This is a genomic window from Mycolicibacterium wolinskyi (genome assembly GCF_002101965.1).
In the GTDB taxonomy this organism is placed as follows: domain Bacteria; phylum Actinomycetota; class Actinomycetes; order Mycobacteriales; family Mycobacteriaceae; genus Mycobacterium; species Mycobacterium wolinskyi.
Map to the genome: position 1 here is coordinate 111,083 of NZ_LQQA01000035.1, position 56,290 is coordinate 167,372.

The 56,290-nt window shown below is 66.9% G+C and carries 59 protein-coding genes (2 of these 59 cut by a window edge); 29 read left to right on the forward strand and 30 right to left on the reverse strand.

The window, feature by feature from the left end; genetic code table 11:
* Window positions 1-1,333, forward strand: partial view of a molybdopterin-dependent oxidoreductase gene (locus AWC31_RS35765; protein WP_085150475.1) — the 3' portion only. It extends 893 nt beyond the left edge of the window; only the last 1,333 of its 2,226 coding nucleotides appear in the window; its start codon lies off the left edge, out of view; it ends in the stop codon at window positions 1,331-1,333.
* 3 nt (window positions 1,334-1,336) lie between these two features.
* Here the strand turns inward: AWC31_RS35765 and AWC31_RS35770 are convergent, their stop codons facing one another.
* Window positions 1,337-1,672 (reverse strand): dopamine receptor D4, encoded by a 336-nt coding sequence (locus AWC31_RS35770; protein ID WP_308213316.1) that lies wholly within the window; start codon window positions 1,670-1,672, stop codon window positions 1,337-1,339.
* 290 nt (window positions 1,673-1,962) lie between these two features.
* On the opposite strand from AWC31_RS35770, the gene AWC31_RS35775 reads away from it, so the two are divergent.
* Complete coding sequence (locus AWC31_RS35775) at window positions 1,963-3,231, forward strand: cytochrome P450 (protein WP_085150477.1); 1,269 nt, start codon at window positions 1,963-1,965, stop codon at window positions 3,229-3,231.
* On the opposite strand, the gene AWC31_RS35780 is transcribed toward AWC31_RS35775, so the two are convergent.
* Window positions 3,170-3,526 carry a hypothetical protein gene (locus AWC31_RS35780; protein ID WP_084356910.1) on the reverse strand — a complete coding sequence of 119 codons (357 nt, stop codon included), beginning with the start codon at window positions 3,524-3,526 and terminating at the stop codon, window positions 3,170-3,172. The two genes, AWC31_RS35775 and AWC31_RS35780, sit on opposite strands and share 62 nt — an antisense overlap.
* Window positions 3,527-3,619: 93 nt before the next feature.
* On the opposite strand from AWC31_RS35780, the gene AWC31_RS35785 reads away from it, so the two are divergent.
* The 3 genes from AWC31_RS35785 to AWC31_RS35795 all read left to right on the forward strand — a co-directional run bounded on the left by AWC31_RS35785 (window position 3,620) and on the right by AWC31_RS35795 (window position 5,849).
* Window positions 3,620-4,411, forward strand: coding sequence for a helix-turn-helix domain-containing protein (locus AWC31_RS35785; protein WP_207626495.1), 792 nt, complete (start codon window positions 3,620-3,622; stop codon window positions 4,409-4,411).
* Between the two features lie 62 nt (window positions 4,412-4,473).
* Window positions 4,474-5,196, forward strand: coding sequence for a FadR/GntR family transcriptional regulator (locus AWC31_RS35790; protein WP_085150479.1), 723 nt, complete (start codon window positions 4,474-4,476; stop codon window positions 5,194-5,196).
* Window positions 5,193-5,849 (forward strand): sterol desaturase family protein, encoded by a 657-nt coding sequence (locus AWC31_RS35795; RefSeq protein WP_085150481.1) that lies wholly within the window; start codon window positions 5,193-5,195, stop codon window positions 5,847-5,849. Before AWC31_RS35790 ends, AWC31_RS35795 begins: the two co-directional genes overlap by 4 nt.
* Here the strand turns inward: AWC31_RS35795 and AWC31_RS35800 are convergent.
* From AWC31_RS35800 to AWC31_RS35810, 3 genes are all read right to left on the reverse strand, one after another.
* Window positions 5,833-6,612, reverse strand: a complete 780-nt coding sequence (locus tag AWC31_RS35800) for a L,D-transpeptidase (RefSeq protein WP_085150671.1) — start codon at window positions 6,610-6,612, stop codon at window positions 5,833-5,835. The genes AWC31_RS35795 and AWC31_RS35800 overlap by 17 nt on opposite strands.
* 126 nt (window positions 6,613-6,738) lie before the next feature.
* Window positions 6,739-7,341 carry a Pr6Pr family membrane protein gene (locus AWC31_RS35805; RefSeq protein WP_085150483.1) on the reverse strand — a complete coding sequence of 201 codons (603 nt, stop codon included), beginning with the start codon at window positions 7,339-7,341 and terminating at the stop codon, window positions 6,739-6,741.
* Window positions 7,342-7,363: 22 nt separating this feature from the next.
* Window positions 7,364-8,731, reverse strand: a complete 1,368-nt coding sequence (locus tag AWC31_RS35810; protein ID WP_085150673.1) for a DUF7159 family protein — start codon at window positions 8,729-8,731, stop codon at window positions 7,364-7,366.
* 258 nt (window positions 8,732-8,989) lie between these two features.
* Between AWC31_RS35810 and AWC31_RS35815 the strand changes: the two genes are divergently transcribed.
* On the forward strand, window positions 8,990-10,447 hold the full coding sequence (locus tag AWC31_RS35815; protein ID WP_085150485.1) for a peptide MFS transporter: 1,458 nt from the start codon (window positions 8,990-8,992) through the stop codon (window positions 10,445-10,447).
* Here the strand turns inward: AWC31_RS35815 and AWC31_RS35820 are convergent.
* Window positions 10,444-11,391: a threonine ammonia-lyase gene (locus tag AWC31_RS35820; RefSeq protein WP_085150487.1), complete on the reverse strand. Its 948-nt coding sequence runs from the start codon at window positions 11,389-11,391 to the stop codon at window positions 10,444-10,446. The genes AWC31_RS35815 and AWC31_RS35820 overlap by 4 nt on opposite strands.
* A 99-nt stretch (window positions 11,392-11,490) precedes the next feature.
* Here AWC31_RS35820 and AWC31_RS35825 point away from each other — a divergent pair, with 99 nt between their 5' ends.
* Entirely contained in the window at window positions 11,491-11,913 is a 423-nt protein-coding gene (locus tag AWC31_RS35825; RefSeq protein WP_067855890.1) for an acyl-CoA thioesterase, read from the forward strand.
* 58 nt (window positions 11,914-11,971) lie between these two features.
* A complete protein-coding gene (speB, locus tag AWC31_RS35830) occupies window positions 11,972-13,009 on the forward strand; it encodes an agmatinase (RefSeq protein WP_085150489.1) in 1,038 nt (345 codons plus the stop codon).
* Between the two features lie 19 nt (window positions 13,010-13,028).
* On the opposite strand, the gene AWC31_RS35835 is transcribed toward speB, so the two are convergent.
* Window positions 13,029-13,916, reverse strand: coding sequence for a cyclopropane mycolic acid synthase family methyltransferase (locus AWC31_RS35835; RefSeq protein WP_085150491.1), 888 nt, complete (start codon window positions 13,914-13,916; stop codon window positions 13,029-13,031).
* 174 nt (window positions 13,917-14,090) lie between these two features.
* Here AWC31_RS35835 and AWC31_RS35840 point away from each other — a divergent pair, with 174 nt between their 5' ends.
* Together AWC31_RS35840 and AWC31_RS35845 are read left to right on the forward strand one after the other, a co-directional pair.
* Window positions 14,091-14,303 (forward strand): Rv3202a family protein, encoded by a 213-nt coding sequence (locus tag AWC31_RS35840; protein WP_085150677.1) that lies wholly within the window; start codon window positions 14,091-14,093, stop codon window positions 14,301-14,303.
* 16 nt (window positions 14,304-14,319) lie between these two features.
* A complete protein-coding gene (locus tag AWC31_RS35845) occupies window positions 14,320-14,646 on the forward strand; it encodes a hypothetical protein (RefSeq protein WP_110775435.1) in 327 nt (108 codons plus the stop codon).
* Here AWC31_RS35845 and AWC31_RS35850 read toward each other — a convergent pair.
* From AWC31_RS35850 to AWC31_RS35860, 3 genes are all read right to left on the reverse strand, one after another.
* Complete coding sequence (locus tag AWC31_RS35850) at window positions 14,588-15,487, reverse strand: cytochrome c biogenesis CcdA family protein (RefSeq protein ID WP_085150493.1); 900 nt, start codon at window positions 15,485-15,487, stop codon at window positions 14,588-14,590. The genes AWC31_RS35845 and AWC31_RS35850 overlap by 59 nt on opposite strands.
* Before the next feature lie 7 nt (window positions 15,488-15,494).
* Entirely contained in the window at window positions 15,495-16,013 is a 519-nt protein-coding gene (dsbE, locus tag AWC31_RS35855; RefSeq protein WP_085150494.1) for a disulfide bond-forming protein DsbE, read from the reverse strand.
* 104 nt (window positions 16,014-16,117) lie between these two features.
* Window positions 16,118-16,999 (reverse strand): TIGR03854 family LLM class F420-dependent oxidoreductase, encoded by an 882-nt coding sequence (locus tag AWC31_RS35860; protein WP_085150496.1) that lies wholly within the window; start codon window positions 16,997-16,999, stop codon window positions 16,118-16,120.
* A gap of 87 nt (window positions 17,000-17,086) precedes the next feature.
* Here AWC31_RS35860 and AWC31_RS35865 point away from each other — a divergent pair, with 87 nt between their 5' ends.
* Both AWC31_RS35865 and AWC31_RS35870 read left to right on the forward strand, forming a co-directional pair.
* The gene (locus AWC31_RS35865; protein ID WP_067855911.1) at window positions 17,087-17,518 is read left to right on the forward strand and encodes a DUF6188 family protein; all 432 of its coding nucleotides are present in this window, start codon (window positions 17,087-17,089) and stop codon (window positions 17,516-17,518) included.
* Between the two features lie 49 nt (window positions 17,519-17,567).
* Entirely contained in the window at window positions 17,568-18,029 is a 462-nt protein-coding gene (locus AWC31_RS35870; RefSeq protein ID WP_085150498.1) for an SRPBCC family protein, read from the forward strand.
* Here AWC31_RS35870 and AWC31_RS35875 read toward each other — a convergent pair.
* Window positions 18,026-18,478: a hypothetical protein gene (locus AWC31_RS35875; protein ID WP_067855917.1), complete on the reverse strand. Its 453-nt coding sequence runs from the start codon at window positions 18,476-18,478 to the stop codon at window positions 18,026-18,028. The two genes, AWC31_RS35870 and AWC31_RS35875, sit on opposite strands and share 4 nt — an antisense overlap.
* A 169-nt stretch (window positions 18,479-18,647) precedes the next feature.
* On the opposite strand from AWC31_RS35875, the gene AWC31_RS35880 reads away from it, so the two are divergent.
* A complete protein-coding gene (locus AWC31_RS35880) occupies window positions 18,648-20,102 on the forward strand; it encodes a glycosyltransferase family 39 protein (protein ID WP_085150500.1) in 1,455 nt (484 codons plus the stop codon).
* Window positions 20,103-20,141: 39 nt separating this feature from the next.
* A complete protein-coding gene (locus tag AWC31_RS35885) occupies window positions 20,142-21,398 on the forward strand; it encodes a cytochrome P450 (RefSeq protein WP_085150502.1) in 1,257 nt (418 codons plus the stop codon).
* Here the strand turns inward: AWC31_RS35885 and AWC31_RS35890 are convergent.
* The gene (locus AWC31_RS35890; protein WP_085150504.1) at window positions 21,395-22,708 is read right to left on the reverse strand and encodes an FAD-dependent oxidoreductase; all 1,314 of its coding nucleotides are present in this window, start codon (window positions 22,706-22,708) and stop codon (window positions 21,395-21,397) included. The genes AWC31_RS35885 and AWC31_RS35890 overlap by 4 nt on opposite strands.
* 53 nt (window positions 22,709-22,761) lie before the next feature.
* On the opposite strand from AWC31_RS35890, the gene AWC31_RS35895 reads away from it, so the two are divergent.
* Together AWC31_RS35895 and AWC31_RS35900 are read left to right on the forward strand one after the other, a co-directional pair.
* Window positions 22,762-23,403, forward strand: a complete 642-nt coding sequence (locus AWC31_RS35895) for a TetR/AcrR family transcriptional regulator (RefSeq protein WP_085150506.1) — start codon at window positions 22,762-22,764, stop codon at window positions 23,401-23,403.
* A gap of 66 nt (window positions 23,404-23,469) precedes the next feature.
* A complete protein-coding gene (locus tag AWC31_RS35900) occupies window positions 23,470-24,588 on the forward strand; it encodes an Rv2629 family ribosome hibernation factor (protein WP_085150508.1) in 1,119 nt (372 codons plus the stop codon).
* On the opposite strand, the gene AWC31_RS35905 is transcribed toward AWC31_RS35900, so the two are convergent.
* From AWC31_RS35905 to AWC31_RS35920, 5 genes are all read right to left on the reverse strand, one after another.
* Window positions 24,581-24,964 (reverse strand): cupredoxin domain-containing protein, encoded by a 384-nt coding sequence (locus AWC31_RS35905; protein WP_067855932.1) that lies wholly within the window; start codon window positions 24,962-24,964, stop codon window positions 24,581-24,583. The genes AWC31_RS35900 and AWC31_RS35905 overlap by 8 nt on opposite strands.
* A gap of 86 nt (window positions 24,965-25,050) precedes the next feature.
* Entirely contained in the window at window positions 25,051-25,647 is a 597-nt protein-coding gene (locus AWC31_RS38090; protein ID WP_234817119.1) for an acyl-CoA dehydrogenase family protein, read from the reverse strand.
* Window positions 25,598-26,284 carry an acyl-CoA dehydrogenase family protein gene (locus AWC31_RS38095; protein WP_234817120.1) on the reverse strand — a complete coding sequence of 229 codons (687 nt, stop codon included), beginning with the start codon at window positions 26,282-26,284 and terminating at the stop codon, window positions 25,598-25,600. The genes AWC31_RS38090 and AWC31_RS38095 overlap by 50 nt, the downstream gene beginning before the upstream one ends.
* Window positions 26,281-27,624 (reverse strand): glutamine synthetase family protein, encoded by a 1,344-nt coding sequence (locus AWC31_RS35915; protein ID WP_085150510.1) that lies wholly within the window; start codon window positions 27,622-27,624, stop codon window positions 26,281-26,283. The genes AWC31_RS38095 and AWC31_RS35915 overlap by 4 nt, the downstream gene beginning before the upstream one ends.
* On the reverse strand, window positions 27,621-29,048 hold the full coding sequence (locus AWC31_RS35920) for an APC family permease (RefSeq protein WP_085150679.1): 1,428 nt from the start codon (window positions 29,046-29,048) through the stop codon (window positions 27,621-27,623). Before AWC31_RS35920 ends, AWC31_RS35915 begins: the two co-directional genes overlap by 4 nt.
* 141 nt (window positions 29,049-29,189) lie before the next feature.
* On the opposite strand from AWC31_RS35920, the gene AWC31_RS35925 reads away from it, so the two are divergent.
* Window positions 29,190-29,519: an MmcQ/YjbR family DNA-binding protein gene (locus tag AWC31_RS35925; protein ID WP_085150512.1), complete on the forward strand. Its 330-nt coding sequence runs from the start codon at window positions 29,190-29,192 to the stop codon at window positions 29,517-29,519.
* 3 nt (window positions 29,520-29,522) lie between these two features.
* Here AWC31_RS35925 and AWC31_RS35930 read toward each other — a convergent pair whose 3' ends face one another.
* Both AWC31_RS35930 and AWC31_RS35940 read right to left on the reverse strand, forming a co-directional pair.
* Window positions 29,523-30,647 (reverse strand): glycosyltransferase, encoded by a 1,125-nt coding sequence (locus AWC31_RS35930; RefSeq protein ID WP_085150514.1) that lies wholly within the window; start codon window positions 30,645-30,647, stop codon window positions 29,523-29,525.
* Between the two features lie 377 nt (window positions 30,648-31,024).
* Complete coding sequence (locus AWC31_RS35940; protein WP_085150518.1) at window positions 31,025-31,945, reverse strand: dienelactone hydrolase family protein; 921 nt, start codon at window positions 31,943-31,945, stop codon at window positions 31,025-31,027.
* Window positions 31,946-32,012: 67 nt separating this feature from the next.
* Between AWC31_RS35940 and AWC31_RS35945 the strand changes: the two genes are divergently transcribed.
* From AWC31_RS35945 to AWC31_RS35955, 3 genes are all read left to right on the forward strand, one after another.
* Complete coding sequence (locus AWC31_RS35945; RefSeq protein WP_085150520.1) at window positions 32,013-32,939, forward strand: SDR family oxidoreductase; 927 nt, start codon at window positions 32,013-32,015, stop codon at window positions 32,937-32,939.
* Window positions 32,940-33,039: 100 nt separating this feature from the next.
* Entirely contained in the window at window positions 33,040-34,827 is a 1,788-nt protein-coding gene (locus AWC31_RS35950; protein WP_085150522.1) for an N-acyl-D-amino-acid deacylase family protein, read from the forward strand.
* Window positions 34,817-35,260 (forward strand): nuclear transport factor 2 family protein, encoded by a 444-nt coding sequence (locus AWC31_RS35955; RefSeq protein WP_085150524.1) that lies wholly within the window; start codon window positions 34,817-34,819, stop codon window positions 35,258-35,260. Before AWC31_RS35950 ends, AWC31_RS35955 begins: the two co-directional genes overlap by 11 nt.
* Before the next feature lie 12 nt (window positions 35,261-35,272).
* Here AWC31_RS35955 and AWC31_RS35960 read toward each other — a convergent pair whose 3' ends face one another.
* The 5 genes from AWC31_RS35960 to bfr all read right to left on the reverse strand — a co-directional run bounded on the left by AWC31_RS35960 (window position 35,273) and on the right by bfr (window position 40,297).
* Window positions 35,273-35,638, reverse strand: a complete 366-nt coding sequence (locus AWC31_RS35960) for a VOC family protein (protein ID WP_067859450.1) — start codon at window positions 35,636-35,638, stop codon at window positions 35,273-35,275.
* 40 nt (window positions 35,639-35,678) lie between these two features.
* On the reverse strand, window positions 35,679-37,049 hold the full coding sequence (locus AWC31_RS35965) for a type I glutamate--ammonia ligase (RefSeq protein WP_067859455.1): 1,371 nt from the start codon (window positions 37,047-37,049) through the stop codon (window positions 35,679-35,681).
* A 29-nt stretch (window positions 37,050-37,078) separates the two neighbouring features.
* Entirely contained in the window at window positions 37,079-37,561 is a 483-nt protein-coding gene (locus AWC31_RS35970; protein WP_067859458.1) for a carboxymuconolactone decarboxylase family protein, read from the reverse strand.
* A gap of 41 nt (window positions 37,562-37,602) precedes the next feature.
* Window positions 37,603-39,660, reverse strand: coding sequence for an MFS transporter (locus AWC31_RS35975; protein WP_085150526.1), 2,058 nt, complete (start codon window positions 39,658-39,660; stop codon window positions 37,603-37,605).
* A 157-nt stretch (window positions 39,661-39,817) separates the two neighbouring features.
* Window positions 39,818-40,297, reverse strand: coding sequence for a bacterioferritin (gene bfr, locus AWC31_RS35980; RefSeq protein ID WP_067859523.1), 480 nt, complete (start codon window positions 40,295-40,297; stop codon window positions 39,818-39,820).
* A gap of 240 nt (window positions 40,298-40,537) precedes the next feature.
* Here bfr and AWC31_RS35985 point away from each other — a divergent pair, with 240 nt between their 5' ends.
* Window positions 40,538-41,170 carry a fatty-acid--CoA ligase gene (locus AWC31_RS35985; RefSeq protein WP_085150528.1) on the forward strand — a complete coding sequence of 211 codons (633 nt, stop codon included), beginning with the start codon at window positions 40,538-40,540 and terminating at the stop codon, window positions 41,168-41,170.
* Window positions 41,171-41,182: 12 nt separating this feature from the next.
* Window positions 41,183-41,401, forward strand: coding sequence for a (2Fe-2S)-binding protein (locus AWC31_RS35990; RefSeq protein WP_067859463.1), 219 nt, complete (start codon window positions 41,183-41,185; stop codon window positions 41,399-41,401).
* Here the strand turns inward: AWC31_RS35990 and AWC31_RS35995 are convergent.
* Complete coding sequence (locus tag AWC31_RS35995; RefSeq protein WP_067859466.1) at window positions 41,398-42,162, reverse strand: enoyl-CoA hydratase/isomerase family protein; 765 nt, start codon at window positions 42,160-42,162, stop codon at window positions 41,398-41,400. The genes AWC31_RS35990 and AWC31_RS35995 overlap by 4 nt on opposite strands.
* Before the next feature lie 25 nt (window positions 42,163-42,187).
* The gene (locus AWC31_RS36000) at window positions 42,188-42,925 is read right to left on the reverse strand and encodes an EthD domain-containing protein (RefSeq protein WP_085150530.1); all 738 of its coding nucleotides are present in this window, start codon (window positions 42,923-42,925) and stop codon (window positions 42,188-42,190) included.
* Between the two features lie 117 nt (window positions 42,926-43,042).
* On the opposite strand from AWC31_RS36000, the gene AWC31_RS36005 reads away from it, so the two are divergent.
* Window positions 43,043-45,040: an FUSC family protein gene (locus AWC31_RS36005; RefSeq protein WP_085150681.1), complete on the forward strand. Its 1,998-nt coding sequence runs from the start codon at window positions 43,043-43,045 to the stop codon at window positions 45,038-45,040.
* Window positions 45,041-45,043: 3 nt separating this feature from the next.
* Here AWC31_RS36005 and AWC31_RS36010 read toward each other — a convergent pair whose 3' ends face one another.
* On the reverse strand, window positions 45,044-45,673 hold the full coding sequence (locus tag AWC31_RS36010) for a PaaI family thioesterase (RefSeq protein WP_085150532.1): 630 nt from the start codon (window positions 45,671-45,673) through the stop codon (window positions 45,044-45,046).
* A 19-nt stretch (window positions 45,674-45,692) separates the two neighbouring features.
* Window positions 45,693-46,337 (reverse strand): DUF5701 family protein, encoded by a 645-nt coding sequence (locus AWC31_RS36015; RefSeq protein ID WP_234817121.1) that lies wholly within the window; start codon window positions 46,335-46,337, stop codon window positions 45,693-45,695.
* Between the two features lie 171 nt (window positions 46,338-46,508).
* Between AWC31_RS36015 and AWC31_RS36020 the strand changes: the two genes are divergently transcribed.
* From AWC31_RS36020 to AWC31_RS36030, 3 genes are read left to right on the forward strand one after another with little or no spacing between them, the layout of a single operon-like run.
* Entirely contained in the window at window positions 46,509-48,194 is a 1,686-nt protein-coding gene (locus AWC31_RS36020; protein ID WP_085150536.1) for a tetratricopeptide repeat protein, read from the forward strand.
* A gap of 26 nt (window positions 48,195-48,220) precedes the next feature.
* Window positions 48,221-48,703: a nucleoside deaminase gene (locus AWC31_RS36025; RefSeq protein ID WP_085150538.1), complete on the forward strand. Its 483-nt coding sequence runs from the start codon at window positions 48,221-48,223 to the stop codon at window positions 48,701-48,703.
* Window positions 48,700-50,022: an alpha-amylase family protein gene (locus AWC31_RS36030; RefSeq protein WP_085150540.1), complete on the forward strand. Its 1,323-nt coding sequence runs from the start codon at window positions 48,700-48,702 to the stop codon at window positions 50,020-50,022. The genes AWC31_RS36025 and AWC31_RS36030 overlap by 4 nt, the downstream gene beginning before the upstream one ends.
* Before the next feature lie 4 nt (window positions 50,023-50,026).
* On the opposite strand, the gene AWC31_RS36035 is transcribed toward AWC31_RS36030, so the two are convergent.
* Window positions 50,027-50,470 carry a DUF1810 domain-containing protein gene (locus tag AWC31_RS36035; RefSeq protein WP_067859486.1) on the reverse strand — a complete coding sequence of 148 codons (444 nt, stop codon included), beginning with the start codon at window positions 50,468-50,470 and terminating at the stop codon, window positions 50,027-50,029.
* A gap of 90 nt (window positions 50,471-50,560) precedes the next feature.
* On the opposite strand from AWC31_RS36035, the gene AWC31_RS36040 reads away from it, so the two are divergent.
* The 3 genes from AWC31_RS36040 to AWC31_RS36050 all read left to right on the forward strand — a co-directional run bounded on the left by AWC31_RS36040 (window position 50,561) and on the right by AWC31_RS36050 (window position 55,305).
* Window positions 50,561-52,729: an adenylate/guanylate cyclase domain-containing protein gene (locus tag AWC31_RS36040; protein WP_085150542.1), complete on the forward strand. Its 2,169-nt coding sequence runs from the start codon at window positions 50,561-50,563 to the stop codon at window positions 52,727-52,729.
* Window positions 52,726-54,126: a mechanosensitive ion channel domain-containing protein gene (locus AWC31_RS36045; RefSeq protein WP_085150544.1), complete on the forward strand. Its 1,401-nt coding sequence runs from the start codon at window positions 52,726-52,728 to the stop codon at window positions 54,124-54,126. The genes AWC31_RS36040 and AWC31_RS36045 overlap by 4 nt, the downstream gene beginning before the upstream one ends.
* Before the next feature lie 159 nt (window positions 54,127-54,285).
* The gene (locus AWC31_RS36050) at window positions 54,286-55,305 is read left to right on the forward strand and encodes an esterase family protein (RefSeq protein ID WP_067859493.1); all 1,020 of its coding nucleotides are present in this window, start codon (window positions 54,286-54,288) and stop codon (window positions 55,303-55,305) included.
* 76 nt (window positions 55,306-55,381) lie between these two features.
* Here the strand turns inward: AWC31_RS36050 and AWC31_RS36055 are convergent, their stop codons facing one another.
* Window positions 55,382-56,290: the 3' portion of an NADP-dependent oxidoreductase gene (locus tag AWC31_RS36055; RefSeq protein ID WP_085150683.1), read on the reverse strand. It continues 18 nt past the right edge of the window; only the last 909 of its 927 coding nucleotides appear in the window; the start codon falls outside the window, past its right edge; it ends in the stop codon at window positions 55,382-55,384.

Below are 56,290 nucleotides of genomic sequence, written 5' to 3' on the forward strand. Positions count from 1 at the left end.
GTCACCCAACTCGACGCTGTGTTCGTACCTCAACAAACTGCTGTGGATCCTGACCGGCAACTTCGCCAAACGCGGTGCGCAACACCTGCATTCGACGTTCGCACCGTTGTTCAGCACGGCCGGGGTCGGACGCACGCCGGTCACCGGCGCCCCGGTCATCGCCGGGCTGGTCCCGAGCAATGTCGTGCCGCAGGAGATCCTGACCGATCACCCCGACCGGTTCCGGGCGATGATCGTCGAGAGCAGCAATCCCGCACATTCGATCGCCGATTCGGCTGCGGTACGCGCTGCGCTCGCCGAGCTCGAGTTCCTGGTGGTGATCGACGTCGCGATGACCGAGACCGCCCGCCAGGCCCACTACGTGCTGCCCGCCGCCAGCCAGTTCGAGAAACCCGAGGCGACGTTCTTCAATCTGGAATTCCCGCACAACACATTTCATCTGCGCCACCGGCTGTTCGAACCGCTCGCGGGCACCTTGCCCGAGCCGGAGATCTGGGCGCGGTTGGTGCGGGCACTCGGCGTCGTCGACGACGCCGAGCTACGTCCGCTGCGCAAGGCCGCGGCCGACGGTCTCGCCGCGTTCACCGCGGAGTTTCTCGCCACTGTGTCCTCGAACCCCGCGCTGACGAAGGTGCTGCCGTACGTGCTCTACGAAACCCTGGGCGCGGCGCTGCCCGACGGCCTCGCCGGTGCTGCCGCGTTGTGGGGCCTGGCCCAGAAGGCCGCGATGACCTACCCGGACGCCGTGCGCCGCGCCGGACATACCGACGGCAACGCACTGTTCGAGGCGATTCTCACGCAGCGGTCCGGCGTGACGTTCACCGTTCACGAATACGCCGATGACTTCAGCCTGATCGGTCATCCCGACCACAAGATCGCGCTGGCCATGCCCGAGATGCTCGACGAGATCCGGGCACTGCGCGCCGATCGGCCGCCACTGACCAGCCGCGAGTTCCCGATCGTGCTGTCGGCCGGCGAACGTCGCGCATACACCGCCAACGACATCATCCGGGACCCGGCGTGGCGCAAACGCGATACCGATGGGGCCTTGCGGGTGAGCGTCGAGGATGCCGACGCGCTCGGCCTCGTGGACGGCGGCCGTGCCCTGGTCACCACGGCGGCCGGCAGCGCCGAGGCGAGTGTCGAGATCAGCGAAACGATGCTGCCCGGCCACGCCTCGTTGCCCAACGGCTACGGCCTCGACTATTCCGACGGCGGGAAGGTGACCGTGCCGGGAGTGGCGCCCAACGCACTCACCTCCACCGAATGGCGCGACGCCTTCGCCGGAACACCGTGGCACAAGCACGTTCCGGCCCGTATCGAGCGGGTGTAGCCGCTAGGCGGGCGGTGGAGGAGGTTGCGGACCGGGCGCGACGCCGGGTGGGGGCGGCGCCGCCGGATCGAGGGGACGCTGCGTCAGCAGGAAAAGCGCTTCGTTGAAGCTGACGTCCTGGGTCTGCATGGCGTGCCAGATGTCACGCAGATACGACACCCCGCGGCCCTGTTGCCCGCCGACCGGGACATCGGTCGTCCCCGGCGGTAGGTTCTGCAGGCTCGGCAGATGCGGCGTGCCTTCCGCCGTGCTCGCGAGGTCCGCAGCCGGCGGCTCGACGATCGCGGGTGCCGGTGGTGGCGGCGGTGCCGGGTCGGCTGCCGCCGATGACGCCGTCACGACGGCGGCCAGGCTCGCGCCACAGCAGATGGCGACGCCAGCTGCGCTTCTGATAATCCTGCTGTGCACCGCAATCCCCCTTCGTCCAGGCTTTTCTGTTCTTTCCCCGGACCAAGCCGGAGTGTTACAGCTGTGGCGGATGTTCTCTTGAGTTATCCAGTGGAACACGTTTCAGAACAACGCGCCCGGAGTTTCGAAGAGTTTGAGAAACCTCCGGCGAACACGCCGTTCCTTGGTGTAGCTATTGATCACGTGAACTAGACGCCGTACCAAGGAGAACCCCTGTGGTCATGAGCGAACCTGCCCTTCACCTGCCTGCCGGCTTCGACTTCACCGATCCCGACATCTACGCCGAACGGTTGCCCGTCGAGGAACTCGCCGAGATGCGCAAGCTCGCACCGATCTGGTGGAACGAGCAACCGCTGGGAACCGGTGGTTTCGACGACGGTGGGTTCTGGGTCGTGACCAAACACAAGGACGTGAAGGAGGTGTCGCTGCGCAGCGACGTGTTCTCGAGCCTGGAGAAGACCGCACTTCCCCGTTACCGCGAGGGCACCATCCCGCAGCAGATCGACCAGGGCAAGTTCGTGCTGCTCAACATGGACGCTCCGCACCACACCCATCTGCGCAAGATCATCTCGCGCGCCTTCACACCCCGAGCGGTCGAACGCCTGCGCGACGACCTTGCCGAGCGGGCACGCACCATCGTCCGGACCGCGGCTGCCGAGGGCCGCGGAGATTTCGTCGAACAGGTGTCGTGCGAACTGCCACTGCAAGCCATCGCGGGGCTGATGGGTGTCCCCCAGGAGGACCGCAAGAAGTTGTTCGACTGGTCCAATCAGATGGTCGGCGACCAGGATCCGGAGTTCGCCAACAACGACGCCATGAGTGCCTCGGTCGAATTGATCATGTACGGCATGAACATGGCGGCCGAGCGGGCGAAGAATCCCGGCGATGATCTCGTCACCAAGCTCGTGCAGGCCGACGTCGAGGGCCACAAGCTGTCCGACGACGAGTTCGGGTTCTTCGTCATCCTGCTCGCCGTGGCCGGGAACGAGACGACCCGCAATTCGATCACCCAGGGCATGATGGCGTTCACCGACCATCCCGATCAATGGGAACTCTTCAAGCGCGAGCGGCCCGCCACGGCGGCCGACGAGATCGTGCGATGGGCGACGCCGGTGACATCGTTTCAGCGCACCGCGCTCGAGGACACCGAACTGTCGGGAGTACCCATCAAGAAGGGGCAGCGGGTGGTCATGTTCTACCGCTCGGCGAACTTCGACGAGGAAGTCTTCGAAGATCCGTTCTCCTTCAACATCTTGCGGGACCCGAATCCCCACGTCGGCTTCGGCGGCACGGGCGCGCACTATTGCATCGGCGCGAATCTCGCGCGGATGACGATCGACCTGATGTTCAACGCGATCGCCGATGAGATGCCCGACCTCACGCCGCTGTCGCCCCCGGAACGGCTGCGGTCGGGCTGGCTCAACGGCATCAAACATTGGCAGGTCGACTACCGGGGCGAGGCCGGCGCGAAATGTCCTGTCGCACACTAGTGCTCGGATAGTCGATGATGGATCGCCAGTAGTCTTCCGGGATTTCGGTGTTCGACCGGAGCACCATCGCGAGCCCGGTCGCCATCGCGATGCCAAGCAACCCGAGCCACAGGCCGGCCAGGGCGATCACGATCCACAAGACCGTCGTCAGCGTCGGCCACGGCGATACCACCGCGAGAACCGGTGCGAAGAAGAACCCGGTGCCCACGTACCACGCCGAGCCGGACCGATCCGCGGCCATCACGAACCGAAGCCACCGGGGAATCGGACGTGTGGATTGCTGTGCCGCTTGCATCGTCGCCTCCTCATATTCGTCGACGACTCCACCGTCCCGCCTGCGGGGTAATCGGCACAATTACCCGAGAGGTAGTGGCAGCCCCGACCGCGGATGGGTGACACTCAGCTGGTGACCACCATCGCCCCCCAGACACCGATCGGTCCGCTCATGCGCGAGTGGCGGCAGCGCCGCCGGATCAGTCAGCTCGACCTGGCAATCGAGGCAGACGTCTCGGCGCGGCATGTCAGCTTCATCGAGACCGGTCGGTCCGTCCCGAGCCGCGCGATGGTGCTGCGTCTCGCCGAAGTGCTCGATGTGCCGTTGCGCGAACAGAATCAACTGCTGCTGGCGGCGGGCTTGGCACCGGTGTACACCGAGCGGACACTCGACGACCCCGACATGGCCGCCGTGCGGGAAGGCGTCAGTCGCGTGCTGGAGGCCTACAACCCATATCCCTGCGTGGTGATCGATCGCGGATGGAATCTGTTGCAGGCCAACGCCGGTGCCGGGGTCATGCTGGACGGGGTCGCACAGCACCTGCTGGCCGAGCCGAATGCACTGCGCATCACCTTGCATCCCGAGGGCATGGCACCGCGTATTCGCAACCTTGCCGAATGGCGTCACCATCTCATCACCCGGCTGCGCCGCGAGGTGGCGGTGAGCGGTTCGGCCGAGCTGGCCGACCTTCTTGCCGAAATCGAGTCCTACCCGGGCGGGATGGCGCCGGTGCGCGATCTGGGCGGCGTGGTGGTGCCACTGGAGTTGGCCACACCTGACGGAGACACCCTCACCTTCCTCTCGACCGTGACCACCTTCGGCACCGCGCTCGATCTCACCGCCGCTGAGCTCAGCATCGAGGCGTTCCTGCCCGCCGACGAACAGACCGCTGCCGCGTTGCGCTGACCGGCAGTTCGGAACTGGTCTGACCACTTGACCTCTTACCGGTAAGGCGGCACCATGAGTCCATGGCCCTGCAACCGGTGAACCGGCGATCCGTCCCCGAGGACGTGTTCGACCAGATCATTTCCGAGGTACTGAGCGGCGAGATGCAACCCGGCGAGTCGCTGCCGAGTGAGCGAAAGCTCGCCGAGGTTCTCGGAGTGTCGCGCCCCGCGGTACGCGAGGCCATCAAGCGCCTGACCGCCGCAGGCCTGGTCGAGGTGCGCCAGGGGGACGCCACGACGGTGCGGGACTTTCGCCGGCATGCCGGACTCGACCTTCTACCGCGCCTGCTCTTCCGGGCGGGTGAACTCGACATCTCGGTGGTCCGGAGCATTCTGGAGACTCGGCTGCACAACGGCCCCAAGGTCGCCGAGCTCGCCGCGCAACGCAGGCAGCCCGAGATGCCCGACCTTCTGAACGAGACGCTCGGTGCCCTCGAGTCCGAACCGGACCCCATCGAACAACAACGTCATGCGATGACGTTCTGGGATCACGTGGTCGACGGCGCGGATTCGATCGCATTCCGGTTGATGTTCAACACTCTTCGCGAGACATACGAGCCCGTGCTGCCGGCACTCGCCACGCTGATGGCCGAGGAGGTAGGCCGGCCGGAGGCGTACCGACGCGTCGCCGACGCCATCGCGGCGGGCGACGCCGCCGCGGCCCGGCAAGCCGCCCACGAACTTCTCGAACCGGCTACCGGCGCACTGCTGGGCGCCCTGGAGGCATTGGAGGAAAACCGATGACCCGCAAGGGATTCACGCTGGGCGATGCCGCTCGCGAGTTCATCAGGCACCCCTCCCCCTGGATGATCGGTGGCACGCTAGTGGTTTCGGCGACCGCGCGCATCGCTCTCGGCGACTGGCAGTTGACCGACGCCGTCGTACCCGTGGTGATGCTCGCGGTGTTCCCCCTGTTCGAATGGATCATCCACGTATTCGTATTGCACTGGCGCCCACGGAGATTCGGTCGTATCACGGTTGACTCGATACTCGCGCGCGACCATCGTAGGCACCACGTCGACCCGCGCGACATCCCGTTGATCTTCATCCCGTGGCGAGCCCTGCTGTGGGTGTTGCCGCTTGCGGTGGCGATTGCGGTGCTGGCGTTCCCTCGGCTGGAACTCGGCCTGACATTTCTGACGTTCTTGACGGTTCTAGGGCTGGGATACGAATGGTGCCACTATTTGATCCACAGCGACTACAAGCCCAAAACCGCCGTTTACCGGGCGATATGGCGCAATCACCGAAATCACCACTACAAGAACGAGCACTTCTGGTTCACCGTGACGAGCACGGGCACCGCAGACCGGATACTGGGCACCTACCCCGACCCGGCTACCGTGGCCACCTCACCGACAGCCAAGAACCTGCACGCGGCCGCTACGCCCGCACGATGATCGGATCGCCCACGCTGACCGTGTCGAAGTACCAGGCTGCGTTGTCCGGGCTGAGGTTGATGCACCCGTGGCTGACGTTCGCATAGCCCTGCGATCCCACCGACCACGGCGCACCGTGCACATACACCCCGCCCCACGTCACGCGCACCGCGTCGTTGACAGTGAGTTTGTAGCCCTCGGGATCGCTCAGCGGAATGCCGATGGTCCGCGAATCCATCACCACGACAGGTTCTTTGGACAGCGCGGTGAACGTGCCGGTGGGTGTCGGGAACTTGGGCTTGCCCATGGATGCCGGCATCTCGCGCACCACCTCGTCATCGATACTGACGGTGAAGGTGTGCGCGTCGATGTCGGCGACGCCGACCACCGCGGCACCCGTCTCGAAGCTCGTCTTCGCGCCGCCCGCGGCGACGGAGATGCTCGAATGCGCCGGCCAGAACTGATCGGGTGTCCACTGCATGACATCGTCACTGAGCCAGGTGAACTCCCCGGTCGGGGTGCTCGTCGAGGACACCCGCAGGCTCTTCTCGGCTGCCTGGCGATCGGTCACCGGCGCGGTGAAGGTGACGGTCACGGGGTGTGCGACACCCACCACGTCGCCCGCGGCCGGCTCGATCTTGGCTGCGGTGGCGCCGGTGCTGACACCGGCTTGTGCGACGTTAACCGAGGCTGCGAGAGCGAGGACGGCGACGCCGACCGCCGCAAACACCTTCAGTACCGAGACACGAACTGTCCTCGTCGTGGGCGATGGTGTGCTCAGCATTCCTCCAGTGTAGGTCGTGGCGCGATCGGCACCGGTCAGGCGCGACTCGGCACCGGCCGGCGCGACGTCAGGATCACGGCGGGAGTTGCCCATGGTCACTTCATCGACACGTCCTGCCAGAACGTTTCATCCAAGCTCGACCCGCGCTCGGGCGGCACTGCGGCCATGCGCCATCAACGCATATCCGAAGCCGACGAAAACCAGCCCGAGCAGGCCGACGTTGGCCAGTACACCGAGGTTGCCGACGGCATCCGGATCGAGGAAGTAGTACGGCACCCGGCGCCCGGCGCTGCTCAACACCAGCAACGCGAGCCCGACGTAGGCGGCGGGATAGAGCAGCCAGATCAATGGTTGCCACCATCGAATACTGCCCTGAGCGTCACCGACCAGAAGCCACTCGGCGACGGCCAGCAGGGGCACCAGGACGTGCAAGAGCAGATTGGCCGGGGTGTATCCCATGCTCGCCTCGGTGAGAAAGAGATTCCAGATGACGCCGGCGACCAACACGTAGACCACGACCGCGCCGCGCAAACCCGCTCTGGCGTCGGCCCGCCGCGAGACCAGCGTCCAGACATAGAACGCGGCCGCAAGCAGATTGGCCTGGTAGGTGAAGGTGATCAGCCGCCACACGACCCCCGACCGCGTCGTGGTCTCGACCAGCACGATGGCCGCCACCACAGCTGCGACGATGCAGATCCGCAACCCCGTCCGCACCGCAGCTGGATTCACCGGATCGACAATAGCCGCTGTTTCACGGCACGGGCGGCGGCGCCGCCGGCGGTGGCAGCGGTGGGGGCACGGCCTCCGGCGGCGGCATCTCCGCTGGGGGTGGTGGCGGCGGCGGGGCCGGCTCCGGACCGACCGGGGGCGGGGCTTCGGCGACCGGTGGTGGCACGGCCCCGGGCGGAGGCGCGTTCGGCGCCGGTGGCACCGGGCCCATGAAGGGTTGCTGTTCGGGCACATCGGGGCCGCCGCGCAAGCGGTCACGGATTCTGGTGAGCAGCGGCTTCTTGGTCGGGACCGGCGGCGAGAGAACCGGCGGAACAGCCTCCGGCGCAGGCGCCGGCGGAACAACGACCGGCGGCGGGACGTCGGCGGGAACCGCCCCGGCTTCGGGTTCGGTGATGAACTCCGGTGCGGCGGGCTCGACGGCGGCGGGCGGCTCGACGACGACCGGCGCGACCTCCGGGATCGATGTCGGCGCAGGCGGAATCACGGCCGCGGGGATGTGCTGGGTCGCGGCGGGCGCGCCGGAGACGTTGACCACCGGACGCGTCTGGCGCGGGCCGGCTTCCGGTTCGGGCGCCGCGACGTGATGACTGATGGCCAACGACAGCGACACCACGAACGTGATGACGCCGACGGCCAGCATGACCGCCGGCGCGAGCTGAGCCGGCCCCCAATGTCTGCGTTCGGGGCCTCGCGCGGGTTCGGTGAACATGAAACGGCCACGGCGCGCGGACGCCAGCGCCGCACCGCGGGCCAACGCGACGCCCTCATCGGCCGGCGTGAATACCGGAACCTCAAGGGCGGCTTGGAGTTTCGGCATTACGGCGTCGAAATCGACAGCCGACCCGACCACCACGAGGGCATCCGGTCGTGAGGTGGCCGCCGCGAACAGGCCACACAGCCAATCGGCCAGGCCCTGTACGGTCTCGATGCCATGGACCTGGGTGGTCTGCACCGGCCCGTCACCGGGACTCGCAGTGAGCGCCAGGATCAATTCGGGCTCGATCACGCAGACGACGGTGGTGTCGAAACCCACGACACCGGCGATGCCGCGTGCCAGTGTGTCTGTCGCCTGCGGGAAGCGGATGGGTAACACGTTCGCGAAACCCGCGTCGGACAGCGCCGACAGCAGCTGAGAGGCTTCGATATCGGCGCCGTCGCTCCACGTGACGCCGATGGATTGCAGGCGGTTGCCCCGTTCGGCGGTGATCGCCTCGGCACGGGCGACCGCAGCGACGACGCGATCGGTGACTTCGGCCAACGCCAACGGTTCGAGGTCACGAATGTCGTAGGTCTCGTGGTCGACGGTGGCCCCATCGGCCTCGTGCCCTTCGACCAGGACGAGACCGACGGTGGACGGAGTCAGAGAGACGCCGAGCACCGCGTCCACACCCACCCCCTCGGAGCTGTGGCCACGAAACGGTGGTCCGCCACCGAAGCATCGGATCGGACCGGAAAGTGTGGCCGTCGTCCACCTTGTTCGGCAGACCTTACCGGTGACCAGGACCTCGAGTACACCTGCGGTCCCCACCCTCGGTCACCCGAAATGTGCTGTGCCACAGAAGACGGTGAACACAGCGCAACATCGGTTTGCCGAGGAACCGACGAAAATCCCCGCCGCAGCCCGCCCGAGTGGCAGGGTGACCGCATGGCTGCTGTGCAGGACTCACACACCCGGCGCACGTTCTTCGGCCATCCCGTCGGGTTGGCGAACCTCTTCGGAGTCGAGCTCTGGGAACGGTTCTCCTTCTACGGGATGCTCACGATCCTCGGCTACTACCTGTATTACACGGCCACCGACGGTGGACTCGGTTTACCCAAGGCCACCGCGACCGGCATCGTGGGCGCCTACGGCGGGTTGGTGTACCTGGCGACGGTGCTCGGCGGCTGGATCGCCGACCGTGTCCTCGGCATGGAGCGGACGGTGTTCTACGGCGGAGTCGTGGTCATGGGGGGCCACATCGCGCTGGCGGTGATTCCCGGTTTGACGGGTGTGGGCCTCGGCCTGGTGCTCGTGGCGCTCGGTTCAGGGGCATTGAAAGCCAACGCCTCGTCGCTGCTGGGCACCCTGTACGAAAAGGGTGATGCGCGCTGCGACGGCGGTTTCACGCTGTTCTATCTCGGCATCAATCTGGGCGCCTTTGTCGGCCCGCTGGTCACCGGGTTGCTCCAGACTCGTCTCGGCTTTCATTACGGATTCGGCGCCGCCGCAGTCGGTATGGGGTTGGGGCTGACCCAGTACGTATTGTTCCGGCGCAACCTCGGCACGCACGGACGTATCGTCCCGAACCCGTTGCCGTCCGGTGCAATTGGCAAGGTCGTCGCGGCCGTTGCCGCGCTGGCGCTCGTCGCCGCCGCCTTGTTCCTGTCCGGAGTGGTCACGTTGGCCAACCTGTCGCAGGCCACGACGGTGGTGATCGTCGGCGCCTCGCTGATGTACTTCACGGTGATGTTGACCAGCGCCAAGGTCACGCCCGTCGAACGCACCCGAGTCCGGGCATTCATACCGCTCTTCATCGCCAACGCGGTGTTCTGGTCGCTGTTCCAGCAGATCTTCACGGTTCTCGCGGTGTACTCCGACGAACGGATGAACTGGTCGATCTTCGGCTGGACCGCGCCGTCGAACTGGATCGGTTCGATCGAGCCGGTCTGGATCATCTTGCTGTCACCGCTTTTCGCGATTCTGTGGACGCGGCTCGGAAATCGTGCGCCGACCACGCCGCGCAAGTTCGCCTACGGCGTCATCGGCATGGGCGCGGCGTTCCTGTTGTTCCTGCCGATGGCGGGGACAACCGGGCGAGCGGTTCCGGCACTGTTGGTGACCGGCATCATGGCCGTGTTCGCGATTTCCGAACTACTCCTGTCCCCCATCGGCTTGTCGGTGACGACGAAGCTTGCGCCAGAAGCATTCCGGGCGCAGATGATGGCGCTGTACTTCTTCTCGGTGGGCCTGGGAACCGCGATGTCCGGCGTACTCGCGCAGCGTTACGATCCCGCGCACGAATTCGCCTACTTCGGCATCCTGGGTGCCGTCGCGATCTTTGCCGGTGTGGTGGTGTTCGCGATGTCGGGATGGATCACCCGCCTGATGGAGGGCGTGCACTAAACCGACAGGATCTCGCGCAACATCGGCGGCTCGACGTTGCCACCGGAGACCACGACGGCGGTCGGGCCGGCCGGCGTGGCCGCCTTTCGGTAGCCGGCAAGCGCCACCGCTCCGCTGGGTTCGGCGATCAGATGGGCACGGTACGCCAATTCCCGTACCGCCGACCGGATCTCGTCTTCGGTGACGACGATGACGTCGTCCAGAACCTGCTGCAGGTGTGCGAAGGTCAACTCGGAGGGGGTCGATCGCAGACCGTCCGCGATCGTCCGGTTGCGCTGCGCCACGGGCCACTCGACCCGGCGCCCGAGAGCCAGGCTCTCGGCCGTGTCGGCAGCGAGTTCGGGTTCGACGCCGAACACCTTGGCGCGCGGGCACAACGCCCGGATCGCGGTGCCGATTCCCGACGCCAGGCCGCCACCGCTGATCGGGATCAGAACGGCCGCAACGTCGGTGAGGTCCTGCGCGATCTCCAGTCCGATGGTGCCCTGACCGGCAATGATGTCGGGATGGTCGAACGGCGGTATCAGAACGCCGCCCGTGCGGATGACGAGTTCGTCGGCCACTTGTTCGCGCTGCCCCGCACCGCACAGCACCACCTCGGCCCCGTGTCCGCGGGTCGCCTCGACTTTGACGTTGGGCGTCTCCTCGGGCATCACGATGTGGACGGTCACGCCGTACGCCGCTGCGGCGTAGGCGACGGCCTGTGCGTGGTTGCCGCTGGAATACGCCACCACTCCCCTGGCCCGGACGTCCGGATCCAACCGCCCGAGCGCGTTGAACGCACCGCGAATCTTGAATGCGCCGATCGGTTGCAGGTTCTCCGGCTTCAGCCACAGTGGCCGGTCCGGATCTCCCCAGCCGGCGGGCAACAACGGGGTGCGGACGATGTCGGCGGCGATTCGTTGCGCGGCGTCACGGATGTCATCGATGGTCACGAGTTTCACGGCGTCAAGTCTCGCGCGTGTCGGCGGACGGTCAAAGTGCCGCCGGCCACGCCGGTATTACGGTGGAGCGGCAATGCAGGCGACAACGGAGGCAGTCACGTGGGCGGGTTCACCTTTCCGATCGTTCCGCGCTACGCCGAGATCGATCAGCAGGGTGTCGTGTTCAACGGCCACTACCTCACGTGGTTCGACGAGGCGCTCACCGGGCTGCTCGACCACTTGGAGGTGACCTATCCGGGACTCATCGCCTCGGGGTACGACCTTCAGGTGGTGCACAGCGAGATCGACTTCCTGGCCTCGGTGCGGTGGCGCGACACCGTTCGGGTCGCGGTGTGCTGCGAGCACATCGGGACGACGAGCTTCGCCCTGGGTTTCACGGTGCTGGGTTCCAACCCCGCCACGCCGGAGCGACCTGCGGTGCGCGGCCGCAACGTCTACGTCGTCTTGTCGACAGCAGACTGGGCCAAACGTCCGGTCCCCGAACCACTTCGGAGTGCGCTCAGTTCCGTTGCCGCCCAATGAGGTAGCGCGATTCGACAGACCCGGCCCGGTGTCGCGGCGACGGCGGTAGGGTCGGGCCATGGGCGCGGATCACGAGGACAGGCCGAGCCGCGAGTTGCCGCCGGGCCTCGCCGAACAACTCGACCTGCCGCATTCGGGGATGGTCTCGTTCGGACACCGTCCGTTCCTGACCGAGACGGATCAGCTCGACGCCTGGCGGCCGGACGTGGCGATCGTCGGGGCACCGTTCGACATCGCGACCACCAACCGGCCCGGCGCCCGGTTCGGGCCTCGGGCCATTCGCGCCACCGCATACGAACCCGGCACCTATCACCTCGATCTCGGCTTGGAGATCTTTGACTGGCTCGAGGTGGTCGATTTCGGCGACGCCTACTGCCCACACGGGCAGACCGACGTCTCACACGCCAACATCCGGGAACGCGTCCACACCGTGGCGTCGCGTGGAATCGTCCCGGTGGTGCTCGGCGGCGATCACTCGATCACGTGGCCATCGGCGACCGCGGTGGCCGATGTACACGGCCACGGCAACGTGGGCATCGTGCATTTCGACGCGCATGCCGACACCGCTGACAACATCGAGGGCAATCTCGCCAGCCATGGCACGCCGATGCGCAGGCTGATCGAATCCGGGGCGGTCCCGGGTACCCACTTCGTTCAGGTCGGTCTGCGTGGTTACTGGCCACCGCAGGACACGTTCGAATGGATGCTGGAACAGGGCATGACGTGGCACACCATGCAGGAGATCTGGGACCGGGGTTTCAAGGAAGTGATGGCCGACGCGGTCTCCGAAGCCCTCGCTAAGGCCGAAAAGCTCTATGTCTCAGTCGATATCGATGTGCTGGACCCGGCACATGCACCCGGCACGGGGACGCCGGAACCCGGCGGGATCACGAGCGCCGACCTGCTTCGCATGGTCCGGCAGCTCTGCTACCGCCATGACGTCGCGGGCGTCGACGTGGTCGAGGTCGCGCCGGCCTACGACCACGCCGAACTCACCGTCAACGCCGCGCACCGAGTGGTGTTCGAGGCACTGGCCGGGATGGCCGGCCGGCGGCGCGACGCCGCGCAGGAGAAGCCGGGCCCACCGGCCCGCTGAACGGCCGCGGCGCGATCGGTCAGGACGACTTGACCAGGGTGAACTGGCAGACGTCGGTGTAGCCCTCGCGGAACAGTTCGGCACAGCCGGTCAGGTACTTCATGTACCGCTCGTACATCTCTTCGGACTGCAGAGCGATCGCCTCGTCTTTGCGGTCGCGCAACGTGGCCGCCCAGATGTCGAGCGTCTGCGCGTAGTGCGGACGCAGGGACTGAACCCGGTCGACCCGGAAGCCCGCGCGCCGAGCATGCTCCTCGACTTGGGCGACGTACGGAAGCTCACCGCCGGGGAAGATCTCGTCCATGATGAATTTGAAGAACCGCAGCCGGCGCATGGTCAACGCGAGGCCGCGGGCCGCGAACTCTTCGCCGCTGGGCTTGACGATGGTGTGCAGCATCATCACCCCGTCGTCGGGCAGCGCGGTGTAGGCCATCCAGAAGAAATCGTCGTAGCGGTCGGCACCGAAATGCTCGAACGCGCCGATCGAAACGATCCGGTCCACGGACTCGTCGAACTTCTCCCAGCCCTCCAACAGAACCCGGCGGGTCCGGTCGGTGGCGAGCTCCTCGAAGCTGCGCGCGACGTGCGCCTGCTGATTGCGGCTGAGCGTCAGGCCGACGACGTTGACGTCATAGCGCTCGACCGCGCGCCGCAGTGTGGCTCCCCATCCGCAGCCGACGTCGAGCAGCGTCATCCCCGGCTGCAGCCCCAGTTTGCCGAGCGACAGGTCGATCTTGGCCAACTGCGCCTCCTCCAGCGTCATGTCGGGACGCTCGAAGTAGGCACAGCTGTAGGTCTGGGTCGGATCCAGAAACAGCCGGAAGAATTCGTCGGACAGGTCGTAATGGGACTGGACGTCCTCGAAGTGCGGCTCGAGAGCCACGAAATCGGTGGTTTTCTCTGGCACGGCAGCCTTTGACAGTTGAAGGTGCTTCTTTAATTGGCGTTCCCCACTACCAGGGAACATCCCCCGTCGATCGTGCAGGTCTCGGACAGTACCCCATGGACCTGAGAACGTTGAATCACCAGATTACAGGTAGGACAATCGGACGGGACGAGCATTTACATACCGGGGGTGATCATGACGCAAGCCGGCGACCGCGCGTTCGACGACGTCGTGTCCGAAGCCGACGCGGTCGAACAGCTGACCCCGGCCGGGGTCGACGAGGACGAGTACGCCACGCTCGACGCCGTTCGGGTGCGTATCTCCACCCATGCCGATGCCAGCGAAGCCGATCTCATCGAACAGGCGATGGTGGTTCCGGTCGACGACGAACTCGATTTCGACCGCTGACAGGAAGGACATCTACATGCGGCTGCCCGAGGCGCTCGAGGACCTGCCCGTCGATCCCGAGACGACCCGGGTATTCGGTGACCCGCACCAGACACCCGACGGGTCGACCGTCATACCCGTGAGCAAGGTGCGCCGCCGCGCCGACGGCCGCGTCTCGGCGCGACCGCTCGGAGTCTTCGTCATACATGGCGGCAAGTCCACCTGGGTACCCGCCGTGGACACGACGCGGATCGCGTTACTGGGCGAATTCATCGGTTTGGTGGCAGCCACGCTGGCCACCGCCGCTATGGTGCGTCGGCCACCGTGGCCGGACGTGCGCGCCGTCGTCTCTCGGCGTATCTGATCGCCAGTCGCCACGTCAGCCCAAGCACGACGAGCCCGGCCAGGATCAGCATCCACGGCCATGCCCCGTGCTGGTGAACCCAGCCGGCCACCGCGCCCTGGATGCGCCCGGCCGCGGCGATGACCGGGTCCTGCGGATTTCCGGCGGGGGTGAACAGGCGGATCTCGTAAACGCCGTAGTAGCTGACGTACGCGCCGACCGCGACCAGTAGCACACCACTGATCCTGTTGATGTAGGGGACAATTCGGCGCATCCGGTCGACCACGACTGTGCTCGCCAACGCCGCCGCGGCCGCCAGCACGCCGACGATCAACGCGAAACCCGCGGCGTAGGCCGCGAACACCGACACTCCGCGCAGCGGCGTAGCCGATTTCAGCCCGGCACCGGTCACCGCCAGAAACGGGCCGACGGTGCACGACAATGAGGCCAGCGCATAGCCGACGCCGTACCCCAGCATCGAGCCGAGGCGTGCGGTCGGCGCCCATGATCGGTTGCGCGTCAGGGCTTTCGGGACCAGAAGCCTCAGATGCCGACCGGCCAGCAGCCAACAGCCCAGCCCGATCAGGATCAGGCCGATCACCACGGTGATGTAGGGCAGATAGCGTTGCACGGTCGAGGCGGCCGCGATCGTCAGGGCGCCGAAAGTGGCGAACACCGCCACGAAACCGGCCGCCATCGAGACCGTTGCCAGCAGCGCACGCCCCAGCGCCGCGGGCGTTCCCGTCGTGGTTTCGCCGCGCACCACCAGCGCGAGGTAGGCGGGCAGCATCGCGAATCCGCACGGATTCAGTGCGGCCACCATGCCCGCGCCGAACGCCAACCCGAGCAGATCTTGCTCCACGCCCGGATCAGCCGCCGAGTGCGGCCACCCGGTCGGCCAGTTCCTGTTGCGACATCGCCGACGTCGGGTTGTTGACGAACGTCGAGGATCCGTCGGAGCGGTAGAACACGTAGGCGGGCTGCCACGGCACGTTGTACCTGGCCCAGATCGATCCGTCCGCGTCGTTCAGATTGGGAAAGCCGAGGTTGTATTTGTCGACGAAGCCCTGCATCGCGGCGACGTCGGAACGTGCGGCGATACCGACGAACGCGACCTGTGGATTTGCGGCCGCCACCCGGCTCACCGACGGCGCCTCCGCGTTGCAGAACGGGCACCACGGCGTCCAGAACCACAGCACCGCGGGCCGGCCCGCCAAACTGGCCCCGTCGAACGGCGCACCCGACAGCGTCGTGCCGGTGAACTGCAAGCGGTCGTCGGCAACCGCGGCGGGTGCGGCCATCAGGGCCAACGCGACCGCTGTCGCGGACAACACCCCGGTGAGGCCGATCGTGAACGGTTTGCGCAGCCTCGGGAATCGCATGCTCATGGCACCATCTCCTTTGCTCAGGGCTCGGCGCGCGTGCGGTGTTCGCACTCCCCTGACACGACGTTAGGCACCGTAGGGTTCACCCGTCGCCCGTTTGCACACCTTCAGTTCTGGCGAGGCAGGAGTTCCTCGACGAACCGCGCCAGGAACCCGTCGCGATCAGTCGGTCCGGCCGCACGGATGACGAATTTCGTCAGTCCGGCGGCCAGGTAGGCGTCGAGTTGGCGGTGCAGTGCCGGCCAGTCCGTGGCGATGAGCTCTGCCGGGTCCACGTCGGGTCTGCGGCGGCGCACCGCCGCGACCGTATCGGCGGGCAGCCGGCCGTCCGCGACCGCGAGGCTGATGCCGTAGTGGTCCGGTTCGACCGCGCGCCCCGCGGCCTCTGCCGCGCGCTCGATCCGCTGTCGTGCCGCGGCCGCTTCGGGCGGCGTGAGGAAGCTCCCGAGCCAGCCGTCGCCGAATCTGCCGATCCGGGTCAGTGCCGACGGTGCCGAGCCGCCCAGCCAGATGTCGAGCGGATGCGCGGGAAGCGGCTGGACATCTGCGGCGGGCACGCTGAAGAACTCGCCCTCGAACGAGACGTCGCGCTGCCGTAGGACCGCCCGCAGCAGCTGCAACGATTCGTCGAACACCGCTGCCCGACGCCCCGGTGGCACCGCGAACACCGCCCGCTCGGCGGTCAGTGCCGACTGGAGTCCGAACACCGGCAGCACGCGCTTGGGCGCGAGCGCCGCAAGGGACGCAAGCTGTTTGGCGACCAGGACGGGATGGCGTCCGGGCAGGATCGCGACCGATGTCCCGACCTTCAACCGGGTGGTGCGGGCCAGCGCGTAGGCCATGCCGATGAACGGGTCCACCGCAGGCGTGTAGACGAGTTCGGAGAACCAGACCGAGTCCACCCCGGCGCTCTCCAGCTCATCGACGATGCCACCCAACGCCTCCGGTCCCGTGTCTGCGCCGAGTCCGACGCCGAACCGGACCTTCATCGAACATCTCCTGTGCGTGCCATACCCAGTGCCAACACCGTCAGGCCGCCTCTTGTGCCCGGTCTGTCAGCGGTTCAGAGTAAGAAAATGACCGAACAATGGATTGAGGGTTGCTTGGTCCAGCGGATCATGTTTCGCGACGGGCTGGTACTCAACCTGAATGACTACAACGAACTCGTCGTCGCGGTGCCGTTCGAGCTGACGTTGCCCGCGACCGAACACGACGATTCGGAGGTGGTGTCGATCGACCCGAGAGCGTTGACCGATGAGGTTCGCCCGCTGTTCGACTTCGCAGGACAACGCTGCACCCACGCCGACTGGGACGACACGGGTGGTCTGCACCTGACGTTCTCCGACGGCCACCGCATCGACGTGCGCCCCGACGATCGCCGAACGTCATGGGAGCTCTACGGGAAACACCACGGCTATGCGGCCTGCCTGCCGCACGGCCGGGTGCGCGTCGTGCGCCACGATCTGGACGATGCCGAAGCCGATTACGACAACCGCGAAAGCGGCTGACCCGCACACCACTCTGGGCGGGCACGCACATCACGAATACTGTGACCCCATGCATGCCTCAGTCACGGTGTCGATAGCCGCGCCGGCCGAACGAATCTGGGATCTAGTCGCCGACGTGCGCAACACCGGCCGATTCTCGCCCGAGGTGATGGAGGCCGAATGGCTCGACGGCGCCGCGGGCCCGGCCCTCGGCGCCCGGTTCCGCGGTCATGTGAAGCGCAACGAGATCGGGCCCGTGTACTGGACGACGTGCCGGGTCACGGCCTGCGATCCGGGCCGAGAGTTCGGCTTCGCCGTGCTGCTCGGCGACAAGCCGATCAACAACTGGCACTACCGGTTCACGCAGCGGGCCGACGGCACCGACGTCACAGAATCGTTCCGGCTCAGCGAATCAGTGCCGAACCGGCTGTTCTGGGCGGTGGCCGGCCCGCTGCGCAAACGACGCAACATCCGCGACATGCGCAAGACGCTCGAACGCATCAAGGCCGTCGTGGAGTCGGACGCGGCTTAACGGAAGCCCACCCCGAAGATCGGGACCCAGACTCCGAAGAACCACACGCCCCACTGGCGGAAACCGTTGTCCCAGACGGGATTCAGGTTGTATCCCCAGTAGTTGATCGTCGGCGGCAACGGACCGTTCCAATGCACCGGCGGCGGTGGTCCCCAACCCCACGGTGGCGGACCCTTACGGTCGTCCCACCAGTCGTGCCGGTTGTTGGCCCACCAGGGTCCCTTGTCGTCCCAGTGGTCGTCCTTCCAGTGGCCGCGATCGAAATCGCGACCTGGCCCGCGGTCACAGAACGGGAAGCAATCGTCGTTGCCGTGTCCTGGCTTGAGCGGAGCCGGCGCGATCGGGCTTGCCGAAGCCACCGGTGAACCGAACGCCGTGACGCCGAATCCGAGCGCACCGACCGTCAGCGTCGCCGCCACGGCCGTGCGCAACGTCTTGCGCGTATTCATCCACTACCTCCTACTGTGGTGACCCTGGCGCCGGCCATCCCCCAATGGCACGGCGCCGCAACGTCTTGCGACACCACGCGGCGAGACGTTCACCCCGATGAGTTATCGGCAGGCAACACCGGCGCGTTACTCGCCGGCGGCTCCGGCGGTCCGGGCTAACCTGGGGCGGATGGCGGACCTACGTGTCGACGAATCGACGCGACCGACACCGGTGTTCGCTGCGGCGAGCATTCTGCCGATCGCGGCCTTGACGGCGTTAGCTCTTTGTGCCGCAGCGCTGTTGGGAACGGGTTACTGGTTCGACGAGGTGTACATGCTGGCCATCGGCCGCCATCACCTGGACTGGGGCTCGGCCGATCAGCCTCCCGTCACGCCTGCACTGGCCGCGCTGCTCGACGCGGTCGCCCCAGGTTCCGTGTTCGCCATGCGCCTGCCCGCCGTTGTGGCGACGGCGGGCGCAGTGGTGTTGGCCGGCCTGATCGCCCGCGAGCTCGGCGGCGACCGGCGCGCCCAGACGCTGACCGCCGCGGCGCAGGCCACGGCCCTGTGGACGACGCTGACCGGGCATTGGCTGACGCCCTACACCCTCGAGCCCATGCAGTGGCTGCTCATCGTGTGGTTGCTGGTCCGTTGGATCCGGGTTCGCGACGACCGGCTTCTGCCGGCATGCGGTGTGGCGGTCGGCGTTGCGGCGATGACGAAGTTTCAAGTGGTGCTGCTGTGCGCGGTGTTACTCGTGTGCGTGGCGGTGCTCGGCCCCCGCGAGCTGCTGCGCCGTCCGGCGCTGTGGGCGGGTGCGCTCATCGCGGCCGTGATCGCGGCGCCGACACTGCTGTGGCAGCACGCGCACGGCTGGCCGCAATTGCAGATGATCACCGTTGTGGCGGGCGAAGCCGACGCCCTCTACGCCGGACGCGCCGGTATCGCGGTGCAGCTGATCGTCTACGCCGGGGTGCTCGGCATGGTTCTCGGCGGCTATGGCGCGTGGCAACTGCTGCGCGTGGCACAACTGCGCGACTACCGGTTCCTGCTCGCCACCGCCGTGTTGCTGTACGTGCTGTTCGTCGTCACGCAGGGCCGTCCGTACTACCTCGCCGGGCTGTATGCACCGCTCGCGGCCGCCGGGGCGGTCGGCCTGCAGCGCCGACGCGAGTCACGGCAGCCGCGGCGGCGTTGGCTGGGCCGGTCGGTGATCGGGCTCGCGGTGGCGACAGCGGTCGCGATCCTGGTGTTATCGGTGCAGATCACGCGCTCCGACGACGGCGAGCAGATCGCACGTCGGACGGCGCAGGCCTATCGGGCGCTGGCGGGCCATCAACGCGACCACACCGCGGTGATGGGCGAGTCCTACATCGTTGCCGCTTACCTCGACGGTTACGCGACCACGTACGGACTGCCTGCCGCCTACAGCCCGAACCGCAGCTACGGCTATTTCGATCCTCCGCCCGACTCCGTCGACTCGGTGCTCTACGTCGGTTCGGAGCCCGACGCGGTTCGTCCCTACTTCACGACTGTCCGCACTGTCGGAGCCGTCGGTGACGACATGCACATTTACCTGCTGACCGGTAGGCAGCAACCGTGGCAGTCGATGTGGCCGCGGCTTCGGTCGTTGACCGTGTCCTGATCGGGCCCGGCGAATCGGATTCGCCCCTACCCTGGCGGTGTGGGTATCGCACCGCCGCCTGACGTGCCGCTGTCCGACATCAACCTCGGGTCATGGGACTTCTGGGCGCTGGACGACGACATCAGGGACGGGGCGTTCACGACGCTGCGCGCCCAGGCGCCGATCTCGTTCCAACCCGCGTTCGAGCAGGTGGGCTTCCCGCAGGGAAACGGCCACTGGGCGGTCACCCGCTACGACGACGTGTTCTACGCGAGCCGCCATCCCGAGATCTTCAGCTCCGCCGCCGGCATCACCATCGGCGACCAAACCCCGGAACTGGCAGAGTATTTCGGGTCGATGATCGCGATGGACGATCCGCGCCACACGCGCCTGCGCAACATCGTTCGCAGCGCGTTCACGCCCAGAGTGCTTGCCCTCATCGAGGATTCCGTGCGGGACCGCGCGCGCCGGCTCGTCGCCGATATGGTGTCGCACAACCCCGACGGCCACGCCGAACTGGTGACCGAACTCGCCGGGCCCCTGCCGCTCCAGATCATCTGCGACATGATGGGAATCCCCGAGGACGACCATCAGCGGATCTTCCATTGGACCAACGTTATTCTCGGCTTCGGCGATCCGGATCTGACCACCGACTTCAACGAGTTCATCGCTGTCGCCATGGAGATCGGTGCCTATGCGACCGCGCTGGCGGATGAGCGTCGGGCGCTGCCCGCAGACGACCTCACGACCAGCTTGGTGCAGGCCGAGGTGGAAGGCGAGCGGCTGACTTCGGCCGAGGTGGCATCGTTCTTCATCCTGCTCGTCGTGGCGGGCAACGAGACGACGCGCAACGCCATCAGTCACGGCGTCCTCGCACTCACCCGCTACCCGGATCAGCGCGACGAATGGTGGTCGGCCTATGACGAAGTCGCGCCGACAGCCGTCGAAGAGATTGTGCGGTGGGCCTCGCCGGTGAGCTATATGCGCCGCACCGTGACGCGGGACACCGAACTGGGCGGAGTTCCGCTTGCTGCCGGTGACAAGGTCACCCTCTGGTACGGCACGGCCAATCGCGATGAGTCGAAGTTCGCCGATCCGTGGCGGTTCGACGTGCGGCGCCATCCCAATCCGCATGTCGGATTCGGTGGCGGCGGAGCGCATTTCTGCCTCGGCGCCAATCTCGCGCGGCGGGAGATCACCGTGGCGTTCGAGGAACTGCACCGCCAACTGCCTGCGATCGCCGTCACCGAGGAACCGGACCGGTTGCAGTCGGCATTCATTCACGGCATCAAACGGTTGCCCGTCGCCTGGCGCTAGGCGGCACGCTCGGCGCAGATCGCCGCCAGTTCGTCGCGCGACGGCCCGGGCGGGACATCCGGGCGCCAGCCGCTCGCGTACAGCTGCCTGGCACGTGGTTCGGCCGCGAGCAGGGTGTCCGGCAGTGCGGTCATGTGCGCATATGGCTCGATGATGGCCCACAGGCCCGGATCGGCCGCCGCGGCCGCGACGATCAGATCCGAAGGCAAGCGCCGGCTCACATCGACGTCACCGCCCGACCACCGTCGTATCCGGTCGGCATCGGCGACCACGTGGTCGGCAAACCACGGTTTGATGTTGCCGACGCACCACGCGTCGAACTCGGCTGTGGCACTGGAGATATCGACTCCACACCGCTCGACGGCACTCACCAGCGCGCGGGCCTGCAGCAATCCGAGCGCGACCCCGCGGCCCGCCAACGGCGTGGTGGTACAGACCGCGTCGCCCACCGAGATCAACCCCGGTAAGACGGGCCGTCCGGTCTCGTCGAGCTGGCCGCGATAGCTGTTGTAGAGCCGGCCGCCCGGCAGCACCGGCGTGATCGGGTGCGACCGGGTGGGGTCCACCCATTCCGCGAGCCCGGGAATCGCCAGAACCGAGGTTTCGAAGGCGCCTGCCTCGCGCAGGCCGCGCAGTCGAGGATCGGATCCGTCATGGTTGATGGTGACCGAGAACGTGCCGTTGTCGTGCAGGAAGGCGATCGCGAGATAGCCGGGATAACTGAGCGACAGCCCGATCGGCGAGTTCACCGGCCCCCGTTGGGCATTGGGATGTAGGCGGTACTGCCGGGTGACGTAGACGGCACCGCAGTCGCCTCCCTCGGCCGGGGGCCGCAGGCTCCGGGTGAAGCGACTGGCCCGGCCCGACGCGTCGACGATCAGGTCGGCGGCGAGCCGGTTGTCACCCGAAGCGACCGCGACGGCACGGCCGTTCTCCATCACGACGCGGTCGACGTGCCCGGCGTGTACGACGACATCCGGATGTGCCGCTGCGGCTGCACGCAATGCGTACTCGAACGTCGACCGCCGACACAGCAACGCGGCGGTCTGTCCGTTCGGGCCCACGGCGACCTCTGCACCACGCGCCGCGAGATCGTCGAGGACGTCCGGCATTTCGGCGCGGAGCGCATCGACGACCTGGCTGCGAAAAGTGTGTGCGTGGTGAAACTGCATCACGCCCTTACGCACCCACGGACCGTGTGGCGGCGGTCCGCCGTCGCGGTCGACGACGGTGATCTGGTGGTTCCGGTCGGCCAGCGCGATGGCACAGAAAAGTCCGACCGGCCCGGCCCCGACGATGACGATCCGCATTCAACTCATTTCAGGTAGATTGTCATGTAATGACTACACCAAGAGTCACCTGAATGGTCGACACTGTCAAGCGGCCCTACCGGTCGGAGCTGCGCGCGGCGCAGGCGGCCGAGACCCGGCGCGCCGTGGTGGCCGCCGCCGCGCGGCTGTTCGTCGAACACGGCTATCGCGCCACGACCATCGACGCGGTTGCAGCCGCGGCCGGGGTGAGCCGCAAAACCGTGTTCAGTTCGGCCGGCGGAAAGGTCGACCTGTTGAAACTCGCCGTGGACTGGGCGGTCGCCGGCGACGACCAACCCGTCGGCCTCGCCGACCGTGACCCGATCACGCGACTGTTCGACCTCGACGACCCGGTGCGACTTCTTCGCGGCTGGGCGCGGCTGCTCGCCGATATCGACGTACGCACCGCACGACTGTTTCGCGCCGTCGAAATCGCCGCCGACGAGGATCCCGACGCGGCCCGCCTGCTTGCCGAACTGCACCGGCAGCGTTTGGACGGGGCCCGCCGGGTCGTCAAGCACCTGCGCGAGCGTAACGCGCTGACCGCACACCGCCGCCCAGGCGACGCCATCGACGTCGCCTGGCTCGCGACGGATCCCGTGCTGTTCGATCGCCTGGTGCGGGAGCGCGGCTGGACCGTGCGTCGATTCGCCGACTGGCTCGGCGAGACGCTGGTCCGCGAGCTACTCGGGTAGCGGTGGTTTGTCCGGCCGTCGGCGGGGCACTCCATTCAGAGCTGTACATCTAGAGGACGGAGGATCATGCACTCCGAACACTTCCGAACCCTGCTGACGGCAACGGGGCCTTACGGATCGATCTACTTCGACGATTCCCATGACACCGAGGACGCGGCCGCACAGACCGACCTGAAATGGCGCGGGATGGCCGAGGAACTCGCGCGACAGGGCGCCGGGCCGGATTTGATCGACCGGTTGGCCGAGGCCGTCACGGCGATTCCGGCCCCGGTCGGGCGGGGCGGGCGCGTTGTCGTCGCGAACGCCGACGGTGTGCTGGTCGACGAGCGTGTGAGCCGCGCGGACGGCCCGCCGGTGGTTCGCGTCTCCGAACTGCCCTACATCGTGCCGGTGCTCGCGCACGGCATTGAGCAACCCACCTACCTCGTGGCCATCGTCGACCACGCGGGCGCCGATATCGAACTGCACCGCGACGGCACGGTGACCACACACACCGTCGAAGGCGAGGGCTACCCCGTGCACAAGGCCAGTGGAGCCGAAACACCCGGCTACGGGGACCCCCAACCACGCACCGAGGAAAGCCGCTCGAAGAACATCCGCGCCGCGGCCGACCGCGTCACCGCGATCGTCGACGAGGAGGCGCCCGAACTCGTGTTCGTCGTGGGTGAGGTGCAATCGCGCAGCGACTTCGCCGCCGCCCTGCCCGACCGCGTGTCCGAACGGCTGGTGCAGCTCCAGGTCGGCGCCCGGCACAGCGGATTCGACCGCGAGCATTTGCACGATGCGATCGGCGAGCACCTGCAACGACGCCACGCCGACGCGATCAACGCGGCGGCGCAACGCTTTTCGGCAGAGCTCGGGCGCCACTCCGGCATGGCGACCGAGGGTTTGAACGGGGTGTGCGCCGCACTGCGGGAAGGTGCGGTCGAGACGTTGATCGTCGGCAGCATCGGCGATGCAACCGTCGTGGCCTCCGACGACCTCGCGACCGTGGCCCCTAACGCCAATGTGCTGTCCGAGCTGGGCGCCGCGCCGACACACACGCTGCGAGCCGACGAAGCGCTGCCGTTGGCCGCGGTCTCGATCGGCGCAGAACTGATCGGCGCGGCCGAGGGTCAATCGCCTGCCGACGGTGTCGCCGCGGTGTTGCGTTACGCGCCGCGGACCGCGGCGACGGTCAGCTGACCGTCAGCGTCCCGATCATCGCGGGATGGTAGACGCAATAGAACGCGTACTCCCCCGGTTCCGAGGGCGCGGTGAGAGTTGCGCGCTGCTTACCGTCGACATGCACGTCGAATGCATCACCGGTGCGCGCGGTCACCGAGTGCTCGACCTCGTCATTGTTGACGATCGTGATCTGCGTGCCCGGAGCAACGGTGAGCCCGCCGCTGAACCCCATGCCCTCGATCGTGATGGTGGGCCCATCCGAGGCCGGTTCGGTCGTCGGGCTCGCCGTGAGGATCGCGGTTCCGGTGCCGCGAACCGAATCGTCGGACTGTCCGCAGGCCACGAGTACGGTCAGTAAACCGGCCAGCGTGCAGAACACTGCCATCAGCTTCATCCGGGCCCCCTGATCGTCGTCGGTACCCGAAGCCGATTATCGATCCGGACGCGTTCACATTTGGCGGGTTCGGCCGATGTGTTGCTTCAGAAGTATCCGTTGGCCGGCGGCCAGGTCCCGTTGACGGCGTAGTCGCCGGCCGCGTACGCCTTATAGACCAGCGGGTTGTGGCTGGCGACCGTGCGCGCATTGCGCCAGTGTCGGTCGAGGTTCAACGCCCGGGCGGTCGCCGACGCACCCCCCGTGTCGAATAGGCGCTCGGCCGCCGACAACGTCAGCCGTTCGGCTACCACCTGGGCCCTGGCGACGGTGATCGCCAGATCTGCCAGTGCCTGCCCGTCGTGTTGAAGCTCCCCGTCCACCACAGCGTCGATCGCGTCGGCAGCGGAAAGCACCAGCGCGCCCGCCGCGGCCGCATCGGCGGCGATATCGCCGACGGCCTGTAACACGAACGGATCTCGTGCGGCGGTGTCGGCGAGCGAGTGCGCGGCGGGCCTCGCCTTGCCCCGGACGTAAGCCACCGCGTCATCGAGCACACGTTGGGCGATCCCTGCCGTGACCGCCGCCAAATACAACTGCAGGAACGTGGTGCCGTGGCCGAGGTGACTGCCATCCGACACCGTCGTGACCTCGTCAGGATGCACCTGCACGTCGCTGAAGCGGGTTCCGCCGCTCGCGGTCATCCGTTGCCCGAACCCGTCCCAGTCGTCGAACAACTCGACGCCGGGGCGATCGGTGGGTACGACAGCCTGCATATCCTGGCCGTCGGCATCGACGGCCGACACCGCGATGACATCGGCGAACAGCGAGCCCGTTCGAATAGAACTTGTATCCGTTGAGCCGCAGAACGCCGTCGGCGTCGGCCAGCACCGTGGTGTCGGCGCTCGACGGGGCACTCCCCGTGCCATCCGTGATGGCGTTGCCGAACACGAGACCCTCGTTGATCCGCGCGAACCAGCGAAGCCGTTCGGCCTCGGTGGCTCGGTTGCTGAGCAATCTCTCCGAATATCCGAAATGCGCTCGCAGGGCCTGAGCGACGTTCGAGCTGGCACGTGCGATCTCGATGACAACCGCGAGCACATCCCGGACGCTCCCACCTGGACCGCCGTAGCGTGCGGGCACCCGCAGGTTGAGCAGACCGGCCGCTCGCAGCCGACCCACCGCCTCGTACTGCAGCACGCGATCGCGTTCGGCGGCGGCGTCACCGTCACGCAGGTCGTCGAGGATGGCGGGCACGCGGCCCAGGCGGTCGGTCACCGAACCGCCCAGCGGCTGTTGCGAATCGGGCTCCGTTTTGGCTCGTTCAGTGGTCGACGTCATGAGTTCACCAGGTAGCGCCTGCGTTCCCAGTCGCTGACCTCCTGTGTGTACGCCAGCCACTCGCTGCGCGCGATCGCCGCGAAGTCGTGTACGGAGTCCGCACCGAGGATCTCGGTGATGGTGTCGTCATGCGCTGCGAGTGCTATTGCCGTACCGAGCGATTCCGGCAGCGGAATGCCTTTGCCGTAGAGGTTTCCGCCCTCGGCATCCGGCGGCGTGCGTTTGGCCCTGATGCCGGCAATCACCGCGGCCAGCGCAGCGGCGATCAACCAGTACGGATTGGAATCCGAAGCACCGCTGCGTAATTCGATGCGAGTCGCGGATGGGCTCGACTCGACCAGCGACCGTACGGCGGCGCTGCGGTTGTCGCGGCTCCAGGTCACAGTCGCGGGCGCGAACGAATCGGGCGCGAAACGCCGGTAGGCGTTGACCGAGTGCGCCCCGAACAACGTGATCGACGGCAGATGCTCGAGTAGCCCGGCGATCGCGAACAGCGCCAGCTCGTTCTCGGTACCGTCGACCGGAGCGAATGCGGGGATGCCGTCACGCCACAACGAGATGTGCAGGTGTGCCGAACTTCCCGAGTGCTCGGTGAACGGCTTGGGCATGAAACTGGCGATCTTGCCGTGTTTTCGTGCGACCTCCTTGGCCGCGTACTTCAACCGGGCCGCATCGTCGGCAGCCTCCAATGCATCGGTGTAGATCAGATTCGCCTCGACCTGACCCGGGCCGTATTCGGTCTCGATGCCCTCCAATCGAGTGAAGACACTCAGCGTGTCGTGCAGATCGCCGAGCAACGGATCCAGCGCGTTCGCGTTCTCGAGGGAGTAGGCGTGAATATCCGGCTGGAACGCCGAACCATCCGGGTCGAGCAGATAGAACTCGAGCTCCACGCCCACCTTGGCGGTGTAACCGAGGGCGGCGAGTTGAGCCAGCACCCGCTTGAGCGTCGCCCGCGGATCCAACAGCGACGGCCGACGGTCATGAGCGACGATGTCGGAGATCGTGTGCGCGGCCCTCGGGCGCCACGGCAACGGCCGGAACGTCGTCAGGTCCGGTATCGCGTAGACATCGGGATAGCCGGCCTCCCAGTTGGTCAGTCGCAGGGTGTCGACCACCGTGCCATCGGTGTTCCACCCCAATGACGCCTCGCAGAAGGCGAATCCGGTGCCGCGGGCCCGGTCGAGGAAACCGGCGGCGGGTATCCGCTTACCCTGGGCGTGCCCGAACGGGTCACTCCAGGCCACCTCGATCTCGGTGATCGAACCGTCGTCGATGCCGCGCACCAATGCCTGCTCGGGGGTCGGGGTGGTCCGCTCGGCAGTGCCGTTGACCGTCATGACGCGTGACCCACCCGGGTTCCGATCGCGACGCCGGCGGCGAAGGCGCTCACCAGGACTCCGACGATCACCCAGGCCAGCACGCTGGAGCCACCGACGAGGTCGCTGAGGTTGGCGAGGATGAGCACCAGTGCACCGGACAGACCGGCCAAGCCGAGTGCGGGCGCGATCCTGACCCGCCACAGTGAGTAGCCGCGCCGGTCCCGGCTGAAGTACACCAGCACCGCGACGCTGGTCGCGATCATCAGTACGACCACGCCGACCGTCGTCGCGCCGGCGAACCACGTATAAAACTGCGCGGCCGGATCCAGGCCGAACACGATCGCGATCAGCACGCTCAACGCCACCACCCCGGAGATCCACAACGACGCCAGGTGCGGCGACCCGTGGCGACCGTGCGGCCTGCTCAACGCCGCCGGCAGCACGTCGCGTTGCGACAGCGCGAACACATAGCGCGACGCCACGTTGTGGAAGGCCAGAATGCACGCGAACAGGCTCGTCAGGTACAGCACCGTGATGATGTCGGCGCCCACCGCTCCGAGGTAACGCCGGGCCGTGTCGCCCAGGAACGTGCTGCCCGAGTCGGTGGCGCGGGCGATGGCGTCGTCGTCACCCCATCCCGAGATCAGTGCCCAACTGGTCACCGCGTAGAACACCCCGATCAGGATCAGCGCGACGTACGTGGCGCGCGGGATGGTGCGCTCCGGGTCTCGGGCCTCGTCGCGGAAGATGGCCGTCGCCTCGAACCCGACGTAGCTGATGATCGCGAAAAGGAGCCCGATGCCGAGCGATCCGGAGAAGATCGCGGCCGGGTCGACGATGCCCGACGACAGGCCGTGGTCGCCGCCGCCGTGCGCGACGATGACCAGGTCGAGCACCAGCACGATCGCGATCTCGGCGGTCAGCAGAATACCCAGGACCCGGCTGGACAACTCGATGTTGCGGTAACCGAGATAGGTCGTCACCGCGAAAGCCAGCGCCGCGAACAGCCACCACGGCAAGGTCGGCCCGCCCACCAGCTCGACGACCCCGGCGCCGGCGGGCCCGAGCAGACCGTAGACGCCTGCCTCCAGCGCGACATAGCTCACCAGCGCGACGAACGCGATACCGATGCCCACCGGAAAGCCCAGCGCCTGGCGCACATACGAGAAGAACGCGCCCGCCTCCTCGACATGCGGAGTCATGGCGGTGAAGCCGACCGCGAACAGCAACAGCACCACCGTGGACACGATGAAGGTGGCCGGAAAGCCGGCCCCGTTGCCCGACGCGATGCCCAGTGGCACCACGCCGCCGATCACGCCGAGCGGTGCGGCAGCGGCGACGACCATGAAAACGATCGACGCGACGCCGAGATTGCCGCGCAGATGCCTCGCGGCAGGCGGTTGACCGTCCAAAGAATCTGGAACCGTGGTGATTTCGGACATGCTCGACCGTCCTTCGGCGACGTGGCTGTTGAGCTGACCCGCGGACCATAGGGCCGTCGCGCAACCGGGCACCAGATCTGGCGTCACCATGCGCAAAAGTCGAACGGCTAAACTACGAAACTCCGACCGGAGGTCAACCCTGTGCTCGACGCCGACGATGTGCGCCGCATCGCGCTGTCCTTCCCCGAGACCACGGAGAAGGAACGTTGGAACCACCCCACGTTCGATGTGGCGGGCAAGATGTTCGTCACCGTTCCCGACGACGAGAGCTCATTTGCGGTGCGCTGCCCCAAGTTCGAGCGCGACGAACTGATCGCCGCGGAACCGCACAAGTTCTGGGTGCCTGCACACGAGGCGCTGTCCGCCTGGGTGCGGGTTCGGTTGGCCGCGTTGGAGGATCTGAACGAACTGCACGATATTCTGCTCGACTCGTGGCGGCAGGCCGCCCCGACGAGGCTCACGGCCGGTTAGGGCTCACGCACCCGCTGCGCGTCCGGTGTCCCCCAGCACGTCGAGCATCCCGGCCGCCGCACGGGTCCAGGTGAACTGCTCGGCGCGCTGACGGGCGCTGCTTCGGCGCTGTGGTTCCGGCCGACTGATGACCGATGTGACGGCGTGCGCGATGGCATGAGGGTCGTTGTCCGCAGTGGCACCGCTCTCGGACGTGAGGATTTCGGCGAGCGCCGACGTGCGCGACACCACCGCCGGCGTTCCGCAGGCAAGCGCCTCAAGCGCCGCGAGGCCGAAGGTCTCGTGCGGGCCGGGCGCCAATGCGACATCGGCCGAGGCCAGGATCGTCGCGACGGTGTCGCGGCAGCCGATGTACCCGGTGAACGCGACCGGCAGCCGCGATGCTTGGCGTTCGAGCCGGGCCCGCAGCGGCCCCTCCCCGACCACCACCAGCCGGGCGTCCACTCCCGAATCACGCAGTGCGGCAACGGTATCGATGCTGCGGTGAGCGTGCTTTTCCACCGACAGCCGCCCGCAGTGCACCAGCAGGGTCTGCTGCGGGTCGGCCCAGCGGCTGCGCATCTGCACCGACCGGCGGCTCGGGTGGAACTGGTCCAAGTCGACGCCCAGCGGCACCGTGGCAACGTTCTCGGCGCCGATCCGGTCGAATTCCTCGCGCGCGAACGCCGTCGTGCACACCACCGCGTCGTAGTTCGCCGCCGTGCGCCGGTTGGCGAAGTTGGCCACCGCACGCGCCATCGACCGCGGAAGCACCTGCCCGACAAGCCGATCCAGCCGCTCGTGCGAGATCATCACGGTGGCCACGTCATGCCTGCGGCCCCACGGTCCGAGTGAACGCAGCGTGAGCCGATCCGACACCTCGAGCGCGTCGGGTTCGAGGCGCCGCAGCAATGACGTCACCGGGCCGGGCAGCACCGCACGGTAGCCACCGGTGAACGGGATCAGTCTGGCCGGCAGCGAAATCCGCACCACACCGCTGGGCAGCACATGACGTTCCGGATGGGATCCGGGCACGATCAGGTACACCTCGTGGCCGGCCGAACAGTACTCCGCGCCCAGGCGGTCCACCGCGGTGCGCAGTCCCCCCGAACGCGGGCCGTAGAAGTTCGCGACCTGGACAACCCGCATTGCACGATAAGAACCGGGCCGTATGTGCGGTCAACAACGCACTCGCAACGGGTGTCTGAACACGCGCTGAACTCCGCGACGGGACGCTGCGCCGAGCGGCCGACACCCGCCATTGTCACGCCAGAGTGACGCCGGCCTTCGCGAGCCACTCTCGCGTGACAACCGTGGTGGCCGGCGCCCGCCGTTGTCACGCCAGAGTGACGCCGGCGTTCGCGAGCCACTCTCGCGTGACAATCATGGTCGACGCCCGCCGTTGTCACGCCAGAGTGACGCCGGCCTTCGCGAGCCACTCTCGCGTGACAATCATGGCCGGCGCCCGCCGTTGTCACGCCAGAGTGACGCCGGCGTTCGGGAGCCACTCTCGCGTGACAACGGTGTCAGACAAGGTGGGTGGCGAACCAGTCCTGGACCCGGCGCCACGCGTCGGCGGCCGCGGCGGCGTTGTAGCGGTCGCCGGTGTCGTTGAAGAATGCGTGGTTGGCGTCGGGCTCGGTGACGAGTTCGTGCACCAGCCCGGCCTTTTCCAGTGCGGCCCGAGCCACGGGTTCGGTGGCGTTCACGCGCTGATCGAGCGCGCCGTAGAAGCCCAGCACCGCCACGTCCTTGGAGCCGGAGAAGTCGGGATTTTCCGGCGTGGGTCCGTAGAACGGCACGGCCGCGGCCAGTTGCGGGGTCCCGACGGCCAGCAACCGCCACACCAGGCCCCCGCCCATGCAGAATCCGACGGCGGCGACCTTGCGATCCGGCACGCGCCGCTGCAGTTCGTCGATGCCGGATTTCAGGTTGGCGACGGATTCCTCGGGTGCGATCTTGCTCAGCGCGGCGGTGGCGTCGGCCGGGTCGGTGAACTTCGCGGTTCCCCCTTGTGCCGACAGCAGATCGATCGCGAGTGCGGAGTACCCGATGCCGGCAAACCGGCCCGCGACCGATCTGATGTAGTCGTTGAGGCCTTTGTTCTCGTGGATGACCAGTACTCCGCCCTTGGCGTCGGGTGCCTCGGCCCATGCGCCCTGAAGTTCCCCGGCGGGCCCGGCCCAGGTGATGGGTTCGGTCGGCAGCCCGCCCTCGGAGCCCGGGGGCGGACCGGAGGCCGCCGGGCCCGAACCGGTCGCGGTCTCGGTCGCCGACGTCTCGGTGGTCGGCTGCTGGGTCGAACTGCACGCGGCGATCAACGAGGTGGCCGCCGCGGTGCTCAGGCCGAGCAGGGCCAGCCTGCGCAGTGCTTCACGGCGCGACAGCAGGCCGTCGAGATGATCGGTGGCGATTTCCTCGGCAATGTACCGCTGCAACGGAGTCACGGTGCCGAGTATGCGCCGAAATGCTGAACTGCAGTGGTCGAACGGCTTGCGGCGCGATACTCGTCGAATGGGGTGGACACCGGAACCAGATGCCTTGCGGGGGCGCGTCGCGGTGGTTGCCGGCGCGACGCGCGGTGCGGGCCGCGGTATCGCCGCGGCACTGGGCGAAGCGGGTGCGACGGTCATCTGCACCGGCCGCAGCAGCGTCGCCGGAAACCGCACGTCCGACTACGACCGACCCGAAACCATCGAGGAAACCGCAGACCTGGTATCCGATCTCGGCGGGTTCGGGGTGGCGATCCAGGTCGATCACCTCGACGTCGGCCAGGTCCGTGCCCTGGCCGGCCGGATCACCGCCGACCACGGCCGCATCGACATCCTGGTCAACGATCTGTGGGGTGCCGAGATACTCAAGGGCGCGCCACCCACGTGGGGACGGCCAATGTGGCAGCACGACCTCGACGACGGGCTGCGCATCCTGCGCCTCGGCATCGACACCCACCTCATCACCTCACATTGCCTGCTGCCGCTGCTGGCCAGGGAGCCAGGCGGACTGTTGGTCGAGATATCCGACGGGACAACGGCATTCAATATCGACAACTATCGGTTGTCGGTGTTCTACGACCTGGTGAAGAACGCCGTGAACCGGTTGGCGTTCAGCCACGGGCACGAACTCGCGACCTTCGGCGCGACCGCGGTGGCCATCACGCCGGGCTGGCTGCGCTCCGAGATGATGCTCGACAACTACGGCGTCACCGAGGCCAATTGGCGTGCGGCGCTCGACCCGGTGCGAACCGACGGTTATCCGATGGCGCCGCCCGGGTTCGCCGAGTCCGAGACACCCCGTTTTGTCGGGCGGGGCGTGGCCGCGATCGCCGCGGACCCGGACCGCGCACGCTGGAATCAGCGGTCGGTGAGCTCGATCGAGCTGGCGAGGGAGTACGGGTTCACCGACGTCGACGGACGGCAACCGGACGCCTGGGCGCCGATATAGTCGCAGTTCAGCGGCCCGCCGCGACAGTCAGTAGACATTTTTTCAAATCTGTTCACCGATTTCGTTGACACCTGGACGTCGCCGGTTGTTCTATGACGGGGTGACCTTCGACACAATCATCCGTAACGGCCGCTGGTTCGACGGCACCGGTGGACCGTCCGCTGTGCGCGACATCGCGATTCGCGACGGGCACGTCGTCGAGATCTCGGCGCATGAACTCGACGCGACGGACTGCCCGCAAGTCATCGACGCGACCGGCAAGTGGGTGCTGCCCGGGATGCTCGACATCCACACCCACTATGACGTCGAGGTCCTCAACGGCCCGTCGCTGTCGGAATCGCTGCGCCACGGCGTGACGACGGTGATGCTGGGATCCTGCTCGTTGTCGACCGTGCACGTGGGCGGCGTCGACGCGGGTGACCTGTTCGGACGCGTCGAAGCCATCCCCCGCGAGCACGTGATCGCGGCAGTCGACGCCAACAAGACCTGGACGAACTGCGAGGAGTACATCGCCGCCCTCGAAGGGTTGCCGCTCGGACCCAATCTGGCCGCATTCATCGGGCATTCCGATATGCGTACCGCGGTGATGGGTCTCGACCGCGCCACGCGTAAGGATCAGCGCCCCACCCGGGCCGAGCAGGCCAGGATGGAGCAGATGCTCAAGGCGGCCCTCGATGCCGGGTTTGTCGGAATGTCTTCGCAGCAATTGCTTTTCGACAAGATCGACGGCGAGGTGTGCCGCTCGCGGACGTTGCCGTCGACGTATGCCAAACCACGCGAGTTGCGCCGGCTGAAATCGTTGCTACGTCGCGCCGGGCGAGTCCTGCAGTCGGGGCCCGACATCCAGAATCCGCTGAATCTGGCCTCGCAGGTCGCACAGTCCCTCGGGATCTTCCGCAACCCGCTCAAAACCAGCCTGCTGTCGGCGGCCGACATCAAGGCCAATCCGTACGCGATCCTGATGATGGGGCCGCTCGCCCGGGCCGTGAACGCGCTGGGCGGCAACTTCCGGTGGCAGCATCTGCCGGTTCCGTTCGAGGTGTATGCCGACGGTATCGACCTCGTGGTGTTCGAGGAGTTCGGCTCGGGAGCCGCGGCCCTGCACCTGCGCGACGAGGTGGAGCGCAACGAGTTGTTGCGCGACGAGTCCTATCGCCGCCGTTTCCGAAAGGATTACGACGCCAAGTTCGGTGTGCGGGTGTGGCATCGCGACTTCTTCGACGCCGAGATAGTGGCATGCCCCGACGAATCGGTGATCGGCAAGTCGTTCGGACAGGTCGGCGTCGATCGCGGCGTGCATCCCGTCGACGCGTTCCTCGACCTCGTACTCGAATACGGTACCGCGGTGCGCTGGCACACCACGATCTCCAATCACCGCCCGGAGGTCCTCAAGAAGCTGGCCCGCGATCCGGGCATCCAGATGGGCTTTTCCGACGCGGGCGCGCACCTGCGCAACATGGCGTTCTACAACATGGGCCTGCGCCTGCTGCGCCATGTGCTGGACGCCGAGAAGGCCGGCACGCCGTTCATGTCCGTGGAGCGGGCCGTGCATCGGCTCACCGGCGAACTCGCCGACTGGTACCGCATCGACGCGGGCCATCTGCGCGTCGGGGACCGTGCCGACGTGGTGGTGATCGATCCGGCGCGCCTCGACGATTCACTCGACGAGTACGCCGAAGACACCGTCGAGTCCTACGGCGGGCTGTCCCGGATGGTCAACCGCAACGACGACACCGTCAACGCCGTGCTGGTCGGCGGTCGCGCCGTATACCTCGACGGCACGCTGACCGAGCTCGTCGGGACACAGCGGACCGGCCGGTTCCTGCGGGCCGCGCACCGCTCCCCCGCCCTGCCCTCCGAGAAAGGCGAACTCACAAGTGTCCGTTGAAGATACGATTCTCGGGATGTGGAAGGCGCTGTCCGGCCGGGATTGGGACCTGCTGAAAACCTATCTGGCCGAGGACTGCATCTACCTCGACATGCCGGTCGGCCCGGCCGCTGCCGCCAAGGGTCCAGAAGACATCGTCAAACGCCTCAAGATCGGCCTCGAGCCGCTCGCGTCCTACGAGCACTTCGACGGGCTGCTCATCGCCGCCGGTCAGGACGCCATGTACGAGCACCACGAGGAATGGCATTGGCAGACCGGCGAATCCGCGGTGCTGAAGTTCGTCAGCGTGCACCGCGTCGAGGACGGCAAGATCACGCTGTGGAAGGACTACTGGGACATGGGGGCACTCGCCAACCACGCCCCGCCGACCTGGATGGCCGACTTCGCCAACGCGGACATGTCGTGGGTGTACGACGCGACCGGGCAGGTGTGACCGGGCGCCCGATCAGTCGATCCCCCACACCAGACAGAACGGGTGCCCGGCCGGATCGCGGAACACCCGGAACATCCCGTCCTCGACGGCGCCGTCGACCCGCGTGGCGCCAAGGGCAAGCACCTGCTGCTGGGCGGTGTCGGCATCGTCGACCTGGATGTCGAGGTGGAACTGCTGAGATCCGCCCGGATCCGGGAAAGTCGGTGGCTGGTGGCGCGGTGAGTACTGACATGCCAGCCGTCGACCCGCCGGATCGGTGACGACGACCCACGTGTCGTCTTCTTCGGAGACTTCCCCGCCGAGCACTTCGGCGTAGAACGCGGCCAGCTTGCGCGGATCTTGGCAGTCCAGGACGACAGAACGTAGCTTTCCGATCATGGCATCGGTATTGCCGCCTGCCGTTCTGGGCAAACCGACGTCAGACGCTCCACGCCATTCGGAACCTGTCGGCAAGCGATTCTGGGTCGAGATCACCGAATTTCTCGTGCTCGTAGCGCCGCACCGCAAGAACGGCGTCGACCACCTGATTGCCCAGAATCCCGCGGATCAGTTCCGACTCGTCGAGGGCGGCCAACGCATCGATCTGGCGGCTCGGCAACAGTGCGACATTCTGCTCGGTGCGCTCGTCGTCGCTCAGACTGCTCGGGTCGACCGACACCTCGGACGGCAACGGCAGGTTCTTCTCGATGCCGTGGTGGGCCAGGCCGAGGATCGTCGCCGTCGCGAGGTACGGGTTGGCCGACGGGTCGATGACTTTGACCTCGACATTGGCGCCATACGGGTTGCTGGGTCCGCCGATGAGGAATCGCACTGCGGCTTCACGGTTTTCGGTGCCCCAGCAGTTGTGTGCGCCCGCCCAGTGGCCGGGCTGGATGCGCAGACCCGACACCACCGAGCCGCACAGCACGCCCTGCGCGGCGGGCAACCCGGCGAGCAGACCGGCCAGGGCCGACTCCCCCTCCGGGGTCATACCGCGCGCCGCCGATCCACCCGAGAACACCGGGACGTCTCCGCGGCCCAGCGAAAAGTGTTGATGCGAGCCGGAACCCACACTGTCGGCGAACGGGACGGGTGACAGGCTCACGCGCATGCCGTATCGCCTGGCGACTCGGCCCACGATGATGCGCATGAGGACCAACTGGTCGGCCGCGGCGACGGGCTGTTGCGGCGACAGCGAGATCTCGAACTGGTTGGCGCCGTACTCGGGATGGAACTGCTCGATCGTCACGCCGGAACTGGTGGCCGCGTTCATGACATCACGCACGAAGCCCTCGAATTCCAGTAACCCGGCCAGCCCGTACTGGGCCCATGACACCGAGGGCAGCCGGCTGCCGTCCTCGCCCACCAGGACGAATTCCAGTTCGTGACCCACGAGTGCGGTGAGGCCGGCAGCGTCGAGCCGGTCGGCCACGCGCTGCAGGACACCGCGGCTGCAGTACGGATCCGGTGTCCCGTCCTGGTTGTAGAAAGCGCCTGGCGCCCAGGCCAATCCGTCACCGAGGATCCGCAGCGCACCGAGGTCGATCCGGATGCGCTGGTCCCCCACCACACTGATCGCGTCGCCGAACACGATGCCCGTCTGGTCGATGGTGAAGGCGTGGAACACCGGGCTGGCGCCGAGTCCGGGGTCGGCGAATATCCCCATGCGGCGTAGCGGAACGGTTTTCGCGTGCGTCAGCCCGGCCGGATTGACGACCGTGCCGATCAGTGTCGCGACCCCGTCCGATTCGAGCTGGGCGATGGCCGCTGCCGCGAGGGGTTTGCCTGTCCTGGATGTCCCAGCTGTCACAACCTCATTGTGCGCCGCGACAGTGCGGCCTACAGCGTGATCTTGCAGGTTTGGCCGATGTCGAGGGTCCGCAGCATCCGGCCCATTCCGAGCCACATCGCGCACGACAACGCCAGGTCGGTCAGCAGCTCGGCATCGAAGTGCTCGGCGGCGCGCTCCCAGAAATCCTCGTCATCGCGAAGTTCGGCGTGCTCGGTGGCGAACCGGTGCGCGAACTCGGCGGCGATGCGCTCGGCGGGACTGTAGCCCGGCCACGTCTGCCATTCCGCGGCGTGGTCGTAGAGATCCTCGTCGACGCCGGCCGCCGCACCCTCGCCGTCGCGGGTGTTCTGGCACACCATGCATTCGTTGTCGAGCGCGATCACCATCCGGGCGAGTTCGCGGACCCGCAGCGGCAGGCGGCCTTTCGTGTACACCGCGTTGGTGAAGTTCGCCATGGCGGTGCCGATGTCCGGCGATCGCAAAATCCAGCCGGCCACGTCGTCGTCGGGGAAGTCTCCAATGCGGCTCATGGCCGAATCGTACGCGCGCGGGCGAAAATCTGGAACAAGTTCTAGTTTTTCTCTGCCGCCCCGACGGTGGCCAGCTCCTCGCGGTCATCACCCCAGTCGCGCTGCAGCAGGACGCGATGCGCGATGCGCTCGAGCGCCGCCTCCACCTGGGCGCGGTCCGGGCGGCCGTCGAACGACGACGACGCGGCGAGCTTGTCGACGATGCGCCCCACGAGCGCGGCCGACACGGCGTCGACCTGTCGGATGCCACTCTGGGTCAGCCACAGTTGATCGCCGGTGCGCAGCGCGTATCCGTCGGTGACGAGTCGGTTGAACGTGGGTTCGAGGACTTCGTACGGGACGCGTAACCCGTCGGCGATCTCGGTCAAGCGGGCGGTCCCGAACACCTGGCTCTGCCGGTATATCCGCAGCAGCGCCCACAGCCCCGCCACGTCGAGTTCGCAGCCAGGGCACCCGGCGACCGTGCGCAGCCGGATCTCGGGCGAATGGCGCATCAAGCGGCTGATCGCGGTCTCCAGCACCTTGTCGGGGGATTCGGTGCTCGGCATGCCGAAACCCTCGCCGAGGTCCATCGCCAGCGCGGCCTCCGTCTCGCGCAACGGCACCTCTCTGAGGAACAACGCGACGATGAACCCGATCAGCGCGACCGGCGCGGCACACAGGAACACCAGATCCAGCGCATCGGCATAGGCGTTCACGATCGGCGCGGCGGCCTCGTGCGTGAGTTCGTGCAGCGCCTTGGGTGAGTCCGCCGCGACGGGCGGGGCGCCGCTCGCGGCGAGCGCACCGGGCAACCGGTCCGACAGGAAGCCGGCGAACAACGAGCCGAAGACGGCGGCGCCGAACGAGCTGCCGATGGTCCGGAAGAAGGTCACGCCCGACGTCGCGACACCCAGATCGTTGAAATCCGCGGTGTTCTGCACGATGAGGACGAGCACCTGCATGCACAGGCCGATGCCGGCACCCAGGATGAACAGGTACAGGGACTGCAGCGCAACGGGCGTCGCGGCGTTCATCCGCGACAGCAGCACGAACCCGACCAGCATGATCGCCGTCCCGGCGACCGGGTAGATCTTGTAGCGGCCGGTACGCCCGACGAGGCTGCCGCTCACCGTGGACGTGATCAGCAACCCGATCACCATGGGCATGGTCCGCAGCCCGGATTCGGAAGCTGATACGCCGCCGACGAACTGCATGAAGGTGGGCATGAACGTCAGCGCACCGAGCATCGCGAAACCGACGACCAACGACAGCACGCAGCACACCGAGAACACCGGGTTGCGGAACAGCCGCATCGGCAGAATCGGTTCGTCCGCCTTGTTCTCGGCTCGCACGAACAGCGCCAGGGCGATGACGGATACGACGATCAGCCCGATGAGGGTCGGCGACGTCCACCCCAGCTCGCCGCCCATGCTCGTCGCCAGCGTCAGGCCGGATGCCCCGATCCCGACCCAGGCGATTCCCGCGTAGTCGATCACCGGGCGCGCGGGACGCGACGCCCGCGCCGGAATGGTGGCCGCGGCGACCGCGAGCACGACGATTCCCACCGGGATGCTGAGCCAGAAGGCCCACCGCCAGCCGAGGTGATCGGTGACGAACCCGCCGAGCAGCGGCCCCGCCACGGTCGTGACGCCGAACACCGCACCGAGGGCGCCCTGGTAGCGACCGCGGTCCCGTAACGGGATCACCTCACCGATCAACGCCGTGGAGGTGACCATGATGGCGCCACCGCCGATGCCTTGCAGCGCACGCGCCGCCACGAGCATCGCCATCGACCCCGACAGCCCGCTGAGGACAGAACCGGCAAGAAAGCACAGGACCGCCACCTGGTACACGGCTTTGCGGCCGAAGATGTCGCCGACCTTGCCGACCACGGCCGTCACGACGGTGGACGCGAGGAGATAGCTCGTCACGACCCAGGACTGATGGCCCGCACCACCGAGGTCGGCCACGACAGTGGGAAGCGCGGTCGCGACGATGGTCTGGTTGAGCGACGCCAGGAGCATGCCGAGCAGGACGGCGACGAACACCAGGTTGCGTCTGCGCACGCTCAGCAGCACGCTGTCGGACGACTGTTCGGCAGTCGGTGTGCTCGTCATGACTTCCTTTCGCCGGTCTGTTGATTCCGTGAAAGATATCGTTAGACAAGCTATGAAAGTTACAGCGCGAACGAAACCGCCCCGGGCAACCGGCGTTTGACCGGCTACCCGGGGCAGCATGAGCCGAAACCCGGCCTAAGGGGCCACTACGAGACCGCTATTGGGGTGGGCGAGAGACGCACTGCGCGGCGTAGAGCTGCTCGCCGAGCTTGTCCATCAGCTCGAGCTGGGTCTCGAGGTAGTCGATGTGACCCTCCTCGTCCTTGAGGATGCCCTCGAACAGATTCGCGCTCACCGCGTCCTGCTTCTCGCGGCACATCAGGATCCCGGGTTTGAGTCGCGCCACGACCTCGTACTCGATCGCGAGGTCGGCCTCGAATTGTTCACGCAGCGTCTGCCCGACCCGCAACGAAAACAGCCGCTGGTAATTCGGCAATCCGTCCAGCAGTAGAATTCGGTCGGTGATCGCCTCGGCATGGCGCATTTCTTCGAACGATTCGGACCGCGTGTGTTCGGCCAGTTCGGTGAATCCCCAGTTATCTTGCATCTTGGAATGAAGGAAATACTGGTTAATCGCCGTGAGTTCGCTCGTCAATTGCTCGTTGAGCAATTTCAGAACCTCCGGGTCGCCTTGCATGGTCACTCCTAAACACCTTGAGGGCTGATCAAGTGTCGCTGTTTGCCGTGCACTTCCAATGTAGTGCAGAAAGTGCTCGGCGGCGCAATGGATAAGCCCATTCTCGGCATGTTCTTGGGGTGTTGTCGGACAGCGGGACCGCCACTGCCCGAACCGTGGCCACGAAGGCTGGACTGCCTGTCCTAACTAAGGTTAGACTGCGCTAACATGTCGCCAAGTCAGCAGGAAAGGCCGGTAAAAATGGGTGAGTACGATTTGCACTCACTCATTCTTTCCTGCGATTTTCGCGTCGACGATGTCGAACAGATGTGGAAATGGATGAAGAAACATCGTTCGGGATTGTTGTCGATAGGCGCGCATCATGTGGTGCTGTACAAATCGATTTGGGAGCCCGGCCGGGTGCTCGTGACCATCGGCATCCGGCATGCCCGATCCATTCGTGATGTGTTGCGTTCACCGGCGATATTCGAATGGTTCGACATATCCGGGGTCGAGGATATTCCACCGATATTCGGTGGCGAGGTCGTCGAGAAGATCGACCTGGCCGAGCCGACGCCAGAAGAATATGTCGCGGGCGTCATTGTCGGCGCGGTCGCGGCGGTCGATGACGTGCCCACTCTCATGCGGAAGGTGCATGACGGGCTCGGCCGCTTCGAGCACAGCGGCATCCGCAAGATCTGGGTGTACCAGGCTCTCGACGACGGCCGCGAAGTGATGATCTTGCAGGAGATCGAGAACGAGGTCAGCGCGCGGCAATGGATCGATCACCCGGACGCCGCCGCCGAGTGGATGACCAAGGCGGGATTCGGGGCCTATCCGAGCCTGTTCGTCGGCAAGTTGGCCCACATCATGACCGTCGAAGAGCAGGAATAGCCGGGTGCGCTGATGTTTGTCTGTTTGTGCACCGGAGCGACGAGTCACGTCGTCAACGAAATCGTGGCGGCCGGTGCCACCACGTCCAAAGAGGTGGCCGAAGCCTGCGGTGCGGGCGCCGACTGCGGCCGGTGCCGGCGCACGATCCGCGCGATCATCGCCGCCGCACAGTCGCAGCCGGTCGGTGGCCGCGCTCAGTTCAACGGCTGCCCGTCCCGGACCGGCACCTAAGCGCCGGACCCCTTCCGGTCCGCGAACGCCGCGAGGGCGTCGGCGTTGGCGGCAGCGCCCACCAACTCCACGAACAGCGCCTTCTCCCGTTCGGTCGCGGCCACGATGGCATCGCGGAGCGGCGCGACCATGGTCTGCTTGACCGCCTGCAGACTCGAAATCGGCTTCGTGGCGAGGATTTCCGCGTGTCGCCGCGCTTCGGTCAGCAGGTCGTCGGGTTCGCACACTTTCCACACCAGGCCCATCTCGCGGGCTTCGGCGGCGCTGACCCACTCCGAGGACATGAGCAGCCAGGCCGCATTCTGCCTGCCGAGCAGGCGTGGCATGAGATACGACGAGGCCGCCTCAGGGGCGACGCCGAGGCTCGTGAACGGGCACTTCAAGCGCGCGGTCGCCGACATGAACGCGAGGTCGGCGAACCCGAGGATCGTGGTGCCGATGCCGACGCCGACGCCGTTGACCGCGCAGATCAGCGGCTTGTCGAACGCTGTCAGCGTCTCGATCATCCCGTAGAAGCCGTGCTCGCCGGGCGTGAAATCCGGGTTGGTGATACGCGTCTGCATCTCCACGAGGTCGTTGCCCGCGGAGAACGCGCGACCCGCACCGGTCAGCAGGACGACCGCCACCTCGGGATCGTCGGCGGCCGCTCGCAACGCGTTCGTCAGTTCGTCGTACAGCGCCTCGTTGAACGCATTGAGCGCCTCGGGACGATTGAGCGTGAGAGTGCGTACCCGGTTGGCGTCGTGGATCTCGAGCGTCACGCGTGCAGCGTAACTAGAACACGTTTCACTCGGTGCGGCCGGGTGTGGCGAGCGGCACGACTCGGCCCGCGAACGGGCTGGAGTACACGTAGCGACTCGTCGGAACGGTGTCGATGTTGCTGCTGGCGCCGAAGGCATCGGTGCTGGCCACCATCCGCTGCATACGGTCGGCCAGGTCCGCGTCGTCGGCGGCGCCGAAGAAGGCGTGTAGGTCCGACACGGCAGGCAACGGGAACAGTTCCTCTACGATCGCGGCCAGCACCGGGGCGTCGGGGGTGAGCGCGCGTACGACCGTGTTCTGCGTGTAACCGAACGTCGCCTGGGTCTCGATGGCCACCGGGGTGTGGTCGATGTGCCACCGGTGCAGCCAGGTCCGCTCGTCCAGGTCGCTGGGCCGGCGCAGCAGCGCGATGTTGGCCAGTCCGTCGGTGCGCTCACCCGGCGCGGTCACCGGTGCGGGCAGCGGCACCGACTCGGTCACCAGATAGGCTGCGGCAACGTCGCATTCGCCGGTGAGCAGATCGATCGCGGCCCGCGCCTGGGAACCGCAGTACTGCTGGACCCACATGCTGACCACCGCCACGACCGGCGGATCGAGCGTCGTCAGCGTCATCAGGGAATCGCGCACCGCGGCATCTCGGACGTTGAGCGTCAACCCGGCGGGCCCGATGTCGAGCAGACCGTCCCGCACCTGTGAAAGCAATCGGGCACACCAGGTTCCGTCGGCCTGTGCGGCCCGCATCGTCACGATGACCTTTTCCACGATCAGAACCTACAACGCGGCCGTTCTTCGCCGTCGCACGCCGGACCGACGCGCACGGATCCACGCCACGTGGCGTGGTTGGCCACCTACCCGGTCTCGCCGAGCAAGAATGGGCTGGTGCAGACCGGTGGACAGGCGGCCGACGCCCTGCGGCTGAGCACCCCCGATGCCGGTGCGGTGATGCGCAGCCTCGCGGGCGTCCTCGTGGTGACGCTGATGGCGTTGACGTGGGCGTCCGGCCCGACTGTCATGTGGACGCTCGGTGCGGGTGTGATCGCGGGCGCCATCGCCTTACAGCGCAGTCCCGGTGGCCGGGTTCCGCTGGTCGTCACCGCGTCACTCGAGCTGTCGGCCGTGGTTCTGCTCGGTGTCCTCACGGGCGGGCACAGCGTGTTGTTCGTTGCGGTCGTCGCGGCGTGGTGCTTCGCCGCGGGCATGCAGTGGTCGCTCGGCGCGAATGCCGGCCTGGTCGCGTCGGCGGCCAGCGCGTTACTGGTCGTCGCCCCGCCCGTCGGACCGACGCTGCGCGACGCGCTGCTGGCTCCGACACTGGTATTCGTCGCCGGCTTGCTGCAGGCCGTGCTCATCGCGGTGTGGCCGCCGCGGCGGTGGCGCGCGCAGCGCGACGGACTCACGCGGGCATACCGGTCGTTGGCCACCGACACCCGCAATCTGGCCGCCGACCGGTCCGCCGATGTCGACGACGCCCCGCTCACCTGGTTGCGAGAGGTGTTCGCCGACACCCAGGTCAGCCAGCGGCCGCGGGCCTATCACGGCGGATACCGGCTGCCCGAACGGCTTTCGGCCACACTGGCATCGTTGCGGTCCACCGCCGACGACAACCCGGACAGTGGTCTCACGCCGCTGTTGACCGCGGCGGCGGGTCTGCTCGACACGATCGCCGACCACGGGCACACCGCCCGACGCGATGCCGAACATGCGCTGGCCCGGGTGGAAACCGCGGCGGCCGCGGTGACCGGCACCGAAGCGGCGCTCGCGCAGCGGTTCTCCGAGCAACTGCGCGAGGCGGCAGTGCTGCGGTTCGGCCAGCTGCACCGACCGGATCTCATCGGCTCGCTGGCGTCGGCGCCCGCGGTCGTCCGCTCGCATCTCACCCGGACCTCGCCGATCCTGCGGCACGCCATCCGGTTGTCGGTGACCACCGCGCTCGCGGTGGCAGCAGCGCGGTTCGGCGGGCTGGAGCACGGGTACTGGATGGCGTTGACGGTCGTCGTCGTGCTGCGACCGGAGACCGCGCACACCTACACGCGGTGCGCGGGCCGCATGGCGGGACTCGCCGCCGGAATCGTCCTCGCCTCGCTTGTGACGTTGGTGTGGCAACCGGGTGGTGTCGGCTCGGCGGTGTGTGCGCTGGCATTCGTCGGGCTGGGTTATGCGGTGTCGCGGTTCGGATATCTAACCGTCGGCGTTGCGGTGGGCGCCATGGCGGTTTTCGTCATCGGCGCCGGCGGCACGGCCGACTGGTCGGGTGTCGCCGACCGGTTGTTCGGCGTGCTCATCGGAGGCGGCCTCGCGGTGATGGCCCACGTGGCGTTGCCCGATCATGCGCTGATCCGGCTGCGGCAACGCGCGGGCGAACTGTTGATGACCGAGATCGACTATGCCGCACTGGTCGTGAAGTCATTCGTGCACGAGGTCGACCACACGGCCGAAACCTTGTCGGCGGCCTGGCAGCGGGCGTTTCGGGCCAGGGCCGCGTTCGAGGCGGCGTGGGGCGCCGCTCGGCTCGACTCGCCGACGCTGCGCCGGTGGTTGCGGTCCTATCGCACCGCGTTGAATGCGGTGACCAGCGCCTGCACCACGCTCGAGAACAGCCTGCCGAGTCATCCGTCGTCGGCGCTGCACGATGAGTTCGTCGCTGCGGTGGACGATTACATCGAGGCACTGCGCGGCGCGCCACCCAGCCCAGCCGTTCCGTGGAGCTTGAACACCGCCGAACTGTCGGCAGCACTGCAGCGCGTCCACGATGTCGCGACGACGCTGGCTGCCGACAACGGCGCCGCGCGCATCCTGGTCGCAGAACTGTCGACCATCACGCGCAGCCTGGTGGGTATCTCCATCGACCGGATAGAACCGGCCGAAGGTGGCCGTTAGCGATCAGCCGCGCGCCCACTTCGGCAGGATGAACACGCCCTCGGCCTCCGCGGTGATTCCCTCGGCATCCGAAACATGCCCAGCGGCAAAGGCTTTGATGCCGTCCGTCCGGGTGATCCGGCCTTCGGCGTGTAGGTCGCCGAGCGGCGTGGCGCGCAGATAACGGATCGTCAAGGTGCCGGTGAACCGGGGGCTCGTCGGGTCACTGGCCGCCACCTCGCCCAGCACATGATCGAGCACCATCGCGACGATGCCGCCGTGCACGTGGCCGGGTGGGCCTTCATAGGCGGCACCGAGACGAAAGTCGGTGGAGATGGTGCCCGATCCGTCCTTGACGATGACCAATGGCGGCGAGATCGGGTTTTTGATTCCGATCGCCGGGTTACCCCATGGCATTCGGGCGCCGTCGGAGGTGTAGCGAACGCCGAACGGCCCGGCGATCTGCTTGGCGCGTAGCCGCGCGGTCGCGGCGTCGATCTCAGCGATCGCCGCGGCCACCTCGGCGGCGTCCACCTCCGAGCGGATCGTGGCGTCGATGAGTTCCCGGACCGATTCGGCCAACGGCTCGTACACCGACCGAAGCCGCTGCACGTCGGCAGCGCTGAGATGCTCGACATGGGTGAAGCCCGCCATGCGGAGAACTAGAACACGTTCAGCTCGCCGGTGTCGAGTTGTCTCCCCCGCCCGCACCGGCGGTCCTGGCCCCGGCCGATGCGAATCCGAGCCACGTGTGCCGATTGCCGGCCCAGCACCAGCCGACCTTCGGGGCGTTGCGGTTACCCGGCCCATCCCGCCCGGTGCCGTTGCTGATCCACAGGGCCGGCGTACGGGCGTCGGTTGTGCCGTCCGGTTTGTGCCGGCGCGAGCCGATCGTCATGAAACAGTGCCCCCGCTGCAGAACGTCCGGTTGCTGCAGCACCCAGTACAAACCCTCGGTGAGCGTCAACGGCGTCCGCCCGGCGGCGGTTATCGCGGGCAGTGCCTCATCGGGCGACCAGTTTGCCATCGCGTCCCCGCGGTCGAGTTCGGACATGAGGTAGGCAGGCCGATCCGGCACGGTGACGGAGTCGATCGCGGTGAACTCGTCGACATCGTCCATGTCGCTCACCACGAAGCCCGGCCTGGCGTTGACGGTGAGAAGCGGCGCGAGCGTGCGGACCGAGATCAGGTCGGGATGCAGCACCAAAAGCGCCGTCGGGTCGCCGGACACGCCGACCGCGGCTCGCAATGCCGGCGCACCGAGCCCTGCCGCGGTGTGCAGCCCGAGCGATATGAGTCGATCGGCTTGTTCATGCAAGGTCGGCAGAACGGCCGTGTCGGTCGACGTAGGGGGTTGCGCAGTGTTCGGCACCCTCCCCCAACGATGCATTCGCACGGCTTGTTCCGGGGCTCGCGAACTCGGGCGATTCGGCTCAGCGATTTGTGCAACGCTTCGCACCGGTACCGACGCTGAACTATCGTGCGACCCGTGACGGCTGCAGCCTCGACCGAACCGTACTACCGGCTCGGGTCTTACCACCGGACGGTTGACACGCCCGCGCCGCAGGCCCAGATCTGGTTCGACCGCGGCATGGTGTGGGCCTACGCGTTCAATCACGAAGAGGCGATTCGCTGTTTCGAGCGGGCGCTCGAACTCGACCCCGGCCTCGCGATCGCGCGCTGGGGCATCGCGTACGCGGTGGGCCCGAATTACAACAAAGCCTGGGACGCCTTCGATCCCGTCGACTTGGACGCCTCGCTGCGGCGCGCCCGCAACGAACTGGACCTGGCCGCCGACGGCCGGGCCTCGGCAGTCGAGCGTGAACTGATCGCGGCGCTGCGGGAGCGGTTCCCGACCGGCGACCCCGGCGACACCGCGGCCTTGGTCGCCGGGCATGCCGATTACGCCGACGCGATGGTGTCACTCGCACGGCGGTATCCCGACGACACCGACGTGCAGACCCTGGCCGCCGACGCGCTGCTCAACGTGACCGCGTGGGCCCTGTGGGACGGCCGTACGGGCGAACCCGCGCCGGGCTCGCGAGTCCGTGCGGCCAAGGAGATTCTCGACGGCGTGCTGGCCACCGCGGCTGGGCGCGAACATCCCGGGGCGCTGCACCTCTATATCCATGCCATGGAGATGTCCACCAGCCCGCAGGACGCGCTGCCTGCCGCCGATCTACTGCGCGACCTGGTGCCCGACGCCGGCCACCTGCAGCACATGGCGAGCCACATCGACGTGCTGTGCGGCGACTACCGAAGCTCGGTGACATCGAATCTGGCTGCGGTGCAGGCAGATCGGAAATTCGTCGAGCGGCAGGGCCCGTTGAACTTCTATTCGCTCTACCGCGCCCACGACCTGCATTTCGTGGTGTACTCCGCGATGTTCGAGGGGAGCTCACAGATCGCGCTGCGCGCTGCCGACGAACTGTCCCGGCAATTGACCCCGGAACTCCTGTCGGTGGCCTCACCGCCCATGGCGGACTGGCTGGAGGCCTTCGTCCCGTTGCGCGTACATGTGCTGGTGCGGTTCGGCCGCTGGGACGAGCTGATCGCCGAACCGGTGCCGAGTGATCCCGAGCTGTACTGCACCACCACCGCCACCGTCCACTACGGTCGCGGCGTGGCATATGCCGCACGGGGACAGCTCGACGCGGCCCGCGCGGAACGTGACGCGTTCGACGCCGCCTACCGGCGCATCCCCGACAGCCGCTATCTGTTCAACAACACCAGTCTCGACATCCTGGCCATCGCAGGTGAGATGCTCAACGGCGAGATCGCCTACCGGGAAGGCGATTACGACACGGCCTTCGCACACCTGCGGCGGGCGATCGAACTGGACGATGCCCTGCCCTACGACGAACCGTGGGGCTGGATGCAGCCGACCCGGCATGCGTACGGCGCACTGCTGCTTGAGCAGGGCCGCGTCGAGGACGCTGCGCAGGTGTATGCCGCCGATCTCGGCCTCGATCCCACGCTGAGCCGGTCGTGCCAGCATCCGAACAACGTGTGGAGCCTGCATGGCTATCACGAATGTCTGCGGCGGCTCGGCCGGGACGCCGAGGCCACGATCATCGGTAAGCAGCTCGAGGTCGCGCTGGCACGGGCCGACGCGCCGATCACGGCCTCGTGTGCGTGCCGCCTCGACGTCGCGGATCCGTGCTGCGGCAGCTGAGCGCCCATCCCGCGTAAACTCCGGCTGTGGCCATCAGCGACGACGATCTATCGCACCTGCGCCGATGTGTTGAGCTAGCGGCGGAAGCCCTCGAAGACGGCGACGAGCCGTTCGGCTCGATTCTCGTCGACGAATCCGGCGCGACTTTGTTCGAGGACCGCAACCGGGTCAAGGACGGCGACGCCACCCAGCATCCCGAATTCGCGATCGCCCGCTGGGCCGTCGACCGGCTCGATCCCCCGCAACGTGCCCGTGCCACGGTCTACACATCAGGCGAGCACTGCCCGATGTGTGCGGCCGCGCATGCCTGGGTTGGCCTGGGCCGCATCGTCTATGCGACCTCGTCGGAGCAACTGACGGGATGGCTGTTGGAGTGGGGTGCACCCCCGGCACCGGTCGCGGGCCTGCCGATCACCACCGTCGCCCCTGGCGCTCAAGTCGAAGGACCGGTCGACGAATTCGCCGAACCGATGAAGGCCTTGTACGCGGCGAAATTCCAGCCGTCATGACCGAACCGGGATGGGTCGCCCACGCCATCTGGTGGCAGGTCTATCCGTTGGGCTTCGTGGGTGCCTTCCCGGCAGACCCGGCGCCCACCGCCGACGAACACCGGCTGCGCCGGGTCGTCGAATGGCTCGACCACGCAGTGGAACTCGGTGCGTCCGGCATCGCGCTCGGCCCGTTGTTCGATTCACGCACCCACGGCTACGACACCACCGACCACTTCCGCATCGACCCCCGGCTCGGCGACGACCGCGATTTCGATCACCTGACCGCCGAAGCCCACCGGCGCGGGCTGCGAGTGCTCCTCGACGGTGTTTTCAACCATGTGGGAACCGATTTCGAGCGGTACCGCCAAGCCCTCGACGGCGGGCCGGACCATCCGGCGTCGGCCTGGTTCCGCCGGCACGGCGCACAGGCGGAGTTCGCGACGTTCGAGGGGCACGGCGAGCTGATCGCCCTCAACCACGACAACCCCGACGTCGTCGAGTACGCCGCGACGGTCATGCGGCACTGGCTGGCCCGCGGTGCCGACGGCTGGCGACTGGACGCGGCATACGCCGTACCGGACCGATTCTGGGCCCGGGTGCTGCCCGAGGTCCGCCGCGAGTTTCCCGACGCGTGGTTCGTCGGGGAAGTCATCCACGGTGAGTACTCGGCCACCGTGGCAGCGGCGACCTTCGATTCGGTCACGCAGTACGAGCTGTGGAAGGCGATCTGGAGCAGCCTCAACGACGGCAACTTCCACGAACTCGACTGGGCGCTGCAGCGGCACAACGACTTTCTCGGCGCCTTCGTGCCGTTGACATTCATCGGCAACCATGACGTGACGCGCATCGCAAGCCAACTGGAGAATCCGCGACATCTCGAGCACGCGCTCGTCGTCCTGCTCACCACCGGTGGGACCCCGAGCGTGTACGCGGGCGACGAGTCGGCGTATCGCGGTGTCAAAGAGGACCGCCGCGGCGGAGATGACGCGGTGCGCCCGGAGTTCGGCTCGCCGTCCGCTGATCCGACGCAACCGGGCGCCGATGTACTGCGGCTGCACCAGTACCTCATCGGGTTGCGTCGGCGCCACCCGTGGCTGCACACCGCGACGACGTCCGCGCTCAGCCTGACCAACACGCAATACGTCTACCGGGCCGATGGTGACGGCGGGGCGCTCATCGTGGCGCTCAATGTCGACGACGCACCGCTGCGGCTTTCGCTGCCCGAGTATGGCGTGCCGTCCGGGCGCGTGGTCGCCGGATCCGGCGCGCCGCCACCGGACGAGGTCACCCATCCCGAGGTGGCCGGCCACGGATGGCTCATCATCGAGCCGCACTGATCGGTCAGCCCAGCAGGCCGAGGGTGGCCGCGTCGGGCATACCGTCGTAGAGCCGGTCGAGCACGGCCACGAACTCATCGTCCTTCTCGCCGGAGTTGGAAGCCACCTCAGCGAACAAAGTCATCGAGGAACGCACCTTGAGCCAATCGGGCCAGCCGAAGATCTCCTCGGCGGTCCGGCCCTCGATTTGTGCTACCGCACCGGCACATTCGCGCAATCGGGGGCCCAGCGTGGGGTGCCGGAGGTAGGCGAGCGCCTCCGCACGCGAGGAGATACCGAAATAGTGTGCGGTCGGGCTTCTGCCCAAACCACGCAGCTGCGGGAATATGAACCAGATCCAGTGGCTGCGTTTCCGGCCCGTGCGCAATTCCTCGAGTACCGTCGGGTAAATGCGGTCCTGCGCTTCGGTGAAGCGCTGTAGATCAAACGGATCATCTTCGGTGACCACAACGTCAAATATTCCATAAACCGGGCCGCGCACAACGATTTCGCCACAAAGTACTCGGTCAGCGCAATGCCCAGCTAATCTTTGCTTTCGATGACAACGACAAGCGAGCCTGCCGTATCGGTCGAATCGGCGCCGAAGTCGAAGAAACTGCGGCGCCGGATGCTGTCGCGTATCAGCATCCAGTCGAAGTTGTTGGCGATGCTGCTGATCACGAGCGTGCTGTCGGCGGCGGTGGTGGGATTCATCGGTTACCAGTCCGGTCGGAGTTCCCTGCGCGACTCGGTATTCGATCGGTTGACCGAAGTGCGTTCCGAGCAGGCCCGACAGCTGGAATCCGAGTTCGAGTTCCTGCGCAATTCGCTCATCATCTACACGAGGGGCACAACGGCGACCGAGGCGGCCGAGGCGTTCACCGCCGGGTTCGATCAACTCGGCAACGCGACGATCAGCCCGGCACAGCAGAAGTCCATCACCGACTGGTACGAGAACCAATTCGTCAAGCCCGAGGACATTCAGAACGGAAACGAAACCGATGTCGCCGCAGTGCTCCCGACATCGAATGCGCAGAAATATCTGCAAGCCAATTACATGACGCCGTTCACCGATTGGGACGAGGCCATCAAGTTCGACGATGCGGGCGACGGCAGCGCATGGTCGGCGGCCAATGCGCGCTTCAATGATTTCTTCCGCGAGATCGTCACCCGGTTCAACTTCGAGGACGCGTTATTGCTCGACACCCGGGGCAATGTGGTCTACAGCGCATACAAGGGCCCCGATCTCGGCACCAACGTCTACACGGGCCCGTACAAGGGCGGCAACCTCACCGAGGGTTACAAAAAGGCCCTCGAATCCAATGCCGTCGACTATGTCGCGATCACCGATTTCGGCCCCTACCAACCGGCGGACACCCCGACGGCCTGGTTGATGTCGCCCATCGGTACCGGCGGCAACATCAAAGGCGTTCTGGCCCTGCAGTTCCCGATCACCGGCATCAACCGGCTGATGACGATGGACCAGAAGTGGCAAGAGGCCGGGATGGGCAAGACCGGCGAGACGTACCTCGTCGGCCCGGACGGTCTCATGCGCTCGGATTCCCGGTTGTTCCTGGAGAATCGGGACCAGTTCAAGCAGGAGGTGATCGACGCGGGCACACCGCCCGACGTCGCCGAGGAATCGATCCGGCAGGGCGGCACCACCCTGGTACAGCCGGTCGACGACGAGGCGTCGAAAATGGCCCAACGCGGGCAGTCGGGTTCGATCATCGAAGCCGACTATCTCGGCAAGGAAACCCTGCAGGCGTATGCGCCGGTCGATCTGCTCGGGCTCGATTGGGGCGTCGTCGCCAAGATCGACACCGCCGAGGCGTTCGCGCCCGTCACGAAATTCACCCGCACGCTCGTGTTGTCGACGGTCGCGATGATATTCGCGGTGTGCATCGCCGCGATTCTGCTGGCAAGGTTCTTCGTCCGACCGATCCGCCGGCTGGAGGCGGGCGCTCAGCAGATCAGTGCCGGCGACTACGGCATCTCGTTGCCGGTGCTCTCGCGCGACGAATTCGGGGATCTGACCGTCGCTTTCAACGAGATGAGCCGCAACCTGCGAATCAAGGAGGAACTGCTCGAGGAGCAGCGCCGGGAGAACGACCGCTTGTTGCTCTCGATGATGCCCGAGACGGTGGTGCAGCGGTACCGCGAAGGCGAGGAGACCATCGCGCAGGACCACCAGAACGTCACCGTCATATTCGCCGACCTGATCGGGCTCGACGAATTGTCGGCCACAATGAGCTCGGACGAGCATCTGGCCATCGTCAACAAGCTCGTGCGCCAATTCGACGCCGCTGCGGAGAATCTCGGCATCGAGCGCGTCCGCACACTGCACAACGGTTATCTGGCCAGCTGCGGGCTGACCGTGCCCCGGCTCGACAACGTGCGTCGCACCGTGGATTTCGCCATCGAGATGCAGCGCATCGTGGACCGCTTCCGCGGTGAGACGGGATATGACCTCAAACTGCGGGCCGGCATCGACACCGGCACCGTCAGCAGTGGATTGATCGGGCGGTCCAGCCTCGCCTACGACATGTGGGGCTCCGCGGTCGACCTGGCCTATCAGGTGCAGAGCGGTGCCCCGCAACCCGGCGTGTACGTCACGGATTCGGTGCACGAGGCCACGCGCGACATCCGCCAGTTCACCGCGGCCGGGTCGGTCACGGTCGGCAGTGACGAACGGCCTATCTGGCGGTTGGCGGAGCGCCAGGCATGAGGGGCGTTCTCGAAACCGGCTGGTTCTATTGGGCGCTGGCTGTCGCGATCGGGTTGCCGATCGGCCTCGTGCTGCTGACCGAACTGCACAACACGTTGGCTCGACGCGGCAGCTACCTCGCCCGGCCGATCGGCCTCCTGCGCAACTACATCCTGCCCCTCGGTGCACTGCTGATCCTGCTCGTGAAGGGCAGTGAGATATCGGCAGAGGCCACTACAGTGCGGGTCGTCGCCACCGCATTCGGGTTCGTCGTGATGATCCTGTTGCTGTCCGGGCTCAATGCCGCCCTGTTCCAGGGCGCCCCGGAAGGCAGTTGGCGCAAACGTATTCCGTCGATCTTCCTCGACGTCGCCCGGTTCGCGTTGATCGCCATCGGGATCGGCATGATCCTGGCTTACGTGTGGGGCGCCAACGTCGGCGGCCTGTTCACCGCGCTCGGCGTGACCTCGATCGTTCTCGGTCTGGCGCTGCAGAATTCGGTCGGCCAGATCATCTCCGGTCTGCTGTTGTTGTTCGAGCAGCCGTTTCAGCTCGGCGACTGGCTCGATACTCCGTCGGCACGTGGCCGAGTGGTCGAAGTCAACTGGCGGGCAACGCACATCGACACCGGAAGCGGTATGCAGATCATGCCGAACTCGGTCCTGGCGGGTGCGTCGTTCACGAATCTCAGCCGGCCCGAATCGGCGCACTCGCTGTCGATCGTCACCGCGTTCACGTCCGCCGATCCCCCGGACGCGGTGTGTGCGCTACTCGTCCGCATCGCGACCCAACTGCCGCAGCGGCGTGCGAACGCCGCGCCCAAGGCCGTGCCGGTCGGCGGCGGCGAGTACAAGACGTCGATCCCGCTGCGCACCCCGGCCGACGACACCGCGGCGCGGGCGACCTTCTTACGGTGGCTCTGGTATGCGGCACGACGCGCCGAGCTCCATCTCGACGGGGCCGACGACACGTTCGCCACGCTCGAGCGCATGGACAAGGCCGTGCGGCAGATGGCGCCGACGTTGCGGCTCAGCCATACCGAGCAGCAGGAAGTGCGAAACCACGCCACCTTGACCCGCTACGGCGCCGACGAAGCGATCCAGGTTGCCGGAGAAGTTCCGACGCGCATGAGTTTCATTGTCTCGGGCCGTGTTTCATTGACGGTGCTCGGCAAGGACGGTGCGGTCATCCCGGTCCGCACCCTCACCGAGGGAGACTTCCTCGGGCAGACCACGTTGACGCGCGAGGGTGCCCTCGCGTCGGCGCATGCCGTCCAGGAGACCACGGTGCTACAGGTCGAGCGCCACTTCCTCGAAGAACTGGTGCTGCGCAATCCGCTGCTGCTGCACGAGCTCGGCCGGATGATCGAAGAGCGCCGGACCGCCGCGCAACAGGCCCTGACGGCCTCCGCGAAGTGATGCGACAGGTCTCAGCGCCGAGTCGTAATCGTTAGCCAACCGCGATCTGCCCCACCGGCGCTGTTACGCGTGTGACTGGTGTGACGCATGATTTGCTAAGCACCACACAGCGACGGCAATTGCTTGTGGCATGCGAAGAAAGGTGGGTTGGTTGCCGTTATGAAGTTCATCAGGAAGTTGCGTGGCACTTCTAACGAGTCGCGAGCATGGAACGGCTTGCGCCGCTTCATGGTCGGGGCGCTTGCGGCATTGGCACTGCCGGGGTTGATCGGGTTCGCCGGGGGGTCGGCGAGCGCGGGGGCCTTCTCCCGGCCGGGTCTGCCCGTCGAGTACCTCGATGTGTTCTCACAAGCCATGAACCGCAACATTCGCGTTCAGTTCCAGGGCGGCGGGCCGCACGCGGTCTATCTGCTCGACGGTCTGCGCGCCCAGGACGATTACAACGGCTGGGACATCAACACGCCCGCGTTCGAGTGGTACTACCAGTCAGGCCTCTCCACCGTGATGCCGGTGGGTGGACAGTCCAGCTTCTACACGGACTGGTACCAGCCATCGAAGGGCAACGGGCAGGATTACACCTACAAATGGGAGACGTTCCTGACCCAGGAGCTGCCGGCGTGGCTGGAGGCCAACCGCGGGGTGTCGCAGACCGGCAACGCCGTCGTCGGCATCTCGATGGCGGGCAGCGCGGCCCTCACCTACTCGATCTACCACCCGCAGAAGTTCATCTACGCCGGCACCCTGTCAGGCTTCCTGAACCCGTCCGAGGGCTGGTGGCCGATGCTCATCGGTCTGGCCATGAACGACGCCGGCGGCTACAACGCCGAGAGCATGTGGGGCCCGTCGACCGATCCGGCCTGGAAGCGAAATGACCCGATGGTCAACATGAATCAGCTGGTCGCCAACAACACGCGGCTCTGGATCTACTGCGGCACCGGAACCCCGTCGGATCTGGACGCCGGATCCTCGGGCGGCAACCTGATGGCGGCGCAGTTCCTCGAAGGGCTCACCCTGCGGACCAACATCACGTTCCGGGACAACTACATCGCGGCCGGTGGCACGAACGCGGTGTTCAACTTCCCGCCGAACGGCACGCACGCCTGGAACTACTGGGGTGCACAGCTGCAGCAGATGAAGCCCGACATCCAGCGGGTGCTGGGCGCACAGTCCGCCACCTGACAGATCCACCCACCCAGGGAGCCTGCCGTTTCCCCCCGACGGCAGGCTCCCTGCTCTATGTCTGGATGTGGGCCCGTCACGGGCGCAACACCAATTTGCCTGTCGTGTGGCGCTTTTCCAGCTCGCGGTAGGCGGCCTGCACGTCATCGAGGGCGAATACCCCGGCGATCGGCACCTCGAGTTCGCCGGTGGCAGCGAGGTCGGCCAGCTCCGCGACGACACCGATGTCGGACGCGTCGGCGTTGCCGGCACCCTGCACGCCGAACTGTTCGATGGCGGCGAAATCGATGACCGTGTCGACGCGCTCGGGTGCGACACCCAGCTCGTCGACCGCCATCGCCACATATCCGCCGCCGAAGAAATCCAGGAAGGCATCGACACGGCCCGATGGCGATGCCGCGCGCAACCGCTCGGCGAGTTCGTCACCGTAGTTCACCGGTGTCGCGCCGTGCGTCGTGAGCCAATCGTCGTTGGCCGGCCCGGCGATGCCGAGCACCCTCGCGCCGCTACCGGTGGCGAGCTGCACTGCGATGGAACCGACGCCCCCCGCGGCGCCCGCGATTGCGACGACATCGCCGTCGGTCAGCTTCACCGCACGAACCGCCGCGTAGGCGGTGGTACCGGCCACGTACAGGGATCCGGCGACCTCCCACGGCACGGCGACGGGCTTCGCGGTGACCTGGCGGGCCGGCACCGCGACGTAATCGGCGTGACTTGACCGGCGCTCGGAGAAACCGAAGACCTCGTCGCCGACCTCGAACTCGGTGACACCCGGCCCGACCTCGGCCACCACACCGGCCAAGTCGCTGCCCTGACCGGACGGGAACGTCGCCGGGAATCGGTCATGCAGTGCGCCGCGACGGATCATGGCCTCGCCCGGGTTGATACCCGCGGCTCTGACCTGCACCAGGACCTCGCCCGACGTGGGCTCCGGCCGCGGCACATCACGCACGCGCAAGACCTCGATGCCGCCGTATTGATCGAA

Bases quoted from the DNA above. Each gene is read 5' to 3' on its own strand.
- AWC31_RS35795 (WP_085150481.1), top strand. From the start codon at position 5,193: ATGACCCGCAAGGGATTCACGCTGGGCGATGCCGCTCGCGAGTTCATC.
- AWC31_RS35875 (WP_067855917.1), bottom strand. From the start codon at position 18,478: ATGAATACGCGCAAGACGTTGCGCACGGCCGTGGCGGCGACGCTGACG.
- AWC31_RS35865 (WP_067855911.1), top strand. From the start codon at position 17,087: ATGACCGAACAATGGATTGAGGGTTGCTTGGTCCAGCGGATCATGTTT.
- AWC31_RS35860 (WP_085150496.1), bottom strand. From the start codon at position 16,999: ATGAAGGTCCGGTTCGGCGTCGGACTCGGCGCAGACACGGGACCGGAG.
- AWC31_RS35870 (WP_085150498.1), top strand. From the start codon at position 17,568: ATGCATGCCTCAGTCACGGTGTCGATAGCCGCGCCGGCCGAACGAATC.
- AWC31_RS35970 (WP_067859458.1), bottom strand. From the start codon at position 37,561: ATGAGCCGCATTGGAGACTTCCCCGACGACGACGTGGCCGGCTGGATT.
- AWC31_RS35975 (WP_085150526.1), bottom strand. From the start codon at position 39,660: ATGACGAGCACACCGACTGCCGAACAGTCGTCCGACAGCGTGCTGCTG.
- AWC31_RS35800 (WP_085150671.1), bottom strand. From the start codon at position 6,612: ATGCTGAGCACACCATCGCCCACGACGAGGACAGTTCGTGTCTCGGTA.
- AWC31_RS35880 (WP_085150500.1), top strand. From the start codon at position 18,648: ATGGCGGACCTACGTGTCGACGAATCGACGCGACCGACACCGGTGTTC.
- AWC31_RS35845 (WP_110775435.1), top strand. From the start codon at position 14,320: ATGCGGCTGCCCGAGGCGCTCGAGGACCTGCCCGTCGATCCCGAGACG.
- AWC31_RS36010 (WP_085150532.1), bottom strand. From the start codon at position 45,673: ATGGCGGGCTTCACCCATGTCGAGCATCTCAGCGCTGCCGACGTGCAG.
- AWC31_RS35900 (WP_085150508.1), top strand. From the start codon at position 23,470: ATGCACTCCGAACACTTCCGAACCCTGCTGACGGCAACGGGGCCTTAC.
- AWC31_RS36050 (WP_067859493.1), top strand. From the start codon at position 54,286: ATGAAGTTCATCAGGAAGTTGCGTGGCACTTCTAACGAGTCGCGAGCA.
- speB (WP_085150489.1), top strand. From the start codon at position 11,972: ATGGGCGCGGATCACGAGGACAGGCCGAGCCGCGAGTTGCCGCCGGGC.
- AWC31_RS38095 (WP_234817120.1), bottom strand. From the start codon at position 26,284: ATGACGTCGACCACTGAACGAGCCAAAACGGAGCCCGATTCGCAACAG.
- AWC31_RS35790 (WP_085150479.1), top strand. From the start codon at position 4,474: ATGGCCCTGCAACCGGTGAACCGGCGATCCGTCCCCGAGGACGTGTTC.
- AWC31_RS35930 (WP_085150514.1), bottom strand. From the start codon at position 30,647: ATGCGGGTTGTCCAGGTCGCGAACTTCTACGGCCCGCGTTCGGGGGGA.
- AWC31_RS35775 (WP_085150477.1), top strand. From the start codon at position 1,963: ATGAGCGAACCTGCCCTTCACCTGCCTGCCGGCTTCGACTTCACCGAT.
- AWC31_RS35895 (WP_085150506.1), top strand. From the start codon at position 22,762: ATGGTCGACACTGTCAAGCGGCCCTACCGGTCGGAGCTGCGCGCGGCG.
- bfr (WP_067859523.1), bottom strand. From the start codon at position 40,297: ATGCAAGGCGACCCGGAGGTTCTGAAATTGCTCAACGAGCAATTGACG.
- AWC31_RS35815 (WP_085150485.1), top strand. From the start codon at position 8,990: ATGGCTGCTGTGCAGGACTCACACACCCGGCGCACGTTCTTCGGCCAT.
- AWC31_RS38090 (WP_234817119.1), bottom strand. From the start codon at position 25,647: ATGACCGCGAGCGGCGGAACCCGCTTCAGCGACGTGCAGGTGCATCCT.
- dsbE (WP_085150494.1), bottom strand. From the start codon at position 16,013: ATGAGCATGCGATTCCCGAGGCTGCGCAAACCGTTCACGATCGGCCTC.
- AWC31_RS35785 (WP_207626495.1), top strand. From the start codon at position 3,620: ATGGGTGACACTCAGCTGGTGACCACCATCGCCCCCCAGACACCGATC.
- AWC31_RS35960 (WP_067859450.1), bottom strand. From the start codon at position 35,638: ATGATCGGAAAGCTACGTTCTGTCGTCCTGGACTGCCAAGATCCGCGC.
- AWC31_RS35780 (WP_084356910.1), bottom strand. From the start codon at position 3,526: ATGCAAGCGGCACAGCAATCCACACGTCCGATTCCCCGGTGGCTTCGG.
- AWC31_RS35990 (WP_067859463.1), top strand. From the start codon at position 41,183: ATGTTTGTCTGTTTGTGCACCGGAGCGACGAGTCACGTCGTCAACGAA.
- AWC31_RS35840 (WP_085150677.1), top strand. From the start codon at position 14,091: ATGACGCAAGCCGGCGACCGCGCGTTCGACGACGTCGTGTCCGAAGCC.
- AWC31_RS35890 (WP_085150504.1), bottom strand. From the start codon at position 22,708: ATGCGGATCGTCATCGTCGGGGCCGGGCCGGTCGGACTTTTCTGTGCC.
- AWC31_RS36030 (WP_085150540.1), top strand. From the start codon at position 48,700: ATGACCGAACCGGGATGGGTCGCCCACGCCATCTGGTGGCAGGTCTAT.
- AWC31_RS36045 (WP_085150544.1), top strand. From the start codon at position 52,726: ATGAGGGGCGTTCTCGAAACCGGCTGGTTCTATTGGGCGCTGGCTGTC.
- AWC31_RS35945 (WP_085150520.1), top strand. From the start codon at position 32,013: ATGGGGTGGACACCGGAACCAGATGCCTTGCGGGGGCGCGTCGCGGTG.
- AWC31_RS35920 (WP_085150679.1), bottom strand. From the start codon at position 29,048: ATGTCCGAAATCACCACGGTTCCAGATTCTTTGGACGGTCAACCGCCT.
- AWC31_RS35915 (WP_085150510.1), bottom strand. From the start codon at position 27,624: ATGACGGTCAACGGCACTGCCGAGCGGACCACCCCGACCCCCGAGCAG.
- AWC31_RS35985 (WP_085150528.1), top strand. From the start codon at position 40,538: ATGGGTGAGTACGATTTGCACTCACTCATTCTTTCCTGCGATTTTCGC.
- AWC31_RS35905 (WP_067855932.1), bottom strand. From the start codon at position 24,964: ATGAAGCTGATGGCAGTGTTCTGCACGCTGGCCGGTTTACTGACCGTA.
- AWC31_RS36040 (WP_085150542.1), top strand. From the start codon at position 50,561: ATGACAACGACAAGCGAGCCTGCCGTATCGGTCGAATCGGCGCCGAAG.